This window comes from Sphingomonas sp. CCH10-B3, from assembly GCF_001556185.1.
Taxonomy (GTDB): domain Bacteria; phylum Pseudomonadota; class Alphaproteobacteria; order Sphingomonadales; family Sphingomonadaceae; genus Sphingomonas; species Sphingomonas aquatica.
Map to the genome: position 1 here is coordinate 1 of NZ_LSIJ01000013.1, position 57671 is coordinate 57671.

Annotated in this window: 50 protein-coding genes (1 of these 50 running past the window's edge); 18 read left to right on the forward strand and 32 right to left on the reverse strand. The window is 65.2% G+C overall.

The features are described 5' to 3' along the window. Positions 1–57 precede the first annotated feature (57 nt). The 4 genes from AX672_RS03485 to queF form a co-directional block, all read right to left on the reverse strand. Entirely contained in the window at positions 58–588 is a 531-nt protein-coding gene (locus AX672_RS03485) for a glycine zipper 2TM domain-containing protein (RefSeq protein ID WP_066648285.1), read from the reverse strand. A gap of 77 nt (positions 589–665) precedes the next feature. Continuing rightward, positions 666–1949 (reverse strand): glycoside hydrolase family 130 protein, encoded by a 1284-nt coding sequence (locus AX672_RS03490; protein ID WP_066648287.1) that lies wholly within the window; start codon positions 1947–1949, stop codon positions 666–668. 50 nt (positions 1950–1999) lie between these two features. Then, positions 2000–4273 carry a glycosyltransferase family 4 protein gene (locus AX672_RS03495; RefSeq protein ID WP_066648289.1) on the reverse strand — a complete coding sequence of 758 codons (2274 nt, stop codon included), beginning with the start codon at positions 4271–4273 and terminating at the stop codon, positions 2000–2002. Between the two features lie 148 nt (positions 4274–4421). Beyond that, positions 4422–4868 (reverse strand): preQ(1) synthase, encoded by a 447-nt coding sequence (gene queF / locus AX672_RS03500; protein ID WP_066648292.1) that lies wholly within the window; start codon positions 4866–4868, stop codon positions 4422–4424. 41 nt (positions 4869–4909) lie between these two features. On the opposite strand from queF, the gene AX672_RS03505 reads away from it, so the two are divergent. The 4 genes from AX672_RS03505 to AX672_RS03520 all read left to right on the forward strand — a co-directional run bounded on the left by AX672_RS03505 (position 4910) and on the right by AX672_RS03520 (position 9526). Further along, entirely contained in the window at positions 4910–6457 is a 1548-nt protein-coding gene (locus AX672_RS03505) for a cryptochrome/photolyase family protein (RefSeq protein ID WP_066648295.1), read from the forward strand. 28 nt (positions 6458–6485) lie between these two features. Beyond that, complete coding sequence (gene sseA / locus AX672_RS03510; protein WP_066648298.1) at positions 6486–7325, forward strand: 3-mercaptopyruvate sulfurtransferase; 840 nt, start codon at positions 6486–6488, stop codon at positions 7323–7325. Further along, the gene (metC, locus tag AX672_RS03515) at positions 7280–8515 is read left to right on the forward strand and encodes a cystathionine beta-lyase (RefSeq protein WP_066648302.1); all 1236 of its coding nucleotides are present in this window, start codon (positions 7280–7282) and stop codon (positions 8513–8515) included. The genes sseA and metC overlap by 46 nt, the downstream gene beginning before the upstream one ends. A gap of 186 nt (positions 8516–8701) precedes the next feature. Next, the gene (locus AX672_RS03520; protein ID WP_066648305.1) at positions 8702–9526 is read left to right on the forward strand and encodes a TorF family putative porin; all 825 of its coding nucleotides are present in this window, start codon (positions 8702–8704) and stop codon (positions 9524–9526) included. Between the two features lie 120 nt (positions 9527–9646). Here AX672_RS03520 and AX672_RS03525 read toward each other — a convergent pair whose 3' ends face one another. From AX672_RS03525 to ileS, 3 genes are read right to left on the reverse strand one after another with little or no spacing between them, the layout of a single operon-like run. Then, on the reverse strand, positions 9647–10063 hold the full coding sequence (locus tag AX672_RS03525; protein WP_066648308.1) for a DUF3035 domain-containing protein: 417 nt from the start codon (positions 10061–10063) through the stop codon (positions 9647–9649). Beyond that, on the reverse strand, positions 10056–10598 hold the full coding sequence (lspA, locus tag AX672_RS03530) for a signal peptidase II (protein WP_066648311.1): 543 nt from the start codon (positions 10596–10598) through the stop codon (positions 10056–10058). The genes AX672_RS03525 and lspA overlap by 8 nt, the downstream gene beginning before the upstream one ends. Beyond that, the gene (gene ileS, locus AX672_RS03535) at positions 10595–13624 is read right to left on the reverse strand and encodes an isoleucine--tRNA ligase (RefSeq protein WP_066648321.1); all 3030 of its coding nucleotides are present in this window, start codon (positions 13622–13624) and stop codon (positions 10595–10597) included. Before ileS ends, lspA begins: the two co-directional genes overlap by 4 nt. Before the next feature lie 124 nt (positions 13625–13748). On the opposite strand from ileS, the gene AX672_RS03540 reads away from it, so the two are divergent. After that, positions 13749–14627, forward strand: coding sequence for a MipA/OmpV family protein (locus AX672_RS03540; RefSeq protein WP_066648323.1), 879 nt, complete (start codon positions 13749–13751; stop codon positions 14625–14627). Between the two features lie 146 nt (positions 14628–14773). Here the strand turns inward: AX672_RS03540 and AX672_RS03545 are convergent, their stop codons facing one another. Then, positions 14774–15394: a TetR/AcrR family transcriptional regulator gene (locus AX672_RS03545; RefSeq protein WP_066648326.1), complete on the reverse strand. Its 621-nt coding sequence runs from the start codon at positions 15392–15394 to the stop codon at positions 14774–14776. A gap of 114 nt (positions 15395–15508) precedes the next feature. Here AX672_RS03545 and AX672_RS03550 point away from each other — a divergent pair, with 114 nt between their 5' ends. Beyond that, positions 15509–15991 carry a tryptophan-rich sensory protein gene (locus AX672_RS03550; RefSeq protein ID WP_066648329.1) on the forward strand — a complete coding sequence of 161 codons (483 nt, stop codon included), beginning with the start codon at positions 15509–15511 and terminating at the stop codon, positions 15989–15991. On the opposite strand, the gene AX672_RS03555 is transcribed toward AX672_RS03550, so the two are convergent. From AX672_RS03555 to AX672_RS03590, 8 genes are all read right to left on the reverse strand, one after another. Next, the gene (locus AX672_RS03555) at positions 15979–16911 is read right to left on the reverse strand and encodes a bifunctional riboflavin kinase/FAD synthetase (RefSeq protein ID WP_066648331.1); all 933 of its coding nucleotides are present in this window, start codon (positions 16909–16911) and stop codon (positions 15979–15981) included. The genes AX672_RS03550 and AX672_RS03555 overlap by 13 nt on opposite strands. 9 nt (positions 16912–16920) lie before the next feature. Continuing rightward, a complete protein-coding gene (locus AX672_RS03560; protein ID WP_066648334.1) occupies positions 16921–17388 on the reverse strand; it encodes a dihydrofolate reductase in 468 nt (155 codons plus the stop codon). Next, positions 17385–18179, reverse strand: coding sequence for a thymidylate synthase (locus AX672_RS03565; RefSeq protein ID WP_066648337.1), 795 nt, complete (start codon positions 18177–18179; stop codon positions 17385–17387). The genes AX672_RS03560 and AX672_RS03565 overlap by 4 nt, the downstream gene beginning before the upstream one ends. Before the next feature lie 59 nt (positions 18180–18238). Next, entirely contained in the window at positions 18239–18898 is a 660-nt protein-coding gene (locus tag AX672_RS03570; RefSeq protein ID WP_202189228.1) for a hypothetical protein, read from the reverse strand. Between the two features lie 96 nt (positions 18899–18994). Beyond that, entirely contained in the window at positions 18995–19672 is a 678-nt protein-coding gene (locus AX672_RS03575) for a class I SAM-dependent methyltransferase (RefSeq protein ID WP_066648344.1), read from the reverse strand. 7 nt (positions 19673–19679) lie between these two features. Beyond that, a complete protein-coding gene (prfB, locus tag AX672_RS03580; RefSeq protein ID WP_066648347.1) occupies positions 19680–20807 on the reverse strand; it encodes a peptide chain release factor 2 in 1128 nt (375 codons plus the stop codon). A gap of 104 nt (positions 20808–20911) precedes the next feature. Beyond that, positions 20912–23446, reverse strand: a complete 2535-nt coding sequence (locus tag AX672_RS03585; protein ID WP_066648350.1) for a penicillin-binding protein 1A — start codon at positions 23444–23446, stop codon at positions 20912–20914. Between the two features lie 75 nt (positions 23447–23521). Beyond that, on the reverse strand, positions 23522–24772 hold the full coding sequence (locus AX672_RS03590; RefSeq protein ID WP_066648352.1) for an N-acetylmuramoyl-L-alanine amidase family protein: 1251 nt from the start codon (positions 24770–24772) through the stop codon (positions 23522–23524). A gap of 476 nt (positions 24773–25248) precedes the next feature. On the opposite strand from AX672_RS03590, the gene AX672_RS03595 reads away from it, so the two are divergent. From AX672_RS03595 to AX672_RS03620, 6 genes are all read left to right on the forward strand, one after another. After that, complete coding sequence (locus AX672_RS03595; RefSeq protein WP_231731142.1) at positions 25249–27900, forward strand: Rne/Rng family ribonuclease; 2652 nt, start codon at positions 25249–25251, stop codon at positions 27898–27900. A 99-nt stretch (positions 27901–27999) separates the two neighbouring features. Beyond that, positions 28000–29346 carry a M48 family metalloprotease gene (locus AX672_RS03600; protein ID WP_066648360.1) on the forward strand — a complete coding sequence of 449 codons (1347 nt, stop codon included), beginning with the start codon at positions 28000–28002 and terminating at the stop codon, positions 29344–29346. After that, complete coding sequence (locus AX672_RS03605) at positions 29343–30071, forward strand: DsbA family protein (protein WP_066648362.1); 729 nt, start codon at positions 29343–29345, stop codon at positions 30069–30071. Before AX672_RS03600 ends, AX672_RS03605 begins: the two co-directional genes overlap by 4 nt. Before the next feature lie 161 nt (positions 30072–30232). Continuing rightward, positions 30233–31189: an ABC transporter ATP-binding protein gene (locus AX672_RS03610; protein ID WP_066648365.1), complete on the forward strand. Its 957-nt coding sequence runs from the start codon at positions 30233–30235 to the stop codon at positions 31187–31189. Further along, the gene (locus AX672_RS03615) at positions 31186–31956 is read left to right on the forward strand and encodes an ABC transporter permease (RefSeq protein WP_066648369.1); all 771 of its coding nucleotides are present in this window, start codon (positions 31186–31188) and stop codon (positions 31954–31956) included. The genes AX672_RS03610 and AX672_RS03615 overlap by 4 nt, the downstream gene beginning before the upstream one ends. A 129-nt stretch (positions 31957–32085) precedes the next feature. Then, the gene (locus AX672_RS03620) at positions 32086–33552 is read left to right on the forward strand and encodes a sensor histidine kinase (protein WP_168727309.1); all 1467 of its coding nucleotides are present in this window, start codon (positions 32086–32088) and stop codon (positions 33550–33552) included. Positions 33553–33559: 7 nt separating this feature from the next. Here the strand turns inward: AX672_RS03620 and AX672_RS03625 are convergent, their stop codons facing one another. From AX672_RS03625 to AX672_RS03650, 7 genes are all read right to left on the reverse strand, one after another. After that, complete coding sequence (locus AX672_RS03625) at positions 33560–33910, reverse strand: response regulator (protein ID WP_066648375.1); 351 nt, start codon at positions 33908–33910, stop codon at positions 33560–33562. A 120-nt stretch (positions 33911–34030) separates the two neighbouring features. Then, complete coding sequence (locus tag AX672_RS03630; RefSeq protein WP_066648378.1) at positions 34031–35878, reverse strand: CocE/NonD family hydrolase; 1848 nt, start codon at positions 35876–35878, stop codon at positions 34031–34033. A gap of 68 nt (positions 35879–35946) precedes the next feature. Beyond that, positions 35947–36915, reverse strand: a complete 969-nt coding sequence (glpX, locus tag AX672_RS03635; RefSeq protein ID WP_066648381.1) for a class II fructose-bisphosphatase — start codon at positions 36913–36915, stop codon at positions 35947–35949. A 306-nt stretch (positions 36916–37221) separates the two neighbouring features. After that, positions 37222–37761, reverse strand: coding sequence for a hypothetical protein (locus AX672_RS18470; RefSeq protein WP_202189229.1), 540 nt, complete (start codon positions 37759–37761; stop codon positions 37222–37224). A 372-nt stretch (positions 37762–38133) separates the two neighbouring features. Continuing rightward, a complete protein-coding gene (dapD, locus tag AX672_RS03640; RefSeq protein ID WP_066648388.1) occupies positions 38134–38961 on the reverse strand; it encodes a 2,3,4,5-tetrahydropyridine-2,6-dicarboxylate N-succinyltransferase in 828 nt (275 codons plus the stop codon). After that, positions 38958–39623 carry a pyrimidine 5'-nucleotidase gene (locus AX672_RS03645; RefSeq protein WP_066648390.1) on the reverse strand — a complete coding sequence of 222 codons (666 nt, stop codon included), beginning with the start codon at positions 39621–39623 and terminating at the stop codon, positions 38958–38960. Before AX672_RS03645 ends, dapD begins: the two co-directional genes overlap by 4 nt. Positions 39624–39841: 218 nt before the next feature. Beyond that, positions 39842–40213 (reverse strand): hypothetical protein, encoded by a 372-nt coding sequence (locus AX672_RS03650; protein WP_066648392.1) that lies wholly within the window; start codon positions 40211–40213, stop codon positions 39842–39844. 377 nt (positions 40214–40590) lie between these two features. On the opposite strand from AX672_RS03650, the gene AX672_RS18475 reads away from it, so the two are divergent. After that, the gene (locus tag AX672_RS18475; RefSeq protein WP_168727311.1) at positions 40591–41040 is read left to right on the forward strand and encodes a hypothetical protein; all 450 of its coding nucleotides are present in this window, start codon (positions 40591–40593) and stop codon (positions 41038–41040) included. A 349-nt stretch (positions 41041–41389) separates the two neighbouring features. Then, entirely contained in the window at positions 41390–42388 is a 999-nt protein-coding gene (locus tag AX672_RS03660; protein WP_066648398.1) for an LLM class flavin-dependent oxidoreductase, read from the forward strand. 122 nt (positions 42389–42510) lie between these two features. On the opposite strand, the gene AX672_RS03665 is transcribed toward AX672_RS03660, so the two are convergent. The 4 genes from AX672_RS03665 to AX672_RS03680 are packed head-to-tail and all read right to left on the reverse strand — an operon-like array spanning position 42511 to position 45588. Beyond that, positions 42511–43209 (reverse strand): enoyl-CoA hydratase/isomerase family protein, encoded by a 699-nt coding sequence (locus AX672_RS03665; protein ID WP_066648400.1) that lies wholly within the window; start codon positions 43207–43209, stop codon positions 42511–42513. A 5-nt stretch (positions 43210–43214) separates the two neighbouring features. Next, positions 43215–44612: a sensor histidine kinase gene (locus AX672_RS03670; protein WP_066648402.1), complete on the reverse strand. Its 1398-nt coding sequence runs from the start codon at positions 44610–44612 to the stop codon at positions 43215–43217. Next, the gene (locus AX672_RS03675) at positions 44605–45270 is read right to left on the reverse strand and encodes a response regulator transcription factor (RefSeq protein ID WP_066648405.1); all 666 of its coding nucleotides are present in this window, start codon (positions 45268–45270) and stop codon (positions 44605–44607) included. Before AX672_RS03675 ends, AX672_RS03670 begins: the two co-directional genes overlap by 8 nt. A 27-nt stretch (positions 45271–45297) precedes the next feature. Beyond that, a complete protein-coding gene (locus AX672_RS03680) occupies positions 45298–45588 on the reverse strand; it encodes a hypothetical protein (RefSeq protein WP_066648529.1) in 291 nt (96 codons plus the stop codon). A gap of 106 nt (positions 45589–45694) precedes the next feature. Between AX672_RS03680 and AX672_RS03685 the strand changes: the two genes are divergently transcribed. Together AX672_RS03685 and AX672_RS03690 are read left to right on the forward strand one after the other, a co-directional pair. After that, entirely contained in the window at positions 45695–47467 is a 1773-nt protein-coding gene (locus tag AX672_RS03685) for an ABC-F family ATP-binding cassette domain-containing protein (RefSeq protein ID WP_066648408.1), read from the forward strand. A 137-nt stretch (positions 47468–47604) separates the two neighbouring features. Then, positions 47605–48006: an endonuclease domain-containing protein gene (locus AX672_RS03690; protein ID WP_066648410.1), complete on the forward strand. Its 402-nt coding sequence runs from the start codon at positions 47605–47607 to the stop codon at positions 48004–48006. Positions 48007–48144: 138 nt separating this feature from the next. Here AX672_RS03690 and AX672_RS03695 read toward each other — a convergent pair whose 3' ends face one another. The 4 genes from AX672_RS03695 to AX672_RS03710 are packed head-to-tail and all read right to left on the reverse strand — an operon-like array spanning position 48145 to position 54974. Further along, the gene (locus tag AX672_RS03695) at positions 48145–50211 is read right to left on the reverse strand and encodes a tetratricopeptide repeat protein (RefSeq protein ID WP_066648412.1); all 2067 of its coding nucleotides are present in this window, start codon (positions 50209–50211) and stop codon (positions 48145–48147) included. Then, entirely contained in the window at positions 50204–51553 is a 1350-nt protein-coding gene (gene prsR, locus AX672_RS03700) for a PEP-CTERM-box response regulator transcription factor (protein ID WP_066648415.1), read from the reverse strand. The genes AX672_RS03695 and prsR overlap by 8 nt, the downstream gene beginning before the upstream one ends. Next, the gene (gene prsK / locus AX672_RS03705) at positions 51550–53589 is read right to left on the reverse strand and encodes an XrtA/PEP-CTERM system histidine kinase PrsK (RefSeq protein WP_231731143.1); all 2040 of its coding nucleotides are present in this window, start codon (positions 53587–53589) and stop codon (positions 51550–51552) included. Before prsK ends, prsR begins: the two co-directional genes overlap by 4 nt. Beyond that, positions 53586–54974 carry a TIGR03013 family XrtA/PEP-CTERM system glycosyltransferase gene (locus AX672_RS03710; RefSeq protein WP_066648419.1) on the reverse strand — a complete coding sequence of 463 codons (1389 nt, stop codon included), beginning with the start codon at positions 54972–54974 and terminating at the stop codon, positions 53586–53588. The genes prsK and AX672_RS03710 overlap by 4 nt, the downstream gene beginning before the upstream one ends. A gap of 159 nt (positions 54975–55133) precedes the next feature. Here AX672_RS03710 and AX672_RS03715 point away from each other — a divergent pair, with 159 nt between their 5' ends. After that, positions 55134–56189: a mannose-1-phosphate guanylyltransferase/mannose-6-phosphate isomerase gene (locus AX672_RS03715; protein WP_082730355.1), complete on the forward strand. Its 1056-nt coding sequence runs from the start codon at positions 55134–55136 to the stop codon at positions 56187–56189. 217 nt (positions 56190–56406) lie between these two features. Continuing rightward, positions 56407–57345 carry a bifunctional helix-turn-helix transcriptional regulator/GNAT family N-acetyltransferase gene (locus tag AX672_RS03720; RefSeq protein ID WP_066648421.1) on the forward strand — a complete coding sequence of 313 codons (939 nt, stop codon included), beginning with the start codon at positions 56407–56409 and terminating at the stop codon, positions 57343–57345. Here the strand turns inward: AX672_RS03720 and AX672_RS03725 are convergent. Beyond that, positions 57342–57671, reverse strand: the end of a protein-coding gene (locus tag AX672_RS03725; protein ID WP_168727313.1) for a DUF6311 domain-containing protein. The gene runs 1221 nt beyond the window's last position; the window shows 330 of its 1551 coding nt (coding positions 1222–1551); its start codon lies beyond the right edge, outside the window; it ends in the stop codon at positions 57342–57344. The genes AX672_RS03720 and AX672_RS03725 overlap by 4 nt on opposite strands.

Consider the following 57671-nt stretch of genomic DNA (forward strand, 5'->3'; position numbering starts at 1 on the left):
GAATAGTTTTACAACCCCTCCCCTGAAGGGGAGGGGTTGTAAAACTATTCCGTGACCTCAACGGCAGCGGATCTGCTGGCTGTTCTGGTCGATCGACTTGCCGAGCAGCGCGCCGAGACCGCCACCGAGCAGCGTGCCCACTGCGCGTGAGCGGCCACCGTCGATGACATTGCCCAGGATGCCGCCGCCGACCGCGCCGATGATCAGGCCCGTCGTGCCGTCGTTGCGCTTGCAATAATAGCGGCCGTCGCTGCCGCGATAGACGCGGTCATCGGGCGCCAGCACCCGCTCATTGTAATTGGGGCCGTTGCGATAATAGCGCGACGGGTCATAGCCGCCCTCGTCGCGGTCGTCGTACCGGGGATCATAGCGCGGATCGCGGCGATCGTCGTAGCGCCGGTCATCATAGCGCGGGCGGTTCGCCTGCCATGCCTGATAGCGATCGAATTCCTGCTGGAACACGCGCAGTTCCTGCTGGAACCGCGCCTGTGCCTGCGCGAAGCGGGCTTCCTCGGGACTGGTCTGGGCAATCGCGGGGGTGGCGAAGGCCAGCGCGGCGAGCGCGAGGATCGAAGTCTTGCGGGTCATCGGACGAAACCTCCTGTTACTATGGCAGCACCACAGCCCATTGAGCCTAAACCGGGCCTGAACGGCGTGCCATAGCACTACATCGCTGCGAGCAGCGCCGAAATCGGCACAAAGGCAAAGGCGATCGAGCTGTCAGCCACGCCATAGGGCAGGAAGATGCAGTCGCCGTGGCGAATGCCCCCGCAGCTATAGACGACATTGGGGACATAGCCTTCACGGTCCTGATCGGCGGCGGCCAGAATCGGTTCACGCGTGCGGCCGATCACTTTCGACGGATCGTCCTTGTCGAGCAGCACCGCGCCGATCGAATATTTGCGCATCGCGCCGACGCCGTGGGTCAGCAGCAACCAGCCTTCGTCGATTTCGATCGGTGCACCGCAATTGCCGATCTGCACCAGTTCCCACGGATATTCGGGTGTCAGCAGCATCGCGCCTTCGTCCCAATGGGTCAGGCTGTCCGATCGGATGAGGAACAGATTTTCGCCGTCCTGCCGCCCGATCATCAGATATTCGCCGCCGACCTTGCGCGGGAACAGCGCCATCCCCTTGTTGCGCGCCGCCGAGCCGGTCATCGGCACCAGATCAAACGCACGGAAGTCGGTGGTGCGCAGCATTTCCGACTGAATCTGCGATCCGTTATAGGCAGTGTAAGTGCCGACCCATTCGGTGCGGCCATCGTCATGACTGAACTGGACGAGCCGCAGGTCCTCCAGCCCTTTCGATTGAGCCGATGTGATCGGGAAGATCACCGTACCCGACAGCGTCGAGTCGCGGTGGCGGTAAACAGTCACAGCGCCCGAGGGCAGTGCGCGGCCATCGGCACCGGCAGCATCGGTCGCGGTCGCGAACGGCGGCTCGGGCGCGAGCCGCAGTTCGTTGGCGTCGGTGATGATGCCTTCGCGGAACGCGACCGAACTGATGTGGCCTTCACCGACCGCCCGCATCGACATCAGGATCCGCAGCGACCCAGCGCGGAGGCCGGTCTGGTCGAAATGGGGCACCACGCTGGGGTTCATCAGCGCGGCGGCGGCATAGCTGTATTCGTGGCAGAAATAAGCGCCGATCAGCTGGCGACGCTCATCGGAGATAGCCGCATCATCAAGGCCGAGCTGCGCGGCAATATCGGCATAGCGCGTCATGAACACGCGCCGCGTCTGCCAGTGGCGCGCTTCGAAATCCTTCAGCACCAGCGCAAGCTGATCGAGGGTTTCGCGCGGGCTCATATCGAGCACTTCGCGTACCAGCCTTTCAGTGCGGCTGGGTGCGCCGCCGTTCGATTGCCACGCGAGATGGAAGGGGCGCACGACGACCCGCGACGGATCGGCATAAAGGCGCAACGGATGATTGAAGATATCGAGCACTGGCAACAAACGCCCCGCTTAGGTCACACCAAGGCGAGGCCTGATCTCGATCAAGCCGCAGCCCGGGCGTCCCCTGCCACGGATTCGCGCCGTTGTGGTAGTGCCGAAATCGCACATGAGGCCAGTTGCAGCGCCAGGATCGATTCCGCGCCCTGGTTGCGGTTGAGCCCATTGGGGGTCAGCCCGTCGTAGCATCCGCCATCATGGGTCGATGCCAGCGCCAGATCGAGGTCGTTGGCGCCCAGGAACCAGCGGTAGGCGCGCATCGCCTCGTCGATCCAGCGCGCGTCGCCGGTTGCGTCGAACGCGGCGGCACAGGCTTCGACGGTCGCCTGCGCTTCCAGCGGCTGCTGGTCGAACGGCAGCGGCGGCGCATAGGCGCGACCGAAGCTTTCGGTGCCGACGGCGCGGAAGCGCCCCTCGGGCGAGGTCTGGCGCGCCATGATCCAGTTGAGCGTTGCAATCCCGGTGGCGATCAGATCGGCACGGTCGAGTGCCTTGCCCGCGCGGATCATTGCTTCGGGCAATCGCGCATTGTCATAGGCAAGGACGATTTCGAACCATTCCCATTCGGGCCGCCGCGCCGCGGCCAGCAGCGCGAGATGCTCGTGCGAGAAGCGTTCAAGGATCTTGGTGGCCAGCCCATGGCCGGGCACGCACGCCAGAATCTCGCATGCGCCGAGCATCGCAAACGCCTGCGCGCGCGGGCTGCCGAGGTCGAGCGCGAGCGATGCGGTGTTGTCGAACATCGCCATCGCCCAGTCGCGATGCTTGCGCAGCCTAGCGTGGCGGACCACCGTCCCGATCGCCCACAGCGTGCGGCCGTTCGAATCTTCAGACCCGACATCTTCGCACCATTCGCGGTCGAAGCGCATGAAATTGCGGAAGCGGCGGGCATCAGGGTTCCACGCATGCTGCACGAAGGCCGCATAGATCGTCATCCATTTGTCGGCGGTCGCCTCGGGCAAGCCGTCCATCTTGGCGACCAGCATCAGCGCGCGGGCATTGTCGTCGATGCAATAGCCGTGGCGGCGATCGGGCACTGAATAGATGGCGTGCTGGAGCATGCCGGTCGCATCGCTCATCCGCTCGACCGCAGTGAAATCGGCGGGCAGCGGCGCCATCGCCGGCGCGGGCTTGGCGAGGCGGCGCGGTGCCTGCTCGAGCATCGCGGCGATCTCGGCAACCGCCTTCGCAGCCAGACAGGGCCACAGCATCGTCCGTCCGCGCGCATAGGCACGCGCCGACAGCGCCTCGCGCTCTTCATCCGAATCGAGCAGCGCGATGATCGCCCGGGCAAAGCCGTCGCTGTCGCCGAAATCGACGAGGACGCCGTGGTTGTCGGCGAGGATTTCGGTCGCATGGACATAGGGGGTCGACACGACGGCCTTGCCGACACCGACCGCATAGGACAGCGTGCCCGACGTGATTTGCGCTGGATTGACATAGGGCGTCGCGTAAATGTCGGCCGCCTGCAAATAGTCGATCAATTCCTCATGCTCGGCGAAAGCGTCGATGAAGGACACGTGATCGGCAACGCCGCGTTCGACCGCGAGCGCCTGCAGCCGGTCGCGATAGGCCTCGCCTTCATGCGCGACGAGATTGGGGTGGGTGGCGCCGAGCACCATGTAATGCGCCTTCGGGTGCGCGGCGACGATCGCGGGCATCGCCTCGATCATCGTCTCGATGCCTTTGCTCGGGGCCAGCAGGCCGAAGGTGAAGATCACCTGCTTGCCCTGCCAGCCGAAGCGCGGCTTGAAGAGCGCTGTGTCGGCGAAAGTCCGGTCGGGCACGCCGTGCGGGATCGTGACGATCTGACGATCAGCAGCGCCATAGACGCGCGTCAAAATGTCGCGACCGCGGTCGGCCATCACCACCACGCGTGCGGCGCGGCGCAGCAAGGCCTCCATCACCCGGCGCTCGTCCGCATTGGGCTGTTCAAGCACCGTGTGGAGCGTGACGATCACCGGCAAGGTGATCCGGTCGAGCAGCGACAGGATATGTTCGCCTGCCGATCCGCCGAAAATGCCATATTCATGCTGCAGCCACAGCGCCTGTGCGCCCGACGCCTCGATCGCGCGCGCGGCGGCGCGATAGGCACCCGGATCGTCCTGCGCGATCGCGCCAATCACCTGCGGCGGATAGGCATAGCGGCCGGGATGGTCGTCCATCGCATAGACATCGACCCGCAAGTCCGGAAAGGCGCCGCGCAGGGCATTGTAAGTGTCGGTCGTAAACGTCGCCAGGCCGCATTTGCGCGGCAGGAAATTGCCGATGAGGGCGATATGCTTGACGGCATGTTCGCGCCGGGTGGCTGGCGTCATTGACCTATCCTTTCGCGGCTCGGTGCGGCACCGCGCCCTGGTGAACGATGAACTCCCAACTGCCGGACTTACATATGGTTGCGCACATGCTGCACTGCAACCAACCAAGATCAAGCCCTTTGTTGCACGGGCCGTTCGAATCGCGCGATCAACCGCGCCCGCGATAGCCCGGCACGTCCTGCGCAGGCACCCACACGCCTTCGGGCGGCGGGCCACTTTGCCAGAACACGTCGATCGGAATGCCGCCGCGCGGATACCAGTAACCGCCGATGCGCAGCCAGTGCGGCTTCATTTCGTCGAACAACCGCACGCCGATACCGACCGTGCAATCCTCGTGAAACGCCTGATGATTGCGGAAACTGCCGAGGAACAGCTTTAGCGATTTCGATTCGACGATCGTCGCGTCGGGTACATAATCGATCACCAGATGCGCAAAATCGGGTTGCGCGGTGACCGGGCAAAGCGAAGTGAATTCGGGCGAGACGAAGCGCACCATGTAACGCGCGCCGGGCCGCGGATTGGGCACATAATCGAGCACGGCCGCGTCTGGCGACGTCGGCAGCGCGCTTGCCTGACCTAGGTATTTGGGTGTCATCGGCTTGGATTTAGTCGCATCGGCTGCGATGTGAAGCCGCGATGCAGATTCGGCGGCTGATTCCGATCCTTGGCGACCAGTTATCGCTCGGCCTGTCGGCGCTTGAGGGTGCCGACCGTGCGCGCGACCGGCTGCTGATGATGGAAGTCGCCGAGGAAGGCCGCTACGTCGCGCACCACCAGCGCAAGATCGCCTTCATCCTCTCGGCCATGCGCCACCACGCCGAAGCGCTCCGCGCCGACGGCTGGCAGGTTGACTATGTGACGCTCGACGATCCCCACAATTCGGGCAGCTTCACCGGCGAAGTCGCGCGCGCCGTCGAGGGGCTGAAGCCCGAATCGATCGTCATTACCGAAGCCGGGGAGTGGCGCGTCGCGGCGATGATCGACGGCTGGGCGCTCCGCTTCCGCATCCCGGTCGAGGTGCGCGAAGACACCCGCTTCGTCGCCAGCCATGCCGAGTTCGACACCTGGGCGGCAGCGCGCAAGCAATTGCGGATGGAGTTTTTCTACCGCGACATGCGCCGCAAGACCGGTCTGCTGATGGACGGCGACGAGCCCGTTGGCGGCCAGTGGAATTTCGACGCAGAGAATCGCAAGCCCGCCTCGCGCGACCTGATGATGCCGCGCCCGCTCTCTTTCGCCCCGGACGACATCACCTGCGCGGTGCTGGCACTGGTCGCACGCCATTTCGGCAACCACCCCGGCCGCCTCGACGGTTTCGACTATGCCGTCACCCGCGCCGATGCGTTCGCCCAGCAGGCGCATTTCCTCGACCACGCGCTGGCGAGCTTCGGCGACTATCAGGACGCGATGCTGACCGACGAGCCGCATCTGTGGCATTCGGTGCTGTCGCCCTATCTCAACGCCGGGCTGCTCGACCCGCTCGACCTGTGCCGCGCGGTCGAGGCGCGCTTCCGCGACGGGCGGGTGCCGCTCAACGCCGCCGAAGGCTTCATCCGCCAGATCATCGGCTGGCGCGAATATATGCGCGGCATCTACTGGCACGAAGGCCCTGACTATACCGGCCGCAATTTCCTGAACGCGACCCGCCCGCTCCCCGATTTCTACTGGACCGGCGATACCGAGATGCATTGCCTCGCCCAGGCGATCGGCCAGACGCTTGATCTTGCCTATGCGCACCACATCCAGCGGCTGATGGTCACCGGCAATTTCGCGATGTTGATCGGTGCCGACCCGCGCGAAGTCCATGAATGGTATCTCGCGGTCTATGCCGATGCCTATGAATGGGTCGAGGCGCCCAATACGCTCGGCATGAGCCAGTTCGCCGATGGCGGGCTGCTGTCGTCGAAACCCTATGCCGCCTCGGGCGCCTATATCGACCGCATGTCGGATTATTGCGGGTCGTGTCGTTATGACGTGAAGAAGCGCACCGGCCCCGATGCCTGCCCGTTCAATGCGCTCTATTGGGATTTCATCGCGCGCAACGAAGCCAAGCTCGGCCGCAACCCGCGGCTCGCGATGCCCTATCGCAGCTGGGCGAAGATGGACCCGGCCGTGCGCGACGCGTTGCGCCAATCGGCGGCGACCTTTCTCGACAGCCTCGACGGCGCGCAACCGCGCGGCTAGGAAAGCAGGACAAGATCAGGAGATGGCAATGGACGCGTTGGTGACGACTGAATGGCTGGCGAACGAACTTTCCGCAACCGACCTGCGCGTGGTCGATGCCAGCTATTTCCTGCCCGAACACAAGCGCGACGCCGCCACCGATTATGAAGCGGGGCACATCCCCGGCGCCGTCTTCATGGACCTTGCCGAAATCGCCGACCTGTCGAACCCGCTGCCGTCGATGCTGCCCAGCCCCGAGAAGTTCGCGAGCCGCATGCAGTCGCTCGGCCTCGGCGACGGCAGCCGCATCGTGCTCTACGACGACTCGCCGCTGCACACGTCGGCGCGGGCGTGGTGGATGCTGCGCACCTTCGGCGCGCATGATGTCGCGATTCTCGACGGCGGCCTCGCCAAGTGGAAGGCCGAAGGGCGACCGCTGACCAGCGGCAAGGAATCGCTGCGCCACCGCCACTTCACCGTCTGGGCCGATGACAAGGGCGTCCGCACGCTCGACCAGATGAAGGCCAATCTCGATTCGGGCGCCGAGCAGGTCGTCGACGCCCGCAACCCGGCGCGCTTCACCGGCGAAGAGCCCGATCCGCGCCCGGCGACCCATGCCGGCCACATCCCGGGGTCGAAGAACCTGCACTACGCAACGCTGTTCAACGCCGACGGCACCTGGAAGTCGAAGGACGAGCTGAAGGCCGCGTTCGACGCCGCCGGCATCGACCTGTCGAAGCCGCTGGTCGCGACCTGCGGCTCGGGCATCACCGCCGGCGTGCTGGTGTTCGCCGCGCACCTGCTCGGCAACAGCGCCGCGCTCTACGACGGCAGCTGGTCCGAATGGGGCGCCGACCGCACCACGCCAAAGGCCATGGGCGCGGCGTGAGCGACGACGGCCACGGCGAGCGACGGCGCGACCGCACGCGCGTCGTCACCGCCGGGCGGCGCGAGGAATGGACGCGCGGCATCGTCAATGTCCCCGTCTGGCGCGCCTCGACGATCCTCTACGACTCGGTCGCCGAGATGCGCGCGGCCGGTGCCAATACCCACCACCGGCTGTTCTACGGGCGGCGCGGCACGCCGACGCAGTGGAGCCTCGCCGACGCGCTGACCGAACTCGAACCCGGCGCCGAAGGGACGTTTCTCTATTGCTCGGGCGTCGCGGCGATCGCGGCAGCCTTGCTGTCGGTGCTGGCGCCCGGCGACGAAGTGCTGATGGTCGACAGCGCCTATGATCCGACGCGGAGCATGGCGACGGGGTTGCTGAAGCGCTTCGGCATCGCGACGCGCTTTTACGATCCGATGATCGGTGCAGGGATCGCCGAGCTGATCGGCCCCGCCACCCGCGCGATCCTGCTCGAAAGCCCCGGCAGCCTGACTTTTGAAGTCCAAGACGTGCCCGCCATCGTCCGTGTCGCCAAGGCGCGCGGGCTGGTGACCTTGCTCGACAATACCTGGGCGACACCGCTGCTGTTCCCGGCGATCGAAAAGGGCATCGATCTGTCGATCCTCGCCTGCACCAAATATGTCGCGGGCCATTCGGACGTGATGCTGGGCAGCGTCACCGCGGGCCCCGGCCATTTCGCCAAGCTGCGCGACACCAGTTTCCAGCTCGGGCAGGTGGCGAGTGCCGACGATTGCTGGCTCGGATCGCGCGGACTTCGCACGATGGCGATCCGGCTCGCCCAGCACGAAGCGAGCGCGCTGAAGATCGCGAACTGGCTCGCCACCCGGCCCGAAGTTGCGCAGGTGCTCCACCCCGCCCTGCCCTCCTGCCCCGGCCACGACCATTTCACCCGCGACTTCAAGGGCAGCTCGGGGCTGTTCGGCTTTGTCCTCAACGGCGGCAGCGATGCCGCGCGCGCAGCGATGCTCGACGGGCTCGATCTGTTCGGGCTCGGCTATAGCTGGGGCGGCTTCGAAAGCCTTGCGATCCCGGTCGATCCGGCACGCTATCGCACGGCGACCAAGCCCGATTTCGCCGGGCCGCTGGTGCGCTTGTCGATCGGCCTCGAAGACCCCGACGACCTGATCGCCGATCTCGAGGCCGGGCTGGCGCGCTTCCGCACCGCCTAGACTGTTGCCCGGAGGCCATAGCGTGGTGCCCATATCGGGCACCACGACCGATTTTTCTTGTGCATCGCAGCATCGGTTGGCAGTCTCGCGTTAAGGCCGTCAAGCTACGCGAGGGACATGTCCCTGACAGACGTGGCTGCGGCTGGAGCAGGCGGGGACATCGTCATCTCATTTTCGGGGGATCCGATGCGCTTCACTCTATCAACCCTCGGCGTGCTCACGCTCGCCTTCACTGCCACGCCGGCGCTGGCCGACGAAACCGATCCGCCACCGGCGATCACGATCAACGGCGGCGTCACGCTCGCCAGCGATTACCGTCTGCGCGGCGTGTCGCGGTCGGACACCAAGCCGACGCTGCAGGGCACGCTGACCGTGTCGCACAAGAGCGGCATTTATGTCGGCCTGTTCGCGTCGAACCTGGCGGGCTGGGGCACCTTTGGCGGGCCCAACCTCGAACTCGACGTGATCGGCGGCTTCAAGCACAAGCTCGGGCCGGGCACGGCCGATGTCGGACTGACCTGGTATAACTATCCGGGTGGCGCGACGCTGACCGATTATGTCGAATTCTACGGCAAATATACCGGCCAACTCGGTCCGGCGTCGATTACCGGCAGCGCCTATTACGCGCCGCCGCAGCTTGCGCTGGGCAACTGGAGCAACACGCCGCGCAGCCGCCCCGGCGACCGCGAAGACAATATCTATGTCGCGGGCGACGCGGCCATCGGCATTCCCAAGACGCCGTTCACGCTGAAGGCGCACATCGGCCATAGCTGGGGCAACCCCGGTCTTGGGCCGAACGGCACCAGCGTCACCCCGACCGGTTCCTATACCGATTGGTCGCTCGGCACCGACGTTACGTACCGGATGCTGACCTTCAACGTGTCCTATGTCGATACCGACATCACGACGCGCAACTCGTCCTATCTGTTCCCGCAGTTCACGCGCGGACAGGCCAATCGCGGATCGATCGCGAACGGCACGGTTGTGGTCGGGTTGACGGCCGCGTTCTGATCGAGCGGGCGGGCCGTGCCGGTTGGCGCGGCCCGTCGCCGACCTTTATTTCCCGTACGTAAGCCTGGCGTCATTGCGGGCACAGCGAAGCAATGACGGCCCTAAGTGCCTCTGATCGCCTTATTGCGGCGTCTTGGTCGTCGCGGTCTGGCCGTCGCCTTCGGGGGCAGCGACGATGTCGCGCGTGGTTGCGCCCTTGTCGACGACACTGGTTTCGGGATCGCCGACTTCGGAGCGCACGCCCGGCGCGATCGTATCACCGCCAGCGCTGTCGACGACCGCGCGCTCGCCGACGCTGCGCGCCGCCGGGCCACCGAACAGTGCTTCAAGCGCCAGCACGCTCGGGTTGTTGTCCTGCGGACGCGCAGCGCCCGGCTTGGGCGGCACCAGCGCATAATCGGGCGGAATGACCAGCGGCGCCTGACGCGCGACGGCATATTCGTCGGGCTTGACGCGGTTGAGGCCATTGCCGCCACCACAGCCTGCCAGCGAGAGCGACACGCCGATCAACACGGCGACCGGCACAAATTTACGCATTGTCATTCTCCACCGATCCATTGTCCGCCGCAGTCGCCTGAGGCGCTCCTACCGGCGCCTTGTCGCGCGTCAACAGCGCGCGCGCCAGCAGAATAAGCACGCCCATCGTAATCGCCGCGTCGCCCAGATTGAAGACCAAAAACGGGCTCCAGTCGCCGAAGTGCAGATCGGCGAAGTCGACGACATAGCCCAGCCGCACGCGATCGAGGATATTGCCGAGCGCACCGCCGAGTACGAGGCCGAGCGCGGCCTGATCGCCCCGCCGCGGCTCGCGCCACATCCACACCAGCACGCCGATCGCAATCACGCCCGTCAGCGCGACGAGCGCCCAGCGTGCTTCGTCGCTCCCGGCGCGCAACAGGCCGAGTGACACGCCGTCATTGGCGACAAAGCGCACGCGGAATATCGGCAGCAGATCGACGGCGGGGGCCGCCAGCGTGTTGAGCGCCATCGGCCCGGTCGTGACCCATTTGAGCAATTGATCGAGGCCGAACGCGGCGCCCGCCGTGGCGAGGCCGGCCAGGGGAAGCTTCATGCCACCACCTCGGTGCAACGGTTGCACAGCGCGCCGTCCGCGGTGACTTCGGGCAGCAGCCGCCAGCAGCGGCCGCATTTGTGGTAGGCCGTGGGCGTCACGCTGATCGCGTCACCCTGCGCCACGCTCGCGACGATGAACAGCTCGGCAAGCACGTCCGCGGGCAGCGGCAGCGCGGGCACAGTGACTTCGACATCCAGACTGGTCTTGACCAGCTTGTCGCGGCGCAGCGGCTCGATCGCTTCGTTGACCTGCGTGCGCAAAGCCCGGACGTCGGCCCAGACGCCCGCATCGGCTTGCACCGCTTCGAGCACCGGCCATTCCAGCAAATGCACGCTCTCGCTGTCGGGATAGCGCGTCTGCCACACCTCTTCGGCGGTGAAGACCAGCACCGGCGCCGCATAGCGGATCAGCGCGTGGAACAGCGTGTCGAGCACCGTGCGATACGCGCGCCGCTTGTCGGTCTGCGCCCCCGTCGCCGGGTTGACGTCGCAGTAGAGCGAGTCCTTGCGGATATCGAAATAGAAGGCGCTCAGGTCCTCGTTCGCGAAATCGCTCAGCAGCCGGGTGTAGCTGTTGAAGTCGAAGTCGCTCACCGCCGTGCGCAGCTTCGCGTCGAGCTCGGCGAGCAGATGAAGCATGTAGCGCTCCAGCTCGGGCATCTCGGCCACCGCCACCCGCTCGGTCTCGTCAAACCCCTCCAGCGCGCCGAGCAGATAGCGGAAGCTGTTGCGCAGCTTGCGATACTGGTCGGCGACGCCTTTCAGGATTTCCTCGCCGATGCGGTGATCCTCGGTGAAATCGACCGACAGCGCCCATAGGCGCAGGATGTCGGCACCATAATCGCGCATCAGATCGAGCGGATTGATCGTGTTGCCGAGCGACTTGGACATTTTCATGCCCTTTTGGTCCATCGTGAAGCCGTGGGTCAGCACGGTATTGTACGGCGCGCGCCCGCGCGTGCCGCACGATTCCAGCAACGACGACTGGAACCAGCCGCGATGCTGGTCGCTGCCTTCGAGATACAGGTCGGCCGGCCATTGCAGATCGGGCCAGCGACCAGACTCCAGCACGAAGGCGTGCGTGCAGCCGCTGTCGAACCACACATCGAGAATGTCGGTAACGCGCTCATAATCATCGGCGGCATAGTCGTTGCCGAGATATTCCTGCGCGCGGGCCTCAGACCAGGCATCGACGCCGCCTTCACGCACCGCGGCGATGATCCGCGCGTTGACGGCCGGATCGCACAGATATTTGCCGGTCTTGCGATCGACGAACAGCGTGATCGGCACACCCCAGGCGCGCTGGCGCGAGAGCACCCAATCGGGCCGCCCCTCAACCATCGACCCGAGCCGGTTGCGGCCCTTTTCGGGGATGAAGCGCGTGGCGCCGATGGCGGTAAGGGCGCGGTGGCGGAGGGTATCCTGCCCCCCTCCGTCAGCCGTTCCGGCTGCCACCTCCCCCAAGGGGGGAGGATTTGTGAATACCGATCCTCCCCCCTTGGGGGAGGTGGCCGCGAAGCGGTCGGAGGGGGACTCGCCCAGCGCCCCCGCTGCCTTGCGACCATCCCCCGGATGGTCGCTGGTCAGGCTCCGGTCCATCGACACAAACCACTGCGGCGTGCAGCGATAGATCACCTTGGCCTTCGACCGCCACGAATGCGGATAGCTGTGCTGGAAGTCATCGCTCGCCGCGAGCAAGCCGCCCGCCGCGCGCAGGTCCGAACAGATCGGGCCGGCGGCGCTGACGAACTTCTTGTTGATGACGCTCCCTTGGCCCCCCAGCCACGCCCAGTCATCGCGGTACATGCCTGCGGCATCGACCGCGAAGACGGGATCAATGCCATAAGCCTTGCACAGCGCGAAGTCGTCCTCGCCGTGGTCGGGCGCCATGTGGACGAGCCCGGTGCCCGCATCGGTGGTGACGAAATCGCCGGGCAGGAACGGGCGGGGCTTGGCGAAGAACCCGCCGAGATGGTGCATCGGGTGGCGGGCTGTGGCGCCTTCGAGCTGGGAGCCCTTGAACGTCCGACCATCGTCGTACGAAGGATAGAACCATTTCGTCAGTTGGTCTGCGAACTCAGCCGGTAGCGAACCCTCAACTCGATGAGAGAAAGATTGCGCCAAATTGACCGCCACGAGCACCTTCTGAACTTTCGTGGCGAACGGCAGAACTCGCTCTGGCAGGCCAGTTTCCTTACCCCACGCCTCGTCCACGAAAAGATCGTACAGCCGATATTCGATCTCTGGCCCATAAGCCAAAGCCTGGTTCACCGGGATCGTCCACGGCGTCGTCGTCCAGATCACGGCATGCGCGCCGACCAGCTCGGGCGCGTTCGGTGCCTCGACGATCTCGAACGCCACGTCGATCTGGGTCGAGGTGATGTCCTCATATTCGATCTCGGCCTCGGCGAGCGCGGTCTTTTCGACCGGCGACCACATCACCGGCTTGGCGCCGCGATAGAGCTGGTCGCTCTCCGCAAACTTCATCAGCTCGGCAACGATCGTCGCTTCGGCCTGGAAATCCATCGTCAGATAGGGGTGGTCCCAATCGGCATTGATGCCGAGCCGCTTCAATTGCTCGCGCTGGATGTCGACCCATTTCTGCGCATACGCCCGGCACTCGGCGCGGAACTCGACCGGATCGACCTCGTCCTTGTTGCGCTTTTTCTTGCGATATTCCTCCTCGACCTTCCATTCGATCGGCAGGCCGTGGCAATCCCAGCCGGGCACGTACGGCGCATCCTTGCCGAGCAGCGTCTGGGTGCGGACCACCATGTCCTTCAGGATATGGTTGAGCGCATGGCCGATGTGCATGTCGCCATTGGCATAGGGCGGGCCGTCGTGAAGGATGAATTTTTCCCGACCGCGCCGGGCATCGCGCAGCCGGTCATACAGCCGCGATTCCTGCCACTTCGCCAGAATGCCGGGCTCCTTTTGCGGCAGGCCCGCCTTCATCGGAAAATCGGTCTTCGGCAGGAAGACGGTGTCGCGCCAGTCCTTCGGCGTATCGGTTGCATCGCTCATGGGGGGCAAGCCTTACCGCGTCGCAAGGCGTTCGTCACGCGGATCGCAACATGGGCCATCAACCAGCTTGAGATTGAGTAAAAGCAATGTAGGGAGAGCGACGCATTCAGGGCTGGGGGACGCAATGAGCAATGGATTGATGCTGGCCGCACTGGCGCTAGGTGGGGCCGCGCCGACCGAGGACACAGCGCCCGCAGCGGTGACCACCGTCGCCGCGGTCGAACCGCAAGCCGAACCCGCGCCGCCCCCGGCAAAGCCCGCCCGCAAACCCGCGCCGATCAGCTTCGGCCCTTATCCGCCGGGCTGGCAGATCGATTTCGGCCCCGGCCTGCTCGCGGTGCCCGAATTCCCGGGCAGCAACGGTCTGCGCATCCTGCCCATTCCGCAGCTCGACATCCGCTACAAGAATGAATTCTTCGCTTCGGTTCAGACCGGCATCGGCTATAACCTCGTCAACACGCGCGGTTTTCGCGCAGGACCGATCCTGCGTCCCGAATTCGGGCGGACGACGCGTGACATTGCGGTGTTTCCGGGCCTGCAGCGGATTGGTTTCACGGTCGAGGCGGGCGGGTTCGTCGCGTACCAGCCATCGCTGTTCACGGCGCTCCAGCTCGAAGTGCGCAAGGCCGTCAGCGGGCATAATGGCACGCTTGCCGATCTGTCGGTGCGCCGGGTCGAGCTGAAGGGCAAATGGACGATTGGCTATAGCGGGCGGCTGCGCTTCGCCGATGCGACCTATTTTCGCAATTATTATGGCGTGACACCCGCCGCCGCGCTGACGAGCGGCTTGCGCGCCTATGCGCCGGGCGCGGGGCTGAACGACATCGGCGTGTCGGGCTTCGTATCGCGGCGATTGAGCCCGAAGTGGAACGCGACCGTGTTCGCGAGCTATGCGCGGCTGATCGACCAGGCAGCAGGATCGCCGATCACGACGAGCCGCTTCGGCAGCCGCAACCAGCTGTCGATCGGCGCCGCGCTCAGCTACCGCTTCCGGTTCAATTGAGGCGCGCGGGGGCAGTACGTTGAGGTTGGTTTGAACCACCAACCTTCCGTTGGTTTCGAGCGAAGTCGAGAAACGCTTGCGCACCGCCTGTGGCCTGTTTCTCGACTGCGCTCGAAACGAGCGGGTCAAAATAGCATCATCCAATTCTACCGGCTCGCATGCGCGCGCACGAACGCCGCCGCGAGATCGCTGACCAGCGCATCGAGATCGAGCGGTCGCAGCGCATCGCCGCCCAGCGCCGCCTGATGCAGCCCCGCCAGCACCAGCGGCGATAGCAGCGCCAGCGCGGCATGGCGGGGATTGCCTTGGCGCATTTCCCCACGCGCCTGATGCGCCGCCAGCCGCGCCTCGATCGCTTGCAGGCTCGGTTCGAGGATCGCGTCGAGATAGGCCGGACCGAGCAGCCCCTGCCCCATGCCTTCGCGCAGGCCCAGCATGTGGACGTCGTTCAGGCCCTGTCGCAATCCCGCCAACACGTGCCGCAATGCGGCTTCGATCGACTCGGCGAACGGCAGATCGCTCGCCGCCGCTGCCGCCAGATGCTCGGCGCCCGCCTGCCCGATCGACGCGAGAACCGCGATCACCACATCGTCGCGCTTGCCGAAATAATGGCGCAGCGTCGGCATTGTCACCCCCGCCGCTACCGCCAGCTCGCGCAGTGATGGCGGCGGCAAATCGCGCGCCACCAGCCGCGCGTGGATCGCCGCGATCAGGCTTGCCCGTTTCGCGCCATAGTCGCTGCCGCGCGCGCCTTGAGTCCGTGCCATGCCTCGCCTTGCCAGCCGCCGTGCGCTCGATCAACGCCGCTGCTCTTTTTATATTGCATATGATATATAATATTGCCAAAGGGCGCGCCACGCGATTCTTCAGGAGATTTCCAAATGCCCCCTTATTTGCTCAACAACCCCCGTCGCGCGGGGCTTTTCGCCAATGTCGCGCTGCTCGCGGTGGTGACGGTTGCGCTCAACGCCTTTCTCTTCAGCGTCGGCTGGGCGGGCACAGGCGCCGAGGCGCAGCGCGGCATTCCGGTCCTGCCGCCCGATTATGTGATCGGGCTGGTGTGGGTATCGCTGCTCGCGCTGATGGGCGCCGCGCGCTGGCTATATGTGCGCGAAAGCGGCGATGCGGGCTGGCGGTCGTGGATGCCGTTCTGGCTGGCTGCCGCCTGCCTTGCCTATCCCTTCTACACGGGCGGGTTGCAGATGGGTCCGGCGGCGTTCTGGGGCACAGTGCAAATCCTGGTGACCGTGTTCGTGGCGATCGGCGTGATGCGGGTGCGCGATCCGCGCTCGCCGTGGTTGCTGGTGCCGACCGCGTGCTGGGGCGGCTTTGTGGTCAGCGCGATGCTTGCCTATCCGCGCTGAGCGAGCAGCGCGCACGCCTGCGCGCAATCGGCGTCCATCTGTGCCACCAGCGCCTCCAGCCCGTCAAACTTGGCCTCGGCGCGCAGATACTCGATCAGCGCAACTTCAATCGTGCGCCCGTACAGATTCTCGGCAAAATCGAAGAGATAGGCTTCGAGCAATTCCTTGGGCGGATCGAAGCTGGGGCGGATGCCGAGATTGGCGGCACCATCGACCACGCGGCCATCGTCGAGCCGCACCCGCACGGCGTAGATGCCGTAAGCGGGCCGCAGGTAATTCCCCAACGCGACATTGGCGGTCGGATAGCCGATCGTGCGGCCGAGCTTGTCGCCGTGCTGCACCACGCCTTCGATCGCGAAAGGCCGGGTGAGCAGCTTGGCCGCGCCCACCGGGTCGCCAGCCTTCAGCAAGTCACGGATGCGGCTCGACGACACCGCCTCACCGCCTGCCGCGACCGCGCGCACCGTGTCGACACTGAAACCATGCGCCTCGCCGAGCGCGGCCAGCACCGCGACATTCCCCCCGCGCGCCTTGCCGAAAGTGAAGTCGTCGCCGGTCACCACGCCCGCGACGCCCAACCCCGTCACCAGCCGCTGCGCGACGAACTCCTCCGCCGTCAGCCCGGCAAGCGCGGCATCGAAACCGAACACGACCATGCCATCCGCCCCGGCGTCGGCGAACAGCCGCGCGCGCTGGTCGAGCGTCGTCAGGCGGAAAGGCGCGGCATCGGGCTTGAAGAAGCGCACCGGATGCGGATCGAAAGTCGCGACCAGCAGCGGCCGCCCTTCGGCCTGCGCCCGCTCGCGCGCGCGCCCGACGACCGCCTGATGGCCGAGGTGAAAGCCGTCGAAATTGCCCAGCGCCACGATGCCGCTGCGCAAGGCCGCAGGCACCTCGGCACCCCCGTCAAGGCGCTCCATAATCACTGCCTATAGGGGGGCGAGCGTCACGAAGCTATAGGCCGGGCGGGCCTCTTCAGCCGCAAAATCCTCGCGCGCGATCTCGCGCCAGCCGGTGAAGGGCGGGACGATCGCATCGCCGGGGGGCGCGATATGGACCTCGGTCAGCTCGATCCGGTCGGCGTGCGGCAGGAACAGCGCATAGACTTCCGCGCCGCCAATCACGGCCGCAGCGCCCCCGCAGCGCTCCAGCGCGCTGTCCGGATCATGCACAGGCTCCGCACCTGCCGCGCGCCAATCCGGACAGCGCGTCAGGACGATATGGCGCCTTCCCGGCAGCGGGCTGGGGAAGCTCTCGAATGTCTTGCGCCCCATGATCATCGGAAGGCCCATCGTCATTGCCTTGAACCGCTTCATGTCGGCGGGCAGGTGCCAGGGAATTTTGCCGTCGGCACCGATCACGCCATTGTCGGCGCGGGCCAGAAAAAACGTGATCAAACCGCCACCGGCGCCTTGATGTGCGGGTCGGCGACGTAATCGTGGATCGCGAAATCCTCATACTCATAAGCGTCGATCGCGTCGGGCCGCCGTAGGATCTCGAGGCGCGGCAGCGGCCCCGGCGTGCGGGTGAGTTGCAGCCGCGCTTGCTCGAGATGATTGAGATAGAGATGGCAATCGCCGCCGGTCCAGATGAAGTCGCCGGCATCCAGCCCGCATTGATCGGCGAGGATGTGCGTCAGCAGCGCATAGCTGGCGATGTTGAACGGCACGCCGAGGAACACATCGGCCGAGCGCTGGTAGAGCTGGAGCGACAGCTTGCCGTTGGCGACATGCGTCTGGAACAGGCAGTGGCACGGCGCGAGCGCCATGCGCGGCAGGTCCGCCGGGTTCCATGCCGATACGATCTGCCGCCGCGACGACGGCGTCTCGCGAATCTGGCGGATCAACTCGGCGATCTGGTCGATAGGACCGCAACCCGGCGTTTCCCAGTCACGCCATTGCTTGCCATAGACCGGGCCAAGCTCGCCCGTGTCATCGGCCCATTCGTCCCAGATGCTGACCTTGCGCTCCTGCAGCCAGCGGACATTGGTGTCGCCGCGCAGGAACCACAGCAGCTCGATGATGATCGAGCGCAAGTGCAGCTTCTTGGTGGTGACGAGCGGGAAGCCGTCGCTCAACCGAAAGCGCATCTGGTGGCCGAAAACCGAGAGGGTGCCGACGCCGGTGCGGTCGGCGGTCTCGACGCCGTCATCAAGGATGCGCTGCATCAAGTCGTGATAGGCTTGCATCGCCCAACGCTAGCGCGGCGCGCGCGGCAGGCCAAGCGCGATGCGCGCCGCCGCCCGCACTATTTGAGCAGATATACCCGCGCCTTCGCTTGCCAGCCCTGCCCGGTCCATGCCCGGCTGTTGGGGCCGACACCGCCATGGCTCTCCAGCGTCTTGCCATTCAGGATCAGCACGACATGGCCGATCCGGCTGGGGCTGTCGGCGGGCGAGAGAAAGGCGATGCGCACCCGGCCGTCATCAAGCTTGCCGTCGGCGAGCGTCTGGCGCGTATAGCCCTGATCGCGCACCCAATCATGCTGCACCACCGATCCGTCGGGAAAAGCGACTTTGGGCGCGGTCGAGCGGCGGATCGCCGCGCGCACGAAGCCGCTGCAATCGACCTTGGTGAAATCGCGCCCCGGCTGCGCCGCATCGTTCGGAATTTTCGCGCCCAGCCCATATTGCACGCGCGGCTGGCTGGTCATGCAGGCGTTCAGGAAAGCGAGCATCTTCGCCGTATCGATCGGCATCGGCCCGGGCGCCGCCGCCGCAAGGCCGAGCATGCCAAAGTCGGCACGGACGACATCGGCATTGGTGACTGCGTCACCGAAATTGGCCAGCCGCTCGCCATCGCGATCCGGGTCGCCGATCGGCGCTGCGGGGTCGAGATCAAGATCGAGATCGTCGTAATCGTCCTGCGCCATCGCGAGTTCGCCCTGCCTGCCGAGTCTGAAACGCACCGGCATCAACCTACGCGCAATCGCGCAACGACGATAGGTTGATCGCCCGCGGCGCGCGGGCAATCGGGTCCAAACCGGTTGTTTCGGTGCACCGCGTCAGCGGAGTCGGCAGCCCTTGATCGCGCTCGGATCGGGGCGCGGGCCGACGGCCTTGAACGCCGCCATATAGCCACCCGCCGACGGCATGTTGTCGGTCGACACGAGCTGATAGCCGACCGCGGCAAATTCGCATTTCAACAGCGCGGGCGGGGTGCCGTGGTTCTGCGTCGGGCGATCGGCATCGACGACGATCACCAGCCCGTCGGGCTTCAGCGAGGGCCGCATCCGCCACAGGAATTCATAGGGCTGTTCGATCTCGTGATACATGTGGATCATCAGCACACGGTCGAAACTATTGTCGGGCAGCTTCGGATCGGCAGGCTCGCCGAGCCGCACCGACACGCTTTGCAGCTGCTCGCGCGTCACGCGTTCGGCCAGCGCGTCGCGCGTTGCAGGGACAATGTCTTCGGCCAGCACCCGCCCGCTCGGGCCAACGCGCTGTGCCAGGCGGATCGTGTAATAACCCTCGCCCGCACCGATATCGGCAACGGTCATGCCGGGCTTGATGCGCGCCTTGTCCATCACTTCGCCGGCTTCGTTCTTGCGATCGCGCGCTTCCTCGGTCGACCAGCGCGCCGAGACGATGCGGGCGACCGGGCGGTCGGGCGCCGGAAAAATCGGTGCCGCACGCTGGCCGCAGCCGCCGACCAGCCCCGCGAGGGCGATCAGGACCAGGCGCCGCTTAATCGACGTCCTCCACGTCGACGCGCTCGCCGGTCACGCGCTGCGACAATGCTGCCGCCATGAACGGATCGAGCGCGCCGTCGAGCACGTCGCCCGGCGCGGTCGAAGTCACGCCGGTGCGCAAGTCCTTCACCAGCTGATAGGGCTGAAGGACGTAGGAGCGGATCTGGTGGCCCCAGCCGATGTCGGTCTTGGTCGCGTTTTCGGCATTCGCCGCCGCCTCGCGGATCGACAATTCGCGTTCGTACAGCCGCGCGCGCAGCTGGTTATAAGCCTCGGCCTTGTTCTTGTGCTGGCTGCGCTGGTTCTGGCACTGGACGACGATGCCGGTCGGCAAATGGGTGATGCGCACCGCCGAGTCGGTGGTGTTGATGTGCTGCCCGCCCGCGCCCGACGCGCGATAGGTGTCGATGCGCAAATCGCTTTCGTTAATGTCGACTTCGATATTGTCGTCGATCACCGGATACACCCAGACGCTCGCGAACGACGTGTGGCGCCGCGCCGCGCTGTCATAGGGGCTGATCCGCACCAGTCGATGCACGCCGCTCTCGGTCTTGGCATAACCATAGGCATTTTCGCCCTTCAGCAGCAGCGTCGCCGACTTGATGCCCGCCTGCTCGCCCGAATGCTGGTCGATCAGCTCGACCTTCAAGCCTCGGCGTTCGGCCCAGCGGGTGTACATGCGGCTGAGCATGCCCGCCCAATCCTGGCTTTCGGTGCCGCCTGCCCCCGCATTGACTTCGATATAGGTGTCATTGCCGTCGGCCTCGCCCGCCAGCAGCGCCTTGACCTTGTCGTCATTGGCGCGGGCAGCCAGCCGGGCGAGATCGGCGACGCCTTCATCGGCCATCGCGGCATCGCCTTCGGCGTCGGCAAGCTCGATCAGCTCGACGGTGTCGTTGAGTTCCTGCTCGATCGCGCGGGTGGCGGCGATCGCTTCGTCAAGGCGGCGGCGCTCGCGCATCACGGCCTGTGCGGCTTTCGCATCATTCCACAGCGTCGGGTCCTCGACGCGCGCGTTCAATTCGTCGAGCCGCCGCAGCGCGCGGTCCCAGTCCAGGAACCGGCGCACCAGCGCGAGCGACTCGTTGATGCTGTCGACATGGGCCTGCGCTTCGGCGCGCATTGAACTTCAACCTTTTTCTGCGCTCGCCACCGCGACGCCCCGTGCAGCGCGACGATCGGGTGGCGAGGAATTTTCCATTATCTGATGCGCCGCAGCCGCCGCCGCTAGTAGATTCCGCCCTGTCTTTGCAAGAAGTCGCTGTCGCTCTGCCGCCGCCCCGGGTCCTGTTGCGGCGTGACGCGCGGGCGCGCGACGACCGGCTGATCGGGGTTGACCGAGCGCGCAACGGCGCGGCGCGGCTCGCTGTCGGGCTTGAACGCTTCCCAGATCACTGCCGCCTTGGGGTCGTCGCTCGGCCAGCCGCCATAGACCGGTCGGCCTGATCCGCGATCGACCCGCACGAAACGCACTCCCGCGGGCGCGCGGAACGGCATCGGCTCGAGCCCCTCATAGGCCTTTTCGGCAAAGGCCTTGAAGATCGGCGCGGCGAGCGTGCCGCCCTGCGCATAGCCGCCCAGGCTGCGCGGATTGTCATAACCGATGTAGAGTCCAGCAATCATCTGCGGCGTCCCGCCGATGAACCACACATCGGTCGGCCCGGTCGAGGTGCCGGTTTTGCCCATGATCGGCCGGTTCAGGTCACGCAGCACGGTCGCGGTGCCGCGCTGGATCACGCCTTCGGTGATGTGCACCATCTGGAACGCGCTGACCGCGTCGATCACTTGCCGCTGGCGCACGACCGGGCGCGGCATCGCGCGGCCGTTCCAGTCGGGCGCGTTGCAGCGCGCGCATGGGCGCCAGTTTTCGGGCCAGATCACCTTGCCGTGACGGTCCTGCACATAATCGATCAGGGTCGATGGCGCCCCCCGGCCCTGATTGGCCAGAATCGAGAAGGCGTTGACCATGCGCTGGACGGTGGTTTCGCCCGCCCCCAGCGCGATCGACAGATAGGGCGGGTATTTGCCGATCCCCATTCGGCTGATCGTGTCGACGACATGGTCCATGCCGACCGTGCTTGCCGCGCGCACTGTCATCAGGTTGCGCGACTGTTCGATGCCCCAGCGCATCGTGTGCGGCCCCGACCCCTGCCCGCCGCCGAAGTTGCGGAAGCATTTCTGGCCCAGCCGCGCGCCCTGATAGACGCAATAAGGCGCATCGACGATGATGGAGGCAGGCGTCATGCCGTTTTCGAGCGCCGCCGAATAGACGATCGGCTTGATCGTCGATCCCGGCTGGCGCATCGCCTGCGTCGCGCGGTTGAACGAGTTGAGCCGCGCGTCGAAGCCACCCTGCATTGCCAGCACGCGGCCAGTCGCGGGCTGTTCGACCACCATCCCGCCCGACACCCGCGGCACGGCGCGGACCGCGAACACATCGCCTTCGGGCGCGACCGAAATGATGTCGCCGGGCGTGAGTGCGGCGAACACCGTGCCGCCCTTGCCGCGCACCGGCATCTGCGCGGCCCAACGCGGCAGCGTGCTGGTCTTGCCGTCGGCAAAACCGATCACGGCCTGATTGGCGCCGACTTCGATCACGATCGCCGCGCGCCAATCCTCATAATCGATGCCGATGTTGCTGTTGAGCAGTGGCTGGAGCCAAGCGCGCCCTTCGCCCGCGGCACCCGCCGGCAGGTCGACATGCGCGAGCGGCCCGTTCCAGCCGCGCCCGCGGTCATAGCGGAGCAGCCCTTCGCGCAGTGCCTTTTGCGCATATTGCTGGACCTGCGGATCATAGGAGGTCCGCACCCACAGCCCGCCCGAATAGACGCTGTACGGCCCGTCGCGCTCGCTCTCACCGAATTTGTCGATCAGCTGGCGGCGGACTTCCTCGACAAAATAGCCGCCGACACGCTCGAAGCGCGGCTTCTGGCGCAACACGGCGCCGATCGGCTCGGCATTGGCCCGATCAAACTGCGCCTGATCGATGAAGCCGTTGCGCAGCATCTCGCGCAGCACATAGGTTCGCCGTTCGAGCGCCCGCGCGGTCTTGCGGAACGGATCGAAAAGCGCCGGCCCTTTGGGCAGGATCGCCAGATAGGCCATTTGGCCAAGCGTCAGCTCGTGCAGTTCCTTGTCGAAATAGGCGTGGCTGGCTGCCGCCACGCCAAACGCATTCCGGCCGAGCGCGATCTGGTTGAGGTAAAGCTCGATGATCTGCTGCTTGGTTAGCGTATCCTCGATCCGCCACGCCAAAATCGCTTCGCGCAGCTTGCGCGTGTAGCTGGCTTCGTTGCCGACAAGCAGGTTCTTGGCGACCTGCTGCGTGATCGTCGAGGTGCCGCGCGGCGTCGATCCCGAGACGATGCCTTCGAACGCCGCGCGGACCAGCCCCGGGAAATCGAGCCCGTGATGTTCGAAGAACGTGCGATCTTCGGCGGCGAGGAAGGCGCGGACCAGCAGCGGCGGATATTCGTCGTAGCTCAGCTCGACGCGGCGCTCGCGGGCATAGCTGTGGATCGGCATGCCGTCGATCGCGCGGACATTGGTCGGCAGCGGCGGCTCATAGGTCCGCAGCTTGTCGACCGAGGGCAGATCGCGCGCCACGAGGATCCAGATCAGCCCGAAGCCGATCGCCCCCAGTACCGCGAAAAATGCCAGCAACTTCCCCCACCAGCGCGACCAGAACCAGCCAAACCACGCCCGCAGGCGATTGGTCTCGCGGTGGATGCGAAAGTTTACGGACGTTTCTGGCGCGGGCATGGTCGGCGGACGCTGTAGCAAAACTGGCGCCGCGCGCCAGTGGCGTTCGCGCAGCTCACCGCGAGCGTAGGGACGTCAGTTCGACGCCAGCCGCCGCGCGAAATGGATGTCGACGGCGCGCCTCACGCTTTCGGCGATCCGCGCCCGGCCCTCGCGCGAATCGATGAAGGCGGCGTCACGCGGGTTGGAAATATAGCCGGTTTCGAACAGGATCGAAGGCATGTCGGGCGCCTTCAGCACCACCAGCGACGCCATGCGGTGGAAATTGGGCTTGATCGGCACCAGTGCCTTCGCCTCGCGGCCGAGCAGTCGGGCAAAGCTCGCCGAATTGTTCATCGTCTCGCGCTGCGTCAGGTCGATCAGCAGCGACGAGATGTCGGGCGACGCATCGGCGAGATTGATGCCCTGAATGATGTCAGCCTTGTTTTCGCGCGCGGCCAGCCGCGCCGCTTCCTTGTCGGAGGCGACTTCGGACAGCGTGTAGACCGTCGCGCCGCTGGCATCGCCGCCGCCGACGCTGTCGCAGTGAATCGAAATGAACAGATCGGCCTTCAGCTTGCGCGCGACGCCATAGCGTTCCTGCAGCACCAGAAACCGGTCGTCCTCGCGCGTCAGCGCCACCCGTACCCGGCCCGACGCCAACAGCTCATCGCGGATCGCGCGCGCGATGCGCAGCGTCACATCCTTTTCCTTCAAGCCGCTGCTGGGCGAAATCGCGCCGGGATCGATGCCGCCATGGCCCGGATCGATCACCACCAGCGGGCGGCTATCGTCATCGCCATAGACGCGCGGCAGCGCCAGTTGCGCACGCGGTGCCGGAATCGGCGCGGTGATGCTGTAACTGGCAGGGATCGCGCGGCCGCCATAGCTGAACGGCGGCAGGTAGCGCAGCTTGCCCTCTGCCGCCGCGCGCGCGAACCGGGCATCGCTGACCGTGCGCAGCGCCAGCGTCAGCGTCATGCCATCGTCGCCGAAGCGGCCTTCCTGCACGATCGCCGGCTGCGCCAGATCGAGCACGATTCGAGCGCCGCCTTCATGCGCAGCCTGGCGCACGCGCAACACCGCGCCGCCGACAGCCGCATCGCCCCCCGGCGTTGCCCCCGCCACGTCGATCGCGATCCGCTGTGGCCGGTCGAGCAGCAGCGCCGATGCCCCGGCCACGCGCGCGTCGAAATGCAACACGACATGATCGGCGGCGACGTCGATCCGCTCGACCGTCGCTGCCCAGGCCGGAACGCCGCCGAACCACAAAGTCAGCATGGCCAGGAAGAAAGACACGGGGCGGTATTGCCGCGCGGGGACACCGCCGGTCCAGCGAAAAGGCATTGCGGGGGGCTCCGCTCGGTTACTCGATTGCGCCGCTGGTAACCGGGCCCCTGTCAAATCGTCGTGAAAGGAGGCGGTTAACAAGCCGTTCGGCATCTTCTTGCCGCCTGACCGGCAAATTCATGCCGGTTGCTGCCCGCCTCCGGTGATGCTACGCAATGTTCGTACCGGTCCGATGCCGCGAGCGTCGCGCCGGTAAACCAACCGCCGGTGGCCTTTTTCTGGCCGAGCGCGGTTCATCCAGGTTGACGTCCGCATGTTGCATTCCTCTTGCCCCGCACACCGACCGGCCCGCGCCGGCGGGTATGCGGTCGCGCGGGGCTTGGCGGTCCGTTTTGGGCTGCAGGCACGTCGGGCAGACGCATTTTACACCATCCCGCACGCGTCTGGGGCAGGCCGCTTCGCTGCCGCCCAGCGCACGCTATTTCGCGCGCGACCCCCTTTTGCCGGCGCCGCGCGCGCACGGAGACTAATCAATGACCATGCGTATGCTGATCGACGCACGGCACCGGGAAGAGACCCGGGTTGCCGTCGTCAAAGGGAACCGAATCGAGGAGTTTGACTTCGAGTCCGCCGAGCGCAAGCAGCTCAAGGGCAATATCTATCTGGCCAAGGTGACCCGCGTCGAGCCGTCGCTGCAGGCCGCCTTCGTCGATTACGGCGGCAACCGCCACGGCTTCCTCGCCTTTTCCGAAATCCACCCCGACTATTACCAGATCCCCAAGGAAGACCGCGAAGCGCTGCTCCGCGAGGAAGCCGAGCATGCGGCCGAGGAGGCCGCGCTCCGCGCCGAACATGAGGATGAGGAAGACGACGCCGACGACGACAGTGGCGAACGTCGCGACGACGATCAGGATGGCGATGCCGAAGCGTCGGGCGACGGCGACGAGGCGCCCCGCCGCCGCAACAAGTCGAACGGCGGCGATGACGTCGATGCGCTGCGCGAACGCCGGATGAACCTGCGCCGCCGCTACAAGATTCAGGATGTGATCCGCAGGCGGCAGGTGCTGTTGGTGCAGGTCGTCAAGGAAGAACGCGGCAACAAGGGCGCGGCGCTCACGACTTATCTCTCGCTTGCCGGGCGCTATTGCGTGCTGATGCCCAACACCAGCCACGGCGGCGGCATTTCGCGCAAGATCTCGAACGCCGCCGACCGCAAGCGGCTCAAATCGATCATGGCCGATCTCAAGCTGCCGCCGTCGATGGGCTGCATCGTCCGCACGGCGGGGCTCCAGCGCACCAAGGTCGAGATCAAGCGCGACTTCGATTATCTCGCGCGGCTGTGGGATGAAATCCGCGAAAAGACGCTCGCATCGTCGGCGCCTGCGCTCGTCTATGGCGACAGCGACCTGATCAAGCGCGCGATCCGCGATATCTACAACAAGGACATCGACGAAGTGATCGTCGAGGGCGACGAGGGCTATGCCCAGGCCAAGCAGTTCATGAAGCTGCTGATGCCGAGCCACGCCCGCCGCGTGAAGCACTACAGCGACCCCGTGCCGCTGTTCCAGCGCAACCATGTCGAGGATCAGCTGGCGGCGATGTATCACCCGGTCGTCCAGCTCAAGTCGGGCGGCTATCTGGTGATCAACCCGACCGAAGCTTTGGTGTCGATCGACATCAACTCGGGCCGCTCGACCCGCGAGCATAACATCGAGCAGACCGCGACCGCGACCAATCTGGAAGCCGCGCAGGAAATCGCGCGCCAGTTGCGCTTGCGCGACATGGCCGGGCTCGTCGTCATCGACTTCATCGACATGGACAACAACTCCAACGTCCGCAAAGTCGAAAAGGCGATGAAGGAGGCGATGAAGAACGATCGCGCCCGCATCCAGGTGGGTCGCATCTCGTCCTTCGGGCTGATGGAAATGAGCCGCCAGCGGCTGCGCACCGGCGTGCTCGAAGCCTCAACCCGCCCCTGCCCGCATTGCGAGGGCTCGGGCTTCGTGCGCACTGCCTCGTCGGCGGGGCTCAGCGCGCTGCGGCTGATCGAGGACGAGGCCGCGCGCGGTCGCGGGTCGATCATCACCTTGCGCGCCAGCCAGGAAGCCGCCTTCTACCTGCTCAACCGGAAGCGCGCCGAACTTGCCGAGATCGAGGAACGCTACGGCGTGACGGTCGAAGTGATGTCCGACGGCGAGCGCGAGGGCGCGCGCATGGCGGTCGAGGCATCGGGCCCGCCGCCCGCCTTCACGCCGCGCTTCGAACCGCCCAAGGTCGAGATCGAGGACGAAATCGACGAGGTCGAGGAAGAAGAGGTCGAGGAAGAAGAGGTCGAGGAAGAGGAAGCCGAGGAAGAAGTGACCGAGCGCGCGCGCGACACGCGTTCGGGCCGCGAGGATCGCCCGGCCGAAGGCGAAGGATCACGGCGCAAGCGGCGGCGGCGGCGCGGTCGTCGCGGTCGCAGCACCGAGGGTGGTGCCGACCGCAGCGATGCGTCGGGTGAAAGCTTTGCCCGTGACGACGATGCCGCCGCCGATGCGGCCGGCGACGCGCTCGACGCTGCCGACGAAGCCGATGATGAAGCCGTCGGCACCGACACCGCCGAACGCAGCGAGGGGGGTGCCTCGCGCCGTCGCGGTCGTCGCGGTCGCCGGGGTCGGCGCGGCGAGGGCCAGCCGAGCGAGGCCGACGCGCCGATCGAGCCCGAAACCGCATCCGAATCCGAGCCGGTTGCCGAGGCGGCCGAGGTGGAGGCCGCGCCGGTCGAAGAAGCTGCGCCCAAGCCCACGCGTCGCCGTCGCGGCAAGGCAGCCGAAGCGGCTTCGGAAGCTGCCGAGCTGACCACGCCGGCCGTGTCGGAGCCCGCCGCCGAGGCCGCGCCGAAGCGGACGCGCACCCGCGCCAAAAAGGCCGAGGTGGCGGCTGAAGCTGCGGCCGAAGCGCCAGCCGAAGTCGCGGCGGACGAACCCGCCGCCAAGCCGAAGCGGACGCGCCGCAAAAAAGCGGAAGCTGCCGAAGCTGAGCCTGCCGCCGAACCAGTCGCGGTGGCCGAGCCTGCTGCTGGCGAAGCAACGGTGGAGGCCGCGCCCGAGCCGGTCGCGTCGAACGACGATGCCGCCGCCCCTGCCGCCGAGCCCGCCGCGCCGCGCCGCAGCGGGTGGTGGAGCCGGACCTTCGGCGGCTGAAGGCGACTGATCGCCCGTGCCGCCCACCCCGGCGGCACGGGCGACGCAGCGCGCATCGACGGCGTTGAACCGCGCCGCGAATTGGCCGATAGCCGACTCATGAGAAAATTCGTCGCTGCGCTGGTCTTATCGCTGCTCGCCATCGGCCAGCCGGCGCAGGCGCAGTCGATCCTGCGCGATGCCGAGACCGAGGCGATGTTCGACGAAATGTCGCGGCCGCTCATTCTCGCCGCCGGCCTGTCGCCGCGCAACGTCCGGGTGGTGCTGATCCAGGACGAGTCGATCAATGCTTTCGTCGCGGGCGGCCAGACCGTTTATGTCCATTCGGGGCTGATCGCGTCGGCAGACAATGCCAATCAAGTACAGGGCGTGATTGCCCACGAACTCGGCCATATCGCCGACGGCCATGTCCCGTTGGCCGATGCCGGCATCAAGCCCGCCGCCGCCATCCAGATCCTCAGCCTTGTCCTCGGCATCGCGGCGGCAGCAGCGGGGTCAGGCGAGGGCGCTGCCGGCATCATCGCCGCAGGCCAGCAGGCGGCCGTCGGCAAATACCTCGCCTTCAGCCGCGTGCAGGAATCGACCGCCGACGCGACCGGCGCCAAATTCCTGCAAACGGCGGGCGTCAGCGGGCGCGGGATGCTCGAATTCTTCAGGAAACTTCAGAATCTCGAATATCGCGCAGGTTACACCAACATCGACCCGTTTTCGCAGAGCCACCCGCTGAGCGGCGAACGCGTCGCGACGCTGACTGAAACGGTGCGGGCGTCGCCCGCCTTCGCCAAGCCCACCGACCCGGCGCTCGAAGACAAGTTCAAGCGCGTGAAGGCCAAGCTTGCGGGCTATGTCAACGATCCGCCGCGCACGCTGAGTGCCTATCCGGTCGAGGACCAGAGCCTTTATGCGCATTATGCGCGCGCCTATGCCTTTCATAAGGGCGGCTATCCCGAAAAAGCCAATGCCGAGGCCGATGCGCTGGTGCGGGCACGCCCTGACGATCCCTATTTCCTTGAGATCAAGGGCCAGATTCTGCTCGAATCGGGCAAACCCGACGAAGCGCTGGCGCCACTGCGCGAAGCGACCGAGCGCAGCGGCTATCAGCCGCTGATCGCCACCACTTTCGGCCATGCGCTGATTGCGACCGAAAATCCGGCCCATTTTGTCGAAGCCGAAAAAGTGCTGCGTCAGGCGGTCGGGCGCGACAGCGAAAATCCCTTCGCATGGTTCCAGCTGGGCGTCGTTTATGAACGCAAGGGCGACCGCGCGCGCGCCATGCTTGCGACTGCCGAACGCGCCGCACTCAACGGTGATCTGCGCACGACGTCGATCAGCGCGCGCGGGGCACTGGCAGGGCTGCCGCCCAACACCCCCGACTGGATTCGCGCGCAGGATCTGGTGCTGCTGACCCAGAATGTGATCGACGAACAGCGGAAAGGGCGGCGGTGAACCGGCTGCTGCTCGTCGTGGTGGGGCTCGGCGCGGCGGCGCTTGGCGCAGGCGGCGTCTATCTCGCCGGGCGGATGGGCGCGCCGGTCGGCAGCGATCGCGCGCGGACCGAGCAGATCGTCCATGACTATCTCGTCAGCCATCCCGAAGTGCTGGTCGAAGCCTCGAGCGCCTTGCGCCGCCGCCAGACCGGCGAGGCGATCGACGCCGACAAGGCCGCGATCGTCGAACCGTTCGGCAGCGCCTGGTCCGGCAATCCGCGCGGTGACGTGACGATCGTCGAATATTTCGACTACAATTGCGGCTATTGCCGCTCCAGCCTGCCGCTGATCGACGCGCTGGTCGCAAGCGACCCGCAACTCCGCGTCGTCTATCGCGACTGGCCGATCCTGTCCGAAGAAAGCGCGACGGCTGCACGCTACAGCCTGGTGGCGGCCGAAATGGGCAGGTTCGGTGAATTCCACCGCGCGCTCTATGCCGGTGGCCCGGTCAACGATGCCAGCATCGCCGCCGCGGTCGCGACCGCCGGGCTCGACCTCGCGAAGGTTCAAGCCGCCGCCAAGTCGCCCCGCATCGAAGCTGAACTGGCGCGCAATCTCGATACCGCCAAGAAGCTCGGCATGAGCGGCACGCCGTCATGGGTAATCGGCGATCAGGTGATTTCGTCGGCGCTACCGATCGACGAACTGAAGCGGCTGGTGAGCGACGCACGCAAGGGACGCTGAGGGGGCAGCCTCGTCGACCTTAACCACCCGTTCGTTTCGAGCGTAGTCGAGAAACGAAAGGAGGATATGGGGATTAGGTAGAAAGGGAGCCCGCAAAGCATTGCCGCCCCCGTCCCCCGCCCTTATCTCCAGCCCTCACGTCATTCGGGGACGCCACGCCTTTGGAACCGATCCTGGCCATTTCCGGCCTCACCAAAACCTATGCCTCGGGCCTGACCGCGCTCGACCATGTCGACCTGTCGATCGCCAAGGGCGAGATTTTCGCGCTGCTCGGGCCCAATGGCGCGGGCAAGACGACGCTCATCTCGATCGTCTGCGGCATCGTCACGCCGTCCGAAGGATCGGTCACCGTCGCGGGCCATGACATTGCGCGCGATTACCGGCAGGCGCGCTACCGCATCGGGCTGGTGCCGCAGGAATTGTCGACCGATGCGTTCGAGACGGTGATCGACACCGTCACTTTCAGCCGGGGACTGTTCGGCCGCAAGCCCGACGCCGCGCATATCGAGCGGGTCCTGCGCGACCTGTCGCTATGGGACAAGCGCAAGTCGAAGATCATGGCGTTGTCGGGCGGGATGAAGCGCCGCGTGCTGATCGCCAAGGCGCTCGCGCACGAACCCGACGTGCTGTTCCTCGATGAGCCCACCGCCGGCGTCGATGTCGAGCTGCGCCGCGACATGTGGGCACTGGTGCGGCGTCTGCGCGATCAGGGCACGACAATCATCCTGACGACGCATTACATCGAGGAAGCCGAGGAAATGGCCGACCGCGTCGGCGTGATCCTGAAGGGCAAGCTGATCCTGGTCGAGGACAAGGCGACGCTGATGCAAAAGCTCGGCAAGCGGACGCTGACGGTAACGCTCACCGAGCCGCTGAGCGCTGTGCCGCCCGCGCTGGCCGAATGGGCGCCGACATTGAAAAGCGACGGCTATGAGCTCGAATATGTGTTCGAGGGCGGGCACGATCGCACCGGCATCGCCGGGCTGCTGCGCGCGATCGGCGACGCGGGGATCGGCTACAAGGACATCAACACCCAGCAGAGCTCGCTCGAGGATATCTTCGTAGGGCTGCTCCACGACGCGGGCGAGCATGCGCTGGCAGAGGAAGTCGCGGCATGAACGGTTTCAACTGGGCGGGGGTCAGCGCGATCTACCGCTTCGAACTCGCGCGCTTCCGCCGCACGATCCTGACCAGCCTCGCAACGCCGGTCATCACCACGTCGCTCTATTTCGTCGTGTTCGGCTCGGCGATCGGCGGGCGGATCAACACCGTCGATGGCGTGGCGTATGGCGCGTTCATCGTGCCCGGGCTGATGCTGCTGTCAATGCTGACCGAGGGCATCGGCAATGCGAGCTTCGGCATTTACCTGCCCAAATGGTCGGGCACGATCTACGAATTGCTGTCGGCGCCGCTGTCGCCGTTCGAGACGGTACTCGCCTATGTCGGCGCGGCGGCAACCAAGTCGATGATCCTGGGGCTGGTGATTTTCGCAACCGCGCATTTGTTTGTCGCGCTGCCGATTGCGCACCCGCTCTACATGATTGCGTTTATGGCGCTGACGGCGGTGACCTTCTGCCTGTTCGGCTTCGTGCTCGGCATCTGGGCGAACAGCTTCGAGCAACTGCAGGTGATCCCTTTGCTCGTGATCACACCGCTGACGTTTCTGGGCGGGACTTTCTATTCAATCTCGATGCTGCCGCCCGCTTGGCAACAGGTCGCGCTGCTCAACCCGATCGTCTATCTGATCAGCGGCTTCCGCTGGACCTTCTTCGGGCGCGGCGACGTGAGCATCGGTTGGAGCCTCGGCGTGACGGGCCTGTTCCTGCTGCTGTGCCTTGGCGCGGTCGCGTGGATCTTTCGAACCGGCTGGCGGCTGAAGAGCTGAGCGGCAGGGCGTGCCCAATCGGCGCCCAGTCGACAGCATCTTAACCTGAGGCAATATGCTGGTGCTTTACCGACCCAGCGAGGTTGCGTACCTCCAACGTTGATTTATCGCAACGATTGGAATTTGTGCTTGGCCGATGTTTCAAATTTGCCGGCACAAAGCCATGCTGATTGTTATTGGCGCGAACCGCTCCATCTGGCTGACATTCCCCCGGCTGCGGATATTGCCACGATCGAGCATGATTTTGCGCGGCTCGCCGACTATTTGCCGACCTTGTGCTGGATCGCGCGCAGCGACGGCTATCTGATCTGGTACAATGCGCGCTGGTATCAATATACCGGCACCACGCCGGCGCAGATGGAGGGGTGGGGTTGGCAGTCCGTGCACGATCCGGCGCGCCTGCCCGATGTGATGGCGCGCTGGACGGCAGCGATCGAGACTGGCGACGCGTTCGAGATGATCTTTCCGCTGCGCGCGGCGGATGGCGTGTTTCACCCGTTCCTGACCCGGATCGTGCCGGTGCGCGATGCCACGGGCAAGATCGTGCGCTGGTTCGGCGTCAACACCGAAATCGGCGGCCAGATCCGCGCCGAGGCGGCGCTGCAGGACAGCGAAGCCAAATTCGCGGTGCTGACCGATGCGATGCCGCAGATGGTGTGGTCGACGCTGCCCGATGGCTTCCACGATTATTACAACGCGCAATGGTATGTCTTCACGGGCGTACCGGCTGGTTCGACCGACGGCGAAGGGTGGAATGGCATGTTCCATCCCGACGATCAGGAACGCGCCTGGACGCGCTGGCGGCATAGCCTTGCGACCGGCGAGCCCTATGAAATCGAATATCGCCTGCGCCACAATAGCGGCGACTATCGCTGGGTGCTCGGGCGCGCGCTGCCGGTTCGCGATCCGCAAGGGACGATCACGCGCTGGATCGGCACTTGCACCGACATCAACGAGGCCAAGCTCGCCGCCGAACATAACGAACTGCTCAACCGCGAGCTGAGCCACCGCATTAAGAACATCTTCGCCGTCATTTCGGGCCTGGTGAGCTTCACCGGGCGCCAGATGCCCGAGTTGCGGCCGTTCATGAACGAACTTCTCGGCCGGATTGCAGCGTTAGGCCGCGCGCATGAATTCGCCCGGCCGCACAGCCCGCAATCGGCGCCCGATTTCGGCGAAAGCCATTTGCAGGGGCTGCTCGCCGAGCTGCTCGAACCCTATCGCAGCGATGACGCCGACCGCGTCGTCATCACCGGTGACGATGTCGCGATCGACGATCGCGGTGCGACGCCGATTGCGCTGGTGGTTCATGAACTCGCCACCAACGCCGCCAAATACGGCAGCCTGTCGACGCCCCAGGGCAAGGTGACGATCGAGATCGCGCTCAGCGGCAATGCGCTGACGATCTGCTGGCACGAAAGCGGCGGGCCCGAAATCGCGGCCGCACCGACCCGCACCGGCTTCGGCACGCACCTCGCCGAACTCAGCGTCGGGCGCCAGCTTGGCGGCTCGATCACACGCGAATGGCGCCCGTCGGGGCTGCATGCCACCATCCGCCTCGACGTCAGCCGTGTGCACCGCGCCGCTGGCGCCTGACGGACAATCAGTTCGGTTGCCGACCCGCTTCGAGATAGCGCTGTAGCTCGCTCGGCGCCCAGGGCTTGCTGAGTACGCCGAGCAGCCCGTCGAACGGATCGCCTGCCTCGCGCGGATTGGCGGTCAGGATCAGCACCTTGGTGCCGAACTGCTGGGCCAGCGTGCGCGCGATTTCCGGCCCGGTCGGCCCGTCGCGCAGGTTCAAGTCGACAAACGCAAGGTCAGGCTTGGCAGCGGCGAGTTCCAGCGCGGAGGGCTGGTCGGGCGCGATGCCCACGACTTCATACCCCAGATCCCGCACGGTATCTTCCAGGTGCAACGCGGCGAAAATTTCGTCTTCGACAATCAGGACCTTCATGGCAGCTCAAGTTGATCGATAATGGACACTCGACGTGCCAACGCCTTGTCGACCAATTTTATCCGCGCAAAGCCATGGCCCGTCGAAGAAAATGCACTCCGGTCGGGCGCGGCGGATGCGCTACCGCATCACCGGCAGCACCAATTTCGATCCGGCGCACACTTTCTGCTCGGCCTTCACATAGTCCTCGGGCTTGGCGCGGGCGATGTTGGGCACGAAGGTCTGCGGGTTGCGGTCGATCACCGGGAACCAGCTCGACTGGATCTGTACCATGATCCGGTGGCCTTTCCTGAAGACATGGTCGTGGTCGCGCAGAGCAATGTCCCAGGCAGTAACCTGCCCCGGCACCAAAGCCTGCGGGGCCACGTCGCTCTTCAGGAAGCGTCCGCGCCGGATTTCCATCGCGATCGGCCATTGATAGCCGTTGAGCTGCCGCGTGTAGGCGCCGAGCGGAGCGCCATCGTTAAACTTCTCGAAATCATCAGGCAGCACGTCGATCAGCTTGACGACGAAATCGCTGTCGGTGCCGCTGGTTGAGGCCATCAGCTCGGCCGCGATCTGGCCCGTCACCGTCAAATCCTCGGTCAGCGGCGCCGAGACATAGCTGAGCACATCGGGGCGGTGGTCGACGAAGCGCTGGTCCTCGGCTTCCCACCAACGCCATTCGGGGCGCGGATAGGTCGGCGAGATCGGGCGCGGACGGTACGGCACCGGATTGGCGGGATCGGAAACATAGCTGCGGCAGGCCTCGCCCGTCGCGGGCGCCGTGAAATCGAGCGAGCCGTCGGCGTGGAGATAAAGCGCGGTTGCCTGCGTCGCCTTTGGCGGCCAGCTTTCGTAATTCTTCCACACCCATGACCCCGACTGGAAGATGCGCGTGTCGAAATCGGGCCGCGCACCCTTGCCGTGCAGCCAGTAGCGGAAGAACGGCGCCTGAATCTCGTCACGGAATTGCTGCGGATGATCGACCGGGACCGGAATGCGGCCCAGATCCTTGCCCGGCGCCGACCAGCTGCCATGCGCCCACGGCCCGGCGACCATCTGGCTCAGGTGATCGGGGTCATTCGCCTTCTGCTTGGCATAGATTTGCCACGATCCCCATGGGTCTTCCTGATCCCAGAAGCCTGCGACGTTGAGCGTCGGCACCGTCGTCTTGCCGAGCGTGTCGGACCAGCGCTGGCTGGTGAAGAAGCTGTCGTGATTGGGATGGTCGAACAGCGCGGTCGCTGTTGGCGCGCGGCCCTGCCAGATTTTGTCGAGATTGGCCGCGCTGCCGAGCTTCAGGAAGTAATCATAGGCGTCGACCGTGCCGTAATCGAATTCGGCAAAGCCATCCTTCTTCAGCTGGAGCGCGGCGACCCAATCGACCAGATAGCTCATCCGCAGCGCGCCGTTGCGGTGCAGGTCGTCGTTCTGCCAGTAATCGATCCACGCCGCCTGCGGGCTGACGGCTTTGAGCGCGGGGTGCGGCCTGGCGAGCGCGACGGCGGCCGTAAAGCCGGGGTAGCTGATGCCCCACATCCCGACCTTGCCATTGTTGCCTTTCACATTCTTGACCAGCCAAGCGATCGAATCATAGGCGTCGGTGGCTTCGTCGGGGCCCTTGGGCGTCACCGCCGTCGACAACGTGAAGACCCCGTCCGAGCCGAAGCGCCCGCGCATCGACTGGAAGACGAAGATATAGCCGTCATCCGCCAGCGACTTCCACCCGCCCGGCACGCGCGGCGGCGCGGCTTGCGGCACGCCATAAGGGGTGCGCTGGAACAGGATCGGCAGCGGCCCCTTGGCGCCCGTTGGCCGCAGGATCACCGTCTCCATCTTCGCGCCGTCGCGCATCGGCACCATCACCTTTTCGAAAGTGAAGGCGGGCTGCGGCGCGGCGGCGGGCGTTGGCGCGGCTTGCGGGCGCGCAAAGGCAGCAGGCGTGGCGACAGCGGCGAGCAGGACGGCGATATAGGTCAGGCGCATGGGGCGGGTTCCTGCGTGGGGAGCGACCCGCGCAGGCTATCGGTGCGTCGACAACCGCGCAACCGCCCTCAATCGATCCGGCGTTCGCCTTTCACCCAGCGCACCGTGCCGCTCGACGCGCGCATCACCACGCTGTGGGTGATCAGCTTGCCGCCGACCTGCTTCACGCCGCCGAGCAGCGACCCGTCGGTCACGCCGGTTGCGGCGAAGATGCAATCGCCCTTCGCCAGCTCCTTCAGGTCATATTGCTTGTCGAGATCGGTGACGCCCCACTTCGCCGCGCGCGCGCGCTCGTCGTCGTTGCGGAACACCAGCCGCCCCTTGAACTGCCCGCCGACACAGCGCAGCGCCGCCGCCGCCAGCACACCCTCGGGCGCGCCGCCCTGGCCCAGATAAATATCGATATTGGTCTCAGGGTTGGTTGTCGCGATCACCCCCGCGACATCGCCATCGCCGATCAGCATCACGCCGCAGCCGAGCTTGCGCAGTTCCTTGATCAGCTGTTCGTGGCGCGGCCGATCGAGCACGCAGGCGTTGATTTCCTTCGGCTTCACGCCCTTGGCCTTGGCGAGCGCCTTCACATTCTCGGTCACGCTCTTGTCGAGGTCGATCAGGTCCTTGGGATAGCCCGGCCCGACCGCGATCTTGTCCATATAGACGTCGGGCGCGTTGAGCAGGCAGCCTTCCTCGGCAATCGCCAGCACCGCGAGTGCATTCGGCCCGGCCTTGGCAGTGATCGTCGTGCCTTCGAGTGGATCGAGCGCGATGTCGATCTTCGGCCCCTTGCCGATCGCCGAGCCGACCTTTTCGCCGATATAAAGCATCGGCGCCTCGTCGCGCTCGCCTTCGCCGATCACGACAGTGCCGTCCATGTAGAGCTTGTTGAGCGCCTCGCGCATCGCCTCGACCGCGGCGGCATCGGCGGCCTTCTCATCCCCGCGCCCGACGAGCTTGGCGGCGGCCACGGCAGCAGCTTCGGTAACGCGCACCATTTCGAGCACGAGCACGCGATCGAGCGTCTTGGAGGCTTTGGGCATGAAGGGCTCCCCTTTGATTTGTTGGGGTGCGCGATAGGCGGTTGGCGGCGGGTTGTCGAGAATGGGGGTGGGCGAGACGATCTTGCCATCCAGACGATGTGGACGAAGTTCTCGCTTTCGGACGGAGGCGGGGCCTTTCTGTCGGTTGCCTCCAGACCTATCCATCGGTGGGTTCGTTCGCACTTCCGCACAACGAGTCTGCAAGGCGAAGCGTTTAATCGCGGGCAGATTCTAACTTAGCCTCAGATATTTACAGTCGCAATCGAAATTGCGAATATTGCTTACGACATATCATCAATTATCAGTTCATCGAGATAATGGAAATACTCTAATTTCTTCATCCATAATCACAGATGTTTCTGCATATGCATTGATAAATCTTTTATTGACGGTCTCTTTTTTGATTTGGTCAGTTGGGCAATATTCTCCGTCTCGAATATTGCCAAATGGATGTAATAACGTAGGCTCGGAGAAGCAACTACGAAAGCTCGACAATTCATTCGAGATAGATTCTAAACCAGAAGTTACGTTGCGACTCCAAAATGCCTTAGATACAGCAGTTTCCGTTTGGAATTCCCTAAGGTCACGGTCGAAATTATCTAACGCCTTTTGATATTTGTCTCTTGAATTCAAATATGCGGCCTTCTCTTCTTCGTTCATCTTAATTTTCGATTTTCTTTGTGCTACAATGATATCATATGTTACCTGTGCATCTGTGAGTTTTTCATCGATTTCCCAAGACGCCCGCAACATCGAATCAAAACTGGAAGTAATAATTCTGTAAGATTCAATCTTTGATGAGTAAGTTATTGCTCTGTAGGGAGTTTCTCTTTCACGTTCAAACATTGATAGCTGGTATATGCTTGCTGCAGTAGATAGAACTGAAATAATGACACTACAAATCAGCGTAATTGTTTGTATATTCCAAATATTATCTGACTCGGAAGTTCGCTGTGTGCGTTCAAATTTCTTTCGAAGAAGGGATTTAAACCTGTAATGCATCTTATCTTTTCGATATGGAAAATGTCTCTTTAAACCATTAGTGATCAGTAATGTTTGTGAATGCTTCTAGATGTCCATAATAAGCGCAATCAACTAATTAAACATCACATATTTTATATGGTATGTATGTATTTGACAAGCTCCTACCGGTAGTTTCGGTACCGCACAGCAACTTTTGACAGCTATTGGACAGAGCACACCTGACACCCCGCCCCCCTAATCCCTAAGCAGCTCATTGATGCTCGTCTTCGAGCGCGTCTGCGCGTCGACCTGCTTCACGATCACCGCGCAGTAGAGCGCAGGCACGCCGTTGCCGCCGCCGATCGTCCCCGGCACCACCACCGAATAGGGCGGCACGAAGCCGCGGTGAATTTCGCCCGTCGCGCGGTCGATGATCTTGGTGGAGGCGCCGAGATACACCCCCATCGACAGCACCGCGCCTTCGCCGACGCGCACGCCTTCGGCCACTTCGGCGCGCGCACCGATGAACGCGCCGTCCTCGATCACCACGGGGCCTGCCTGCAGCGGCTCGAGCACGCCGCCGATCCCGGCGCCGCCCGAAAGGTGCACGTTGCGGCCGATCTGCGCGCAGCTCCCCACTGTCGCCCAGGTGTCGACCATCGTCCCCTCGCCGACATGCGCGCCGATGTTGACGAAGCTCGGCATCAGCACCGCGCCCTTGCCGATGAAAGCGCCGCGCCGCACGATGCTGCCCGGCACCGCGCGGAAGCCCGCCTTGCGGAAGTCCGCCGCCTGCCAATGTTCGAACTTCGACGGCACCTTGTCCCACCACGACGACGGCCCGGGGCCGCCCGCGATCTCGACCATGTCGTTCAGCCGGAACGACAGCAGCACCGCTTTCTTCAGCCACTGGTTGACGTGCCAGCCGCCCGCGCCATCGGGCTCGGCGACGCGCGCGGTGCCGGCGTCGAGCAAGCGGATCGCATCGACCACGGCATCGCGGATCGCACCGCGCGTGTCGAAATTGATGGTGTCGCGCGCTTCCCAGGCTTCGTCGATGGTCACTTGCAGGGCTTCGGTCATGCTGCCTCCATTATCTCGTGCAACCATGCCGCGAGATCATGCGTGGTGAAATCGATAAATTCCGGCACCGCGCCCGGCCCTTGCTCCGAGCCGTTATCGACCCACACCGTCGTCATGCCGATCGCTTTGGCGGGCGCGAGGTTGCGGGCCATATCCTCGACGAACAGGCTTTCGCACGGATCGAGATCATAGGCTTCGCACAGCCCGCGATAGACCTGCGGGTCGGGCTTGGGCACGTAATTGGTCGCGTGGATATCGTGGATCGCCTCGAAGCTGTCGGAGAGGCCCAGCCGCGCGAGCACCCGCGTCGCATAGGGCGCATCGGCATTGGTGAAGATGAGCTTGCGCCCCGGCAATTGCGCGATCGCGGCGACCAGCGGCGCGTCATGTTCGAGCACGTCCATTTCGAGATCATGGACGAACTCGAGATAATGATGCGGATCGACGCCATGGTCCGCGATCAGCCCGGCGAGCGTCGTGCCTTTCTCATGGAAGAATTTCTTCTGGAGCGTGCGCGCCGCGGCCCACTCCAGCCCCAGCAGATCGACGATATATTGCGTGATCCGCGTGTCCATCTGCCCGCCGATATTGGTGCGAGCAGGGTAGAGCGTGTTGTCGAGATCGAAGATCCAGTTCCGGATCGGGGCCAGGCGCGCGAGCATGGGGGAGGTCCTAAGCGGCGCGGGGGATGGGGGCAAGCGGGGGCACAGTTGCTCTCGCCATGACGCCGAATCCTTTAGGTTCGGGACTTATGACTCCGCTGTTCGGCTTTCGCTCAATTGCGGACTTTGGACGAGGAGTCAGCGTGTAACGCAATCATCGTCGCTTGCGTGCCGTAGTTTGCCGACTGCCGCTGCAGCCATTTTTATGGAACCGCTGCTTATGTCGGTTCCGCGATGCGACGCAGCATCTGCTCAGCCTGGACCGCCCGCACGAGCAGTCGGTCGTTCTCCTCCCTCAGGCGACCGATGGCAGCGCAAGCATAATCAATATCGCTTTGGATTTGTTTGTTATGCCGCGCCAAACCATCCACTTCCGCCTTCAGCTTCCTACGCTCATTTTTGAAGCGAGTGAAATACGCTTCCTTGGCATACTCGCCAATGATCGCGCCCGCAGCCCTCGTAAGGACAAATAGCGCCAGCGCGGACAGCGCGGCGGCTGCCACGCTCGAAAGATGATCATTTAGGAGCCAGAGCACCCCGTCCAAAAGGGGGTAGCAACCGACGGCTATTGTCGATTGTTCGCTCAGCATCAGCTACAGCCTCCTCTAGACGCATGGCTTGGGCCTCGGATGCCGTGCATATACTCTCGACTCGGGCGCGTTCACAAGTGTAGAACGCAGTCAAGAGCGCAGTTTCACTTCTGATGCTATTTTCGTGCCGGTTCGTCATATTAATTTATACTGACTAGTATCTTCCTTTTAGTCAATGAAAATCGGGAGTCGTGGCGACGTGATATAGAATTTCATGATTTGATAGTCTGCGACGCCTATCAAAACGATGCTGGCCTGCACAGCCCAAACGCCTATCCTTGCCGCCCTTCTTAAAGATTCCATTCGTTCTAAGACTTCCTATTCTCCCGAATATACCATATGTACCAATGCCGACCAGAGAAAGAAGGGTTCAATTGGTGTCGAAAAAGTTGCAATGCAAGGTGCCGAGTAAACTTGGGGATGAAATAACCCGCTTACAGATCAAGCTTGGCGCAAAGGGTAAAGCCCTGAACCGCCTCACAAAAGCAGCGCTTGCTGACGCCGGCAATTATCCAGGCGATGGCACTTATGGCGCGGACGAGAGTGTAAGCTGCACGTTGACAGTCAACGAAGATTTTTACGCCGATGCGACACTCGCCTATCGAGAAAAATACGAATTGACGACGGCTACCGCATTTTTCAAGCAAGCGTTACAGCATGGCGCGTTGGTTCTCGCAGGGGAAGCTACCCCGGCTGAGGCTATTCCCAATATCGATGCCGTAGAATCGGCTAGCGCGGGCGATCCGGCACCGTCCAAAGGCGAGCAGCCTACGGTATCGACAGAGGTTAGTGATCAAGCGGATCCCAAAGATAATGGACAGGAATGACCCAACGGTAGAATTGTGAATCAGGATCAATCGAACGTTGCTCAACCCAGGGCCGGTGATTCTGACGCTCATCTTTGATTTCGGAAGCTTCGCTATTGAGTATCGAATGAAGCGCCCTGCAGGGATTTGGTCAGGATCGTGACCCATGTATGTCCACTTTTCGACAATGGTAGCTGGACTGGGGTTGCTGGGAGCTAGCTTGAGCAAGCATATTTATGACGGCCCGTCGAAAGTCCACTCAATTGTGGTCGACCGCGGCTCCGAGCTTATGCGCTCGCTTGCTAATCGATAACATCAGCCACCCCACAGCCCCTAGCACTCCACCGCAATCTTCCCCATCTTCCCCCTCATGACGAAATACTCCCTTCTCGATCTGGTCCCCGTTGTCGAAGGCGGCACGGTGGCGCAGGCTTTTGCCAATACCGCCGATCTCGCGCGCCATGCCGAGGACCTGGGCTTCACCCGCTACTGGATCGCCGAGCATCACGGGATGCCGGGGATCGCCGGGGGTGCCGCCGCCGTCGTGATCGGCCATGTCGCAGCCGCCACGCGCAGCATCCGCGTCGGTGCGGGCGGGATCATGCTGCCCAACCACGCACCGCTGGTGGTTGCCGAGCAATTCGGCACGCTCGACGCGCTGTTTCCAGGGCGGATCGACTTGGGGCTCGGCCGCGCGCCGGGATCGGACCAGCGGGTGGCGCAAGCGCTGCGGCGTAACCTCGATAGCGATCCCAACGCCTTCCCGCAGGACGTGCTCGAAATCCAGAGCTATTTCGCGGATGACGGCCAGACCGGGATCAGCGCGATGCCGGGCGCGGGCGCCAAGGTCGAGATGTGGATTCTCGGGTCGAGCACGTTCGGCGCGCAACTCGCCGCCGCGCTTGGCCTGCCCTATGCCTTCGCCTCGCATTTCGCGCCCGATGCGCTTGATGCGGCGCTGGACATCTATCGCCGGACCTTCCGCCCCTCGGCAGCACTCGCCAAGCCCTATGTCGCTGCCGGGTTCAACGTCTTTGGCGCGGCGACCGATGCCGAGGCCGAGTATCTCGCCAGCTCGCAAGCGCAGGCCTTCGTAGCGCTGCGCACCGGCCAGCCGCGCCAGCTGCCGCCGCCGGTCGCGGGCTATCGCGAGAGCCTGCCCGACAGTGCGGCGGCGATCCTTGGCCATGTGCTGCAATGCTCGGCAACCGGCGGCCCGGCCAAGCTCGCGCGCGAGATCGCCAAGTTCGTCGCCCGCACCGGCGCCGACGAGCTGATCCTGACGAGCTCGATCTTCGACCACGAGGCGCGCAAGGCCAGCCTCAGCTATGCAGCAGCGGCAATGCAGGAATTGCGCGTGGCGGCTTAGACCCTGATTACTTTACTATGAGCCGCTTGTTTCGAGCGAAGTCGAGAAACTCGTCCGCACCGCCTGTGGCCTGTTTCTCGACTTCGCTCGAAACGAACGGGGGAAGGTGAAGGCTTCCGACGCTAGCCAAAGGCCGCGAGAAACGGCTCCTCACCCGATACGGCGAGCGCCGCGAGCCGCGCCGCCAGCGGCCCGCGCACCTGCTGCTTCACCGCGCCAAAGGCGGGTTGCGCGGCCATCGCCGCCGCCACCGAGCACGCCTGCGCGATCAAATCCTCCGGCGCCACCAAAGCATCGGCGATGTCCGCTGCCACAGCTTCGGCGGGGCTCAACGTCGCGCTGGTCAGCGTCAGCCGCCGCAGCAGCGAGGGCGCCAACTCCGCCGCGATGACCTCGGTCGGCCCTGCCGGAAACGGCACCCCCGCCTTGGCCTCGGTCAGCCCGAGCTTCGCGCCCGCCGCGTCCGCCACCAGCCGGTAATCGCCGCCCAGCATCAGCACAAAGCCGCCGCCGAGCGCATGGCCATTCACTGCCGTCACCACCGGCACGGGAATCGCCAGCAGCGCCGCGACCATCCGCGTGATTGCGCGGACCATGTCGTGCCGGGTCGCGCGGTCGTAGCCGCCGAACGCCCGCGTATCGACGCCCGCGCAAAAGGCACTGCCCGCTCCCGTCAGCACCACGCCGCGCGGTCGGTCGCTTGCCGCCGCAACGAACGCGGCGTCGAGCGCCACAATCGCGTCGAGATCGAGCGCATTCACCGGCGGGCGATCGATCGTGATCGTCCGGCACCCCGCGACTTCGCTCACCTCAATCGCCATATCGCTCACCCCGCCACCGGCAGCCGCAACCGCACCAGCAGGCCGCCCAGATCCTCGCTCTCGTCGAGCTCGACCCCACCTTCGTAAATTTCCGCCACGTCGCGCACGATCGCGAGGCCTAGCCCCGTTCCCGGCTTGCCGGTATCGAGCCGCGCGCCGCGATCGAACAGCCGCTGCCGATCGGCTTCGGCGATGCCGGGGCCGTCGTCCTCAACCAGAAATTCGACAAAGGCGCCGACCGGCTTCACCGTCACGAACACGCTGCCACCGCCATATTTGGCGGCGTTCTCGATCAGGTTGCCGAGCATTTCGTCGAGGTCCTGCCGCTCGACATGGACTTGCAGGTCCTTCGGCCCGTCGGCGTCGAAGCGGACATGCGGATAAAGGCGCCCGACTGCGCGCTCGACCGATTCGAGGCTCGGCCAGACAGCGGCGCGGCTGTGCGCGTGACCGCGGCGCCCGACCGCCCGCGCGCGCGAGAGATGGTGGTCGACCTGCCGCCGCATCGTCGTTGCCTCGCGGATCACGGTCGGCGCGAGATCATCAGCCTCGGCCGTTGCCGCGTTCATGATCACCGTCAGCGGCGTCTTGAGTGCATGTGCCAGATTGCCCGCGTGGCGCCGCGCTTCCTCGGCCTGGCGCTCGTTGTGCGCGATCAGCGCGTTAAGTTCGTCGACCAGCGGCATCACCTCAACCGGCATCGGCGCTTCGATCCGCCGCGCGGCGCCGCTGCGCATCCGCGCGATCTCCTCGCGAACCTTGCGCAAGGGACGCAGCCCGTAAAAGGTCTGCAAGCCCGCCATGATAATGAGGCCCAGCGCGAGCAGCGCGAAGCTGACCACGAGAATCTGGCGCAGCGCGGCAATCTGCGCATCGAGCGTATCGCGATTGCCCGCAATCTTGAACCGCCAGCGCACCGGCGATCCCGGCAGTTTGACGTCGCGTTCGACGATCCGCAGCTTCTCGTCGCCGAACTCGCGGCTGTTGTAGATATGGACTTGGCGGTCGTTATGGTCGGCGCCATAGCGCAGCCGCCGGTCCCACAGCGATCGCGACGGGAAGTCTTCGCGCCCCTTCGCGCTGACCTGCCAGTAAAGCCCCGAATAGGGTTCCAGAAAGCGCTGGTCGGCGGGCTCGCGGTTGAAAATGACCTCGCCGACCGGGCCGATCTGCGCCGACAGGATCAGCGTCTTCAGCACATATTCGAGCTGGTCGTCGAAATTGCGCGTGACCGCGCCGGTCAGCACCCGGTCGAGCGCAAAGGCGCCGCCCGCCAGCAGCACCGAAATCCACAGCGTCGCAATCAGGATCATCCGCCGACTGAGCGAGCGCCTTGCGGCCCGCAACGATGCGGCAGGCGGCGCCGCGGACGCAACCGGTCGCGCGGCGTCGGCGTCAGCCATTCGGTTCTTCGAGGCTGTAGCCAAGCCCACGGATCGTGGTGATCACATCCTGGCCCAGCTTCTTGCGGATGCGCGTCACGAACACTTCGATCGTGTTCGAATCGCGGTCGAAATCCTGGTCGTAGATATGCTCGATCAGCTCGGTGCGGCTGACGACCTTGCCCTTGTGGTGGAGCAGATAGCTGAGCAGCTTATATTCCTGCGCGGTCAGCTTCACGGGCTCGCCCGCCTTGGTCACCTTGCCGCTGCGGGTATCGAGCCGCACGTCGCCCGCGGTCAGCTCGGACGAGGCATTGCCCGACGCGCGGCGGATGAGCGCGCGCAGCCGCGCGATCAGCTCTTCCGACTGGAAGGGCTTGGCGACATAGTCATCGGCGCCCGCGTCGAGCCCGGCGACCTTGTCCGACCAGCTGTCGCGCGCGGTCAGCACCAGCACCGGCATCACCTTGCCCTCGCGCCGCCAGCGATCGAGCACCGTCAGCCCGTCGATCTCGGGCAGGCCGAGATCGAGCACGACCGCGTCATAGGCTTCGGTCGAGCCCAGAAAATGCCCCTCCTCGCCGTCGGTGGCGAGGTCGATCGCATAGCCGGCGCCCTCGAGCGTGTTCTTGAGCTGCTGGCCCAGGCTGGGTTCGTCCTCGACGATCAGAACGCGCATGCTGTCATCCCTTTGTCAGCGGGCGAGTCAATTGCCACTGCGGCTGATGACTTGCCCCGAATGGCCGTCAACCGCGACCCAGATGACATTTCCATTGCGCAGGAACTTCAGGGTGTAAATCCCGCTGTCGGCATCGAAGTCGAATCCGAGATATTGCGCATTGCTCATCGTCGGCACTATGCGGCGTTCGATATCGCGGAACGGCAGCAGCTTGCCCGATCGCATTGCTTCGAAAACGTCACGGCTTTCGCCGCGCCGCTGCGCATCGGCGGGCATGGCGACGGCGGTCAGCAACAGGATCGCAAGCAACATCCTCATCATCATGGGCATTGACATAGGGGCGCGGCGTTGAACAGCCTGTGAATGGCCCAGAAAGCATCTGGCAACTTGCCGCAGGCGCCCGCGCGCCCTAACCGCGCTCATCATGGCAGCACCTATTCTCGCTTTTGAAAATCTCGGCCTTGTTCAGGGATCGGGCTGGCTGTTTCGCGGGCTCGACATCCATGTGGGGCCACGCGACCGGCTCGCGCTGATCGGCCGCAATGGCGCGGGCAAGACGACGCTCCTGAAGCTCATCGCCGGCGCGATCGATTGCGACGAGGGGCGGCGCACGATCGTGCCGGGCACCAAGGTGATCCTGCTCGAACAGGACCCCAGCGTCGCAGGGCACGCGACCTTGCGCGATTTCGTCATGGCGGGCGACGATGCGCCGCTGCCGCACGAGGCCGATGCGATTGCCGACCAGCTCGGCATCGACCTCGACCGCGAGGCGGCGAGCGCATCGGGCGGCGAGCGGCGGCGCGCGGCAATCGTGCGTGCGCTGGCGCAGAGCCCCGATGTGCTGCTGCTCGACGAGCCGACCAACCATCTCGACATTGCCGCGATCGAATGGCTCGAAAACTGGCTCGCGCGCTACAACGGCGCATTCATCGTCATCAGCCACGACCGCACTTTCCTGACGCGGCTGACCAAGCAGACCCTGTGGCTCGATCGCGGCGCGATCCGCCGCGCCGAAATCGGCTTCGGCGGGTTCGAGGCCTGGACCGAGCAAGTCTATGCCGAGGAAGAGCGCAACGCCGAGCGGCTCGACGCGAAACTCAAGATCGAGGAGCATTGGCTGCTGCGCGGCGTCACCGGGCGGCGGCGGCGCAACCAGGGGCGGCTGTCCAAGCTCAAGGAAATGCGCGCCGAACGCGCGTCGATGCTGGGGCCACAGGGCGCCGCGAACCTCGCGATTGCGAGCGACGATGCCAAGACCAAGGTGGTGATCGACGCCAAGCATATTTCGAAGGCGTACGGCGACCGCACGATCATTCGCGACCTGACCCTGCGGGTCACGCGCGGCGACCGGATCGGGATTGTGGGGAGGAACGGCGCGGGCAAGACGACGCTGATCAAGCTGCTCACCGGCGAACTGGCGCCCGACAGCGGCACGATCCGGCTCGCGAAGACGCTCGACGGCGTGGTGATCGACCAGCAGCGCAAGCTGATGGCGCCGGAGAAAACGATCCGCGACGTGCTGGCGGATGGCGGCGACTGGATCGAAGTGCTGGGCGCCAAGAAGCACGTCGTTGGTTACCTCAAGGAATTCCTGTTCGACGGCAACATGGTCGACGCCAAGATCGGCACGCTCTCGGGCGGCGAACGCTCGCGCCTGCTGCTCGCGCGCGAATTTGCGCGGCCTTCGAACCTGCTCGTGCTCGACGAGCCGACCAACGATCTCGATCTCGAAACGCTCGACCTGCTGCAGGAAGTGATCGGCGATTATGGCGGCACCGTGCTGATCGTCAGCCACGACCGCGATTTCCTCGACCGCACGGTGACGGTGACGCTCGGGCTCGACGGGTCGGGGACGGTCGATGTGGTGGCGGGCGGCTATGCCGATTGGGAAGCCAAGCGGCGACCGGCGGCGGAGAAGAAAGTCGCCAAGGCCGCGCCCGCCGCACCGCCCGCGCCCACCCCGAGCAAGACCAAGCTGACTTACAAGGACCAGCGCGATTACGAGCTGTTACCCAAGCGGATCGAGGCGCTGGACGCGGCGATCGCACGCGATGAGGCGGCGCTCGCGGATCCGGGGCTGTACACGAAGGACTTCGCGCAGTTCGAGGCGCTAACCAAGGCGGTCGCGGCGGCACGGGCGGAGAAGGACGCGGCGGAGTTGCGCTGGCTGGAACTGGCGGAAATGGTGGAGGGGTAGGGTAAGAAAAAGGCCCTCACCCAACCGTCTCCCATGAAGAATGGGAGAGGGCTAGGAAGAAGCAATGAACCACCTTAGCCCTCTCCCGCTTGCGGGAGAGGGTTGGGTGAGGGCCTTCTTTCTTCTAACCTAGCCGCATGCCGCCGGTCCGTCGCCAGATCAGCCCCCACGCCGCGCCTCTCCGCCGCAATGCAACCGAAGTCGAAAAGCGCTTCTGGACCGCCGTTCGGAATCGCCAGCTCGGCGGCTTCAAGTTCCGGCGGCAGATGACGGTCGGCCCGTACATCGTCGATTTCGCCTGCATCGAGGCGATGCTGGTCGTCGAACTCGACGGCGGGCAGCATAAGCCAGAGGTCGATGCGGCGCGGACGGCTTACCTCGAACGGCTAGGGTATTTGGTGCACCGGGTTTGGAACAACGAGATGATCGAGAATGAGGCAGGGGTGTTGGAGGCGGTGCTGGCGCTGCTGATGGATCGTATCGCCGCCAAGAAGAAGACCCTCACCCAACCCTCTCCCGTAAGAACGGGAGAGGGCTAAAAAACGAAGCAACGACATATCTTTAGCCCTCTCCCGCTTGCGGGAGAGGAGCATCCGGGTCGGTCACGCTCCCAGCGTGACCTGAATAGCACGGGGTGCTATTCACCCGATGCTGGTGAGGGCCTCGTACTGCTTATCTCACCCCTTCGCCAGCGCCACCGCCAAAGCCTGCGCCGGCACGCGATCGGCAAACCCGGGATCGGCCAGCGCCGCCGCGATATTGGCCTTGGCCGCGCCCGCATCGCCCGCCTCCGCCTGCGCCTGCGCGAGGTGCCAGCGCAGGCCGCCATGCCCCGGCGCAATTGCCACCGCCTTGCGCAACAACTCCACCGCCTGCACCGTCCCGCCCGCCTGATAGGCGACCCAGCCGTAAGCATCGACCACCGCCGGGTTGAGCGGTGCCAGATCATAGGCCTTTGCGGCGTAAAGCTGCGCCGCATCGTCCTCGCCCGCGCCCGCATAGGCCAGCGCCAGCTCCGCCAGCAGCGCGGCATCGCGATTGCCGATGTCGGCTCGCAACCCTTCGAGCGTGTCGATCGCCGCGTCCCATTGCGCGCTCGCGATCTGCCAATGCGCACTCAGGCGGCGTGCGGCGATATTGCCGGGGTTTTGCGCGAGGAACAGCGCTACGACTACCGCTGCCTTGTCGCGCTTGCCGCCTTGCTCGAGCGCTTCGACCGAGCGCAGCATCGTCGCTTCGTCGAAACGCAGATTGGCGGCGCGGGCATAGACGCTTGCGGCCTCGTCGAAGCGCTTCAGCGTCATCAGCGTGTCGCCGAGCACCAGATGGGCTTGCGGCACGCCCGGGTAAGCCCGCACCACCAGCTGTGCTTGCGCCAGCGCCTCGCCCATCATCCCCTTGAACAGCAACGCGCGGATCAGGTTGACGCGCGCGACCGGCGATCCGGGCGCATCGTCGACCGCCTTTGCGAGCATGCCCAGATCATCGTCGGTACCGAACTGGAGTGCTGCCGCCTGCACCGGGATCGCCGAGCGATCGAGGAAGCGCACCGCCCAGTCGCGCTCGCCGGTCGCTTCGAACGCGCGGCCGACGAGTTGCAGCGTGTAGCTGTCGGCATCGCTGCGCAGCGCCACCGGGCGCAGCGCCTCGATCGCGCCCTTCGGATCGCCAGCATCGAGCAACGCGGCGCCGAGCAGTCGCCGCGCCACCAGATTCATCGGCGCCTCACGCACTACCGCGCGCCATTTGTCGATCGCCTGCTGGTAACCGCCATTGGCGTAATCGATCATCCCGGCCAGCAGCAGCGGCCCCGGCCGCCCGTCGAGCGCGCCGCCGGTCCGCTGGAGCAGCGCGCGGGCGAGATCGTCATTGCCTGCGCGTGCGGCCATCACCGCTTGCAGATACAGCGCATCGGCACTGCCCGGCCGCACCGCGAGCGCGCGCCGCGTGACTTGCAGCATGTCGCGGTAACGCCCGGCGTCGCCAAGCGTGGCGGCATAGGTAATCAGCGTGCCATAGCGCCACGGATCGAGCTTCAGCGCCTGCTCAAACCATGGCAGCGACGCGACTAGGCCATATTGGCCGCGCACCAGCTCACCGCGCAGCGTGAGCGCATCGACATTCTGCCGGTCGAGCGAGAGCGCGCGCGCGGCGGCATCGATCGCCCCGCCGACATCGCCGGTCAGCAGGCGGACGCGGCCCAGCTCGACCCAGGCAGCGGCATCGCGCCCGCCCTGATCCGCAAGCACGCCGCCGAGCAGCAATTGCGCGCTCGGCAGATCACCCTGCGCCGCCAGCGCGCGCGCCGCGACGCGCAGCGCATAGCGTCCGTAATGCGGGAGGGTCTTGCGTGCTTCCTTCAGCGCATTTTCGGGCTTGCCCTGCAGCAGCAGCGCCTCAGCCTGAAGCTGGTGGGTGCGCGCCATGTCGAAGCCCGCATCCTTGGCACGCCCGAGCGCCGCCTGCGCCGCCAGCCCCTCGCCCAGCGCGAGATATGTCCGCGCGAGCACGGCCTGCGCCAGCCCCCATTTGGGATCGCTGCGCGTCGCCTTCAGCGCCCAGCTGCGCGCGGCCGTCGCGTTGCCGCGCTCGAGCAGCTTCAGGCTGGTCGCGAGCTGATGCTTCGCCTGCGCGGGATCGGCGCCGGGCGCGCGCGCCATCCACAGCGCCCCCGCCCCCAATGCCGCGACAAGGCCGCCGACGCCGCCGAGAACCAGAAGCTTACGCCCAGAAATCTTAAGCATGGAGGTCATAGCTCTTCAGAAGGTCGTAAAGCGTCGGGCGGCTGATCCCGAGCAGCTTTGCGGTGTTGCTGATGTTGCCGTCGGCCCGCGCCAGCGCGCTGGCGATCGCCGCGCGATCGGCCGCCTCGCGCACTGCCTTCAGGTTGATCGGCTCGGCGGCGGCGGCGCCCGGCAAGTCGAGATCGGCCGCAGCCACCTGCTTGCCCTCGGCCATGATGACCGCGCGCTTCACCCGGTTTTCAAGCTCGCGGACATTGCCCGGCCAGCTCCAGCGCTCGATCGCCGCACAGGCATCGGGCGACAGGCCAGTGACGGCGGAATGCATCGCCTTCGCGTGCTTGGCGACGAAATGCCGCGCGAGCAGCACCGCGTCACCGGGGCGTTCGGCGAGCGCGGGAATGCGCACGACGATCTCGGCGAGACGGTAATAGAGGTCGTCGCGAAAACGACCGTCGGCGATCATCGCATCGACATCCTGATGCGTCGCGCAGACGATCCGCGTGTCGACCGGGATCGCCTTGCGACCGCCGATCCGCTCGATCACGCGCTCCTGCAGGAAACGGAGCAGCTTGACCTGCAGCGGCAGCGGAATGTCGCCGACTTCGTCGAGGAACAGCGTGCCGCCCTGCGCCTGTTCGATCTTGCCTTCGGTGGTCTTGATCGCGCCAGTGAACGCGCCTTTCTCGTGCCCGAACAGCTCGGATTCGAGCAGCGTTTCGGGGATCGCGGCGCAGTTGATGGCGACGAAGGCGCCCTTGCGGCGCGGCGATGCCTCGTGCAGCCCGCGTGCGAGCAATTCCTTGCCGGTGCCGCTCGCGCCGAGCAGCATCACCGACACATCGGCAGCGGCGACGCGCTGGATCGTGCGGGTGACTTTCAGCATCTCTGGGCTTGCTGAAATGATGCCGCCCAGCCCGACCGCGCCGCCGGCCTGCGCCGCGAGTCGCCGGTTCTCGGCTTCAAGCGCATGGACGTGGAAGGCGCGCGACACGATCATGCCGAGTGCGTCGATGTCGATCGGCTTCTGATAGAAATCCCATGCACCTTCGCCGATCGCGCGCAACGCGCTTTCGCGCGCGCCGTGGCCCGATGCGACGATCACCTTGGTGTCGGGCTTCAGCCGCAGGATCTCGGCGAGCGTCGCAAAGCCTTCGCTGACACCGTCGGGATCAGGCGGCAGGCCGAGGTCGAGCGTCACGACATCGGGTTCTTCGGCGCGCAGCAAGTCGATGGCGGTGGCGCGGTCAGCCGCCGTCAGCACCTCATACCCCTCATAGGCCCAGCGCAACTGCCGCTGCAGGCCCAGATCATCCTCGACGATCAGCAGCTTCTTCATCGTCATGCCGCTGCCCCCAGCATGGGCACCACGACCGCGGGCAGGCGCACCCGAAAGCGAGTGCCTTCGCCCTCACGGCTGGTGACATCGACGCTGCCGCCCATTGCCTCGGCAAGCTGGCGCGCTTCGAACGCGCCGAGACCGAACCCGCCTGCCTTTGACGACACAAACGGCTTGAACAACCGGTCGCGGACAAAGGCGGGGCTCATGCCCGTGCCGTGATCGATCACATCGACATAGACGTGGTCGCCCTCATGGCCGACGACCAGCGCGACCGGTTCGCCGGTCGGGCTCGCTTCGATCGCATTTTGCAGCAGATGGTCGAGTATCTGTTCGAGCCGCGCCGGATCGGCAGCGGCAACAGCATCGCGCACGCCGCCGGTGACGATCGGATGCTGCGCCGTGCGCCGCCCCGCAACCCGCCCGACCACTGCCGCCAGGTCGACCGTTTCGATCGTTTCGGAACGCGGCTGATGATGCTGCGACAGCCGTGCGAGCAGCGCATTCATCCGTGCCGCCGAATCCTGCAAGGTCGCGATCATGTCGGCGCGGAAATCGGGATTGTCGGCATGGCGCTCGGCGTTGCGCGCGACGAGACTCAACTGGCTGACCAGATTTTTGATGTCGTGCATGATGAAGGCGAAGCGCCGGTTGAATTCGTCGAACCGCTGCGCCTCGGCGAGCGCCTGCTGCGCGCGGGCTTCGGCGAGATAGCTCGCGACCTGCCGCCCGGCGAGGTGGAGCAGGTCGAAATCCTCCCAGTCGGGCGCGCGGTCGATCGGCGGGCGCGCGAGCAGCAGCGCGCCGGTGAGTTTGCCGAAATGGAGCAGCGGCAACAGCACCCACGCGTCGGGCCGATCAACCATCCAGCTCGGCACCGCGCGCGCCTCTTCGGGGCTGGCCGCGTCGGTGCGCACTGCGTCAAGCGCGATGATCCGCCCCGTTGCTTCCAGATAGCGCGGCAGCTCGCCGTCGGTCGCAAAACTGTCGCCATCCCAGCGCCACGACGCGCCCTGGCCCAGCCCGGCGCCGTCGCGGACGAGCAACAGCCCGGCCGTCGAATCGGTCATATCGGCAACCGCCTTGACGATGCGCGTTTCGAGCGGGGCGGCATCCTCGCCGGGCTTGCCGAGCGTGTCGGTGAAGCGCAGCCATTCCTGCCGATAATCGTAGCGATGCGCGAAAAGATGCTTGGCGAGCTTCACCCGCGTCCAGGCGCGCAGCCACGGCGTCGACAGGATCGCGAACAGCGCGGCGGTGGTCCCGAACACGAACGCCGTCTGCACGATCCGCGCCGACGGCCCGCCGATTGTGGCGAGCAGGCTGGTCGCCATACCCATCGCGATCACGTAAAGCGCAATCGCCGCCAGCGACAGCGACTGATAAGCGACCGTGCGCGACAGCTGCAGCGTCCAGTCGCCATTGCGGTGCACCGCGAGCGCGAAGATCGGCGCGAGCAGCGCAAGCGCAAGGCCGCGCATCGCGACAAGTCCGGTCGGCCAGCCCGCGCTCGCATAAGAGGTCGCGAACAGCACCAGATCGACCGACCACATCGCCGCCAGCGCGACGACGACCAGCCTGATGCCCCCACGCGCGCCCGGCGCGACGGCCGCGTAAAGGTGATGGATCAGCAACAGCGCGCTGACCGCGACCATCATCTGCAGCACGACGCGCGCCGCCATCATCACCGCGCTGTCGCTGGCGGGCAGCGCTGCCGTGGCGATCGCCAGCATGCCGCTCGCCAGCACGATCGTCGCGACCACGCCATAGATGATCTGGATCGCGGCGCGTTCGGGCGCCCGCCGATCGCGGCGCACCAGCGCGAACATGAAGCCGAGCCAGCCGAGATCGCGCAGCGCCTCGAGCAGATTGGTGGTCAGGTCGATGCTACCAATGCCCGCGACGGCCAGCGCCCACAGCGCAGTCGCGCCGAGCGCGAGCACGAAAGTGAGCCGCGGCAATGCGTCTGCCGCATGCCGGATCTGCGACAGCGCGAGCAGGCCGAACAGCAATGCCGCCAGCGCATGCCCCCACAGGATCACCGCGCACCCTCCGGCCAGAGCACAACCCGGATCGTCTGGAGCAGGATCAGCAGGTCGAGGAAGGGCGAATAATTCTTGGCGTAATAGAGGTCATATTCGAGCTTCTGGCGGCTATCCTCGATCGACGCGCCATAGGGATAGTTGATCTGCGCCCAGCCGGTGATGCCCGGCTTCACCATGTGCCGTTCGGCATAATAGGGCGGTTTCTGTTCGAGATCCTCGACGAATTGCGGGCGTTCGGGGCGCGGGCCGACGAAGCTCATTTCGCCCTTCAGCACGCTCCACGCCTGCGGCAGTTCGTCGATCCGGACCTTGCGGATGAAGCGGCCGACGCGGGTGATGCGCGGATCGTCCTTTTCGGCCCAGACGGCTTTGCCCGCGACTTCGGCGTCCTGCCGCATCGATCGCAGCTTGATGATGTCGAAGCCGACGCCGTACAGCCCGACTCGGCGCTGGCGGTAAAAGGCTGGGCCCTTGCTCTCCAGCTTCACGATAATCGCCGTGATGACGATGATCGGCAGCGTCAGCACCAGCAGCACGAGGCTGGCGGCGATGTCGAACAGTCGCTTGAAAGCGCTCGACAACATCCGCCCCGACGAAAAGCCGTCCGAGAAAATCAGCCAGCTCGGATTGACGCTGTCGAGATCGACGCGCCCCGTCTCCCGCTCGAGGAAGGTCGAGATTTCGTTGACGTGCACGCCCGTCGTCTTGATCCGCAGCAAGTCTTTCAGCGGCAGCGCGTTGCGGCGCTCCTCAAGCGCGAGCACGACTTCGCTGGCGTTGAGCAGCACGACATGATCGGCAAGGTTGTAAATGGCATCGCGCGCGATCGCTTCGGGAATGACGCGATTGGCTTCCGACATCGAGATATAGCCGACGACGACGAACGCAGATCCGGGGCGCTGCGCAAGCGTCTTCAGCCGCTGCGCGCGGGTGCCGGCGCCCATCACGACGATCCGCCGCTTGAACGCCTGACTGCCGAGCGTCTTGCCGAGCAGGATGCGCAAGCCGATCAGCCCGAGGATCGAGAAACCCATCGCGTAAAGCAGATTTGACCGCCAGAAAGTGAGCGCAGGCACGAGGAAGAAAATCGTCGCCTGAAAAATGATGCCCAGCGACACCGCGACGATCAGCCGCGCAGTCGCGAAGCGAATCGATTGGAGCGCGCCGGGGCCGTAGACGCCGACCGCAATCATCGCGGTTTCGAGCGAGACGATGAAAATCGCGATCTGCGGCAGCCGCGTATAGATCGGCTCGACCAGCATCCCGATCTGCCCCGCGCGCAACACCCAGCCGGTTTCGGCGGCGATGCCGAGCACGATGAGATCGAACAGGCCGAGCAGCAGCACGGCGTTCGGCACATATTGTTTGAAGAGCCTGATCATCGCGATCGTCGGTCTATCGCGACAGGTGTAAACAAATCCGACACGACGCGCAGGCTTGGCGCAAAAAATCTTTGTCACAGCGGCGCGGCAATCACGTGTTTGGCGCGTTGTCCTTCGGCCCCGATGCCCGCTAAAGAGCCCGGGCTGAGGAGAGCTTGCATGACGACCCGCGCACCGATCACCCCCATCATCCTGTCGGGCGGATCGGGAACCCGGCTGTGGCCGATGTCGCGGCCGGAAATGCCCAAGCAGATGCTGCCGCTCACCGCTGACGAGACGATGCTTCAGCTGACCGCGCGTCGCACGGCCGCGCATCCGCTGTTCGGCGCGCCGATTGTCGTCGCCAACGCCTATCACGCCGATCTGGTCGAAGCGCAGTTGGCGGCTGTAGAAGCCGAGGCACGCGCGCTGATTCTGGAACCGATGGGCCGCAACACCGCGCCTGCGATTGCGCTTGCCGCGATTGCGGCGGGGGGTGGCGCCGATCCGATTCTGGTAATGCCGTCCGATCACGTCATCGTCGATGTGCCCGCTTTCCACGCCGCGATCGAACGCGCGCTGCCGATGGTGCGCGAAGGCTGGCTCGTCACCTTCGGCATCCAGCCGACCGGGCCCGAAACCGGCTATGGCTATATTCATGTCGGCGATGCGATTGCGCCCGGCGTCCACCGCGTCGAGCGCTTCGTCGAAAAGCCGCCGCTCGACCGCGCGCAGGCGATGCTGGCAGCGGGCGGGCATTATTGGAACGGTGGCATCTTCCTGTTCCGCGCCGACATGTATCTCGCCGCGCTTGGCCAGCACGCCCCCGAAATGCTGGTCGCGACGCAACAGGCAATGAGCCGCGCCCGGCATGAGGGCGCGCGCATCCATCCCGATGCCGATGCCTTTGCAGCCTCTCCCGCCGACTCGATCGACTATGCGGTGATGGAAAAGGCCGACCGCGTCGCCTGTGTACCCGTCGACATGGGGTGGAGCGATGTCGGCAGCTGGGACGCGCTGCACGCGCTGAGCGACTGCGACGGGCACGGCAACAGCTGCAAGGGCGATGTCGTCACGCTCGACACGGTCGACTGCCTTGTGAGGTCAGACGGCGTGCGCATTGCGATGGTCGGCGTGTCGGACCTGATCGTGGTGGCGAGCGGCAATGACGTGCTGATCCTGCCGCGGGGCCGTTCGCAGGACGTGAAACGCTTGCTCGAGGCGATGAAGAAGTAGTTTGAAGCTAGAATTGCTCCCAGTCCGTTCGTGCTGAGCTTGTCGAAGCACCGTCCTTCTTCTTCCATCGCCCCGCCGAACAAGGACAGTCCTTCGACAAACCCAGGGCGAACGGGCTGCGGCCTGTTTCACACCCCCTTTTGCAACGCGTCGCCCTCATTCGCTTGAATTAGCATAGCCCGTTATATAACATGCTATGCTAATTGGGGCGAGGACCATGCCAGACATCATTACTGAACGCGGTGAGCTTTTCCTTGGCAGTCGCCTCAAGCGCCTCGCCGAGCGCATGCAGGCCGATGTCAGCCGGATCAGCGCGGAGGCGGGGCTGCCGATCCAGCCTAGCCAATACCCGCTGCTCGCGACCCTCGACCGCGCAGGCGCGATGACGGTGTCGGCACTTGCCGAAACGCTCGGGCTCAGCCAGCCCGCAATCACCCGCACGCTCGCCAATCTGGTGTCGCTCGGGCTCGTTAACAGCGCGCGAGCCCCCGGCGACCAGCGCCAGAAGCATGTGTCGCTCACCCCCGCCGGCACCGCCGCGCTCGCCCAGGCGCGGATCGCGGTGTGGCCGCGCGTCGAGTCGGCCGTGGTTCAGCTGCTCGCGGGGCTGAACGGCCCGCTGCTCGACCAGATCGGCGCGATCGAAATGCGGCTCGCTGCCCAGCCGCTCCATGCGACCCCCGGCCTCAGGCTGCACGAATTCTCTGACGACCTCGCGCAGGAGTTCCACGACATCAATGCCGAATGGATCGAGGCAATGTTCCGGCTGGAGCAGACCGACCGTGAGGTTCTGCTCGATCCGCGCGGGCGCATCATCGATCCGGGCGGGACGATCCTGTTTGTCGAGGCTGCCGGGCTCGGTATCGTCGGCACCTGCGCGCTGCAGAAGACCGGCGAAGGCACGTTCGAGCTCACCAAGATGGGCGTGCGCGAGTCGGCACGCGGTCGCAAGGCGGGCGAGTTCCTGCTCGCGGCAATCCTTGCGCGTGCCGAAGCGATGGGCGTCGAAAAGCTCTACCTGCTCACCAGCCACCGCTGCGCCGCCGCGATCCACCTCTACGAGAAGCTCGGTTTCGCGCATGATGCTGAAATCATGCGTGATTATGGCGCGCGCTATGCCCGGTGCGATGTCGCGATGCGGTATCGGCCGCGCTAGGGCGCGAGCAGCGTCACACCATCGATCCGCAGCGCGCGTCGCCGCAAGGCAGGGGGCAGCTTCCCGTCCTGCACGATGAGCAGATGGCTTGGCGCGATCTCGCCGCGCTCGAAAGCTGCGCGTTCAGCGTCGCGCCGCGCGCGCGTCGCGGCTGACACGCGCGCGGTGTAGGTGAAGCCGACCGGTCGCTTCGTCTGCACTGCCCGCCACGTCACTTCCTCCATCAGCTGCAGGTCGACGAACGGATCGGCGGGCGTGAAGTCGACGCGCTTCGCGCGCGCGATCAGATCCGGCCAGCGCGGATCGCGGGTGCGGGTGAAAACCGT

What these genes read in the sequence shown, in the direction of transcription:
- AX672_RS03485 (WP_066648285.1), bottom strand. Translation starts at nt 588, where the DNA reads ATGACCCGCAAGACTTCGATCCTCGCGCTCGCCGCGCTGGCCTTCGCC.
- AX672_RS03495 (WP_066648289.1), bottom strand. Translation starts at nt 4,273, where the DNA reads ATGACGCCAGCCACCCGGCGCGAACATGCCGTCAAGCATATCGCCCTC.
- queF (WP_066648292.1), bottom strand. Translation starts at nt 4,868, where the DNA reads ATGACACCCAAATACCTAGGTCAGGCAAGCGCGCTGCCGACGTCGCCA.
- AX672_RS03505 (WP_066648295.1), top strand. Translation starts at nt 4,910, where the DNA reads ATGCAGATTCGGCGGCTGATTCCGATCCTTGGCGACCAGTTATCGCTC.
- sseA (WP_066648298.1), top strand. Translation starts at nt 6,486, where the DNA reads ATGGACGCGTTGGTGACGACTGAATGGCTGGCGAACGAACTTTCCGCA.
- metC (WP_066648302.1), top strand. Translation starts at nt 7,280, where the DNA reads ATGGGGCGCCGACCGCACCACGCCAAAGGCCATGGGCGCGGCGTGAGC.
- AX672_RS03520 (WP_066648305.1), top strand. Translation starts at nt 8,702, where the DNA reads ATGCGCTTCACTCTATCAACCCTCGGCGTGCTCACGCTCGCCTTCACT.
- AX672_RS03525 (WP_066648308.1), bottom strand. Translation starts at nt 10,063, where the DNA reads ATGCGTAAATTTGTGCCGGTCGCCGTGTTGATCGGCGTGTCGCTCTCG.
- lspA (WP_066648311.1), bottom strand. Translation starts at nt 10,598, where the DNA reads ATGAAGCTTCCCCTGGCCGGCCTCGCCACGGCGGGCGCCGCGTTCGGC.
- ileS (WP_066648321.1), bottom strand. Translation starts at nt 13,624, where the DNA reads ATGAGCGATGCAACCGATACGCCGAAGGACTGGCGCGACACCGTCTTC.
- AX672_RS03540 (WP_066648323.1), top strand. Translation starts at nt 13,749, where the DNA reads ATGAGCAATGGATTGATGCTGGCCGCACTGGCGCTAGGTGGGGCCGCG.
- AX672_RS03545 (WP_066648326.1), bottom strand. Translation starts at nt 15,394, where the DNA reads ATGGCACGGACTCAAGGCGCGCGCGGCAGCGACTATGGCGCGAAACGG.
- AX672_RS03550 (WP_066648329.1), top strand. Translation starts at nt 15,509, where the DNA reads ATGCCCCCTTATTTGCTCAACAACCCCCGTCGCGCGGGGCTTTTCGCC.
- AX672_RS03555 (WP_066648331.1), bottom strand. Translation starts at nt 16,911, where the DNA reads ATGGAGCGCCTTGACGGGGGTGCCGAGGTGCCTGCGGCCTTGCGCAGC.
- AX672_RS03565 (WP_066648337.1), bottom strand. Translation starts at nt 18,179, where the DNA reads ATGCAAGCCTATCACGACTTGATGCAGCGCATCCTTGATGACGGCGTC.
- prfB (WP_066648347.1), bottom strand. Translation starts at nt 20,807, where the DNA reads ATGCGCGCCGAAGCGCAGGCCCATGTCGACAGCATCAACGAGTCGCTC.
- AX672_RS03585 (WP_066648350.1), bottom strand. Translation starts at nt 23,446, where the DNA reads ATGCCCGCGCCAGAAACGTCCGTAAACTTTCGCATCCACCGCGAGACC.
- AX672_RS03590 (WP_066648352.1), bottom strand. Translation starts at nt 24,772, where the DNA reads ATGCCTTTTCGCTGGACCGGCGGTGTCCCCGCGCGGCAATACCGCCCC.
- AX672_RS03595 (WP_231731142.1), top strand. Translation starts at nt 25,249, where the DNA reads ATGACCATGCGTATGCTGATCGACGCACGGCACCGGGAAGAGACCCGG.
- AX672_RS03600 (WP_066648360.1), top strand. Translation starts at nt 28,000, where the DNA reads ATGAGAAAATTCGTCGCTGCGCTGGTCTTATCGCTGCTCGCCATCGGC.
- AX672_RS03615 (WP_066648369.1), top strand. Translation starts at nt 31,186, where the DNA reads ATGAACGGTTTCAACTGGGCGGGGGTCAGCGCGATCTACCGCTTCGAA.
- AX672_RS03625 (WP_066648375.1), bottom strand. Translation starts at nt 33,910, where the DNA reads ATGAAGGTCCTGATTGTCGAAGACGAAATTTTCGCCGCGTTGCACCTG.
- AX672_RS03630 (WP_066648378.1), bottom strand. Translation starts at nt 35,878, where the DNA reads ATGCGCCTGACCTATATCGCCGTCCTGCTCGCCGCTGTCGCCACGCCT.
- glpX (WP_066648381.1), bottom strand. Translation starts at nt 36,915, where the DNA reads ATGCCCAAAGCCTCCAAGACGCTCGATCGCGTGCTCGTGCTCGAAATG.
- AX672_RS18470 (WP_202189229.1), bottom strand. Translation starts at nt 37,761, where the DNA reads ATGTTTGAACGTGAAAGAGAAACTCCCTACAGAGCAATAACTTACTCA.
- dapD (WP_066648388.1), bottom strand. Translation starts at nt 38,961, where the DNA reads ATGACCGAAGCCCTGCAAGTGACCATCGACGAAGCCTGGGAAGCGCGC.
- AX672_RS03645 (WP_066648390.1), bottom strand. Translation starts at nt 39,623, where the DNA reads ATGCTCGCGCGCCTGGCCCCGATCCGGAACTGGATCTTCGATCTCGAC.
- AX672_RS03650 (WP_066648392.1), bottom strand. Translation starts at nt 40,213, where the DNA reads ATGCTGAGCGAACAATCGACAATAGCCGTCGGTTGCTACCCCCTTTTG.
- AX672_RS03660 (WP_066648398.1), top strand. Translation starts at nt 41,390, where the DNA reads ATGACGAAATACTCCCTTCTCGATCTGGTCCCCGTTGTCGAAGGCGGC.
- AX672_RS03665 (WP_066648400.1), bottom strand. Translation starts at nt 43,209, where the DNA reads ATGGCGATTGAGGTGAGCGAAGTCGCGGGGTGCCGGACGATCACGATC.
- AX672_RS03670 (WP_066648402.1), bottom strand. Translation starts at nt 44,612, where the DNA reads ATGGCTGACGCCGACGCCGCGCGACCGGTTGCGTCCGCGGCGCCGCCT.
- AX672_RS03675 (WP_066648405.1), bottom strand. Translation starts at nt 45,270, where the DNA reads ATGCGCGTTCTGATCGTCGAGGACGAACCCAGCCTGGGCCAGCAGCTC.
- AX672_RS03680 (WP_066648529.1), bottom strand. Translation starts at nt 45,588, where the DNA reads ATGAGGATGTTGCTTGCGATCCTGTTGCTGACCGCCGTCGCCATGCCC.
- AX672_RS03685 (WP_066648408.1), top strand. Translation starts at nt 45,695, where the DNA reads ATGGCAGCACCTATTCTCGCTTTTGAAAATCTCGGCCTTGTTCAGGGA.
- AX672_RS03690 (WP_066648410.1), top strand. Translation starts at nt 47,605, where the DNA reads ATGCCGCCGGTCCGTCGCCAGATCAGCCCCCACGCCGCGCCTCTCCGC.
- AX672_RS03695 (WP_066648412.1), bottom strand. Translation starts at nt 50,211, where the DNA reads ATGCTTAAGATTTCTGGGCGTAAGCTTCTGGTTCTCGGCGGCGTCGGC.
- prsR (WP_066648415.1), bottom strand. Translation starts at nt 51,553, where the DNA reads ATGACGATGAAGAAGCTGCTGATCGTCGAGGATGATCTGGGCCTGCAG.
- AX672_RS03710 (WP_066648419.1), bottom strand. Translation starts at nt 54,974, where the DNA reads ATGATCAGGCTCTTCAAACAATATGTGCCGAACGCCGTGCTGCTGCTC.
- AX672_RS03715 (WP_082730355.1), top strand. Translation starts at nt 55,134, where the DNA reads ATGACGACCCGCGCACCGATCACCCCCATCATCCTGTCGGGCGGATCG.
- AX672_RS03720 (WP_066648421.1), top strand. Translation starts at nt 56,407, where the DNA reads ATGCCAGACATCATTACTGAACGCGGTGAGCTTTTCCTTGGCAGTCGC.